At 67.6% G+C, this 56,484-nt stretch carries 49 protein-coding genes, 4 tRNA genes and 1 riboswitch (2 of these 54 running past the window's edge); of the genes, 11 read left to right on the plus strand and 42 right to left on the minus strand.

Going from position 1 to position 56,484, the window contains the following annotated elements:
• Window positions 1-26, plus strand: the final stretch of a protein-coding gene (locus AB4Y72_RS15230; protein ID WP_441426997.1) for a DUF2004 domain-containing protein. The gene continues 481 nt to the left of window position 1, outside the view; the window shows 26 of its 507 coding nt (coding positions 482-507); the start codon falls outside the window, past its left edge; it ends in the stop codon at window positions 24-26.
• Window positions 27-121: 95 nt separating this feature from the next.
• Here the strand turns inward: AB4Y72_RS15230 and metE are convergent, their stop codons facing one another.
• Window positions 122-2,473: a 5-methyltetrahydropteroyltriglutamate--homocysteine S-methyltransferase gene (gene metE, locus AB4Y72_RS15235; RefSeq protein ID WP_441426998.1), complete on the minus strand. Its 2,352-nt coding sequence runs from the start codon at window positions 2,471-2,473 to the stop codon at window positions 122-124.
• A gap of 48 nt (window positions 2,474-2,521) precedes the next feature.
• The gene (locus AB4Y72_RS15240) at window positions 2,522-3,547 is read right to left on the minus strand and encodes a methylenetetrahydrofolate reductase (RefSeq protein ID WP_441426999.1); all 1,026 of its coding nucleotides are present in this window, start codon (window positions 3,545-3,547) and stop codon (window positions 2,522-2,524) included.
• Between the two features lie 432 nt (window positions 3,548-3,979).
• Here AB4Y72_RS15240 and AB4Y72_RS15245 point away from each other — a divergent pair, with 432 nt between their 5' ends.
• Window positions 3,980-4,177, plus strand: coding sequence for a hypothetical protein (locus AB4Y72_RS15245; protein WP_441427000.1), 198 nt, complete (start codon window positions 3,980-3,982; stop codon window positions 4,175-4,177).
• A gap of 35 nt (window positions 4,178-4,212) precedes the next feature.
• Here the strand turns inward: AB4Y72_RS15245 and AB4Y72_RS15250 are convergent, their stop codons facing one another.
• The 21 genes from AB4Y72_RS15250 to AB4Y72_RS15350 form a co-directional block, all read right to left on the minus strand.
• Window positions 4,213-5,415, minus strand: coding sequence for an ROK family transcriptional regulator (locus tag AB4Y72_RS15250; RefSeq protein WP_441427001.1), 1,203 nt, complete (start codon window positions 5,413-5,415; stop codon window positions 4,213-4,215).
• 149 nt (window positions 5,416-5,564) lie between these two features.
• The gene (locus AB4Y72_RS15255; protein WP_441427002.1) at window positions 5,565-6,806 is read right to left on the minus strand and encodes a class I SAM-dependent methyltransferase; all 1,242 of its coding nucleotides are present in this window, start codon (window positions 6,804-6,806) and stop codon (window positions 5,565-5,567) included.
• A gap of 219 nt (window positions 6,807-7,025) precedes the next feature.
• Window positions 7,026-8,585, minus strand: a complete 1,560-nt coding sequence (locus AB4Y72_RS15260; RefSeq protein ID WP_441427003.1) for a hypothetical protein — start codon at window positions 8,583-8,585, stop codon at window positions 7,026-7,028.
• A 537-nt stretch (window positions 8,586-9,122) separates the two neighbouring features.
• The gene (locus AB4Y72_RS15265; RefSeq protein WP_441427004.1) at window positions 9,123-10,286 is read right to left on the minus strand and encodes an NAD(P)-binding domain-containing protein; all 1,164 of its coding nucleotides are present in this window, start codon (window positions 10,284-10,286) and stop codon (window positions 9,123-9,125) included.
• A 13-nt stretch (window positions 10,287-10,299) separates the two neighbouring features.
• Complete coding sequence (locus AB4Y72_RS15270) at window positions 10,300-10,662, minus strand: zinc ribbon domain-containing protein YjdM (protein WP_441427005.1); 363 nt, start codon at window positions 10,660-10,662, stop codon at window positions 10,300-10,302.
• Between the two features lie 46 nt (window positions 10,663-10,708).
• Complete coding sequence (locus AB4Y72_RS15275; protein WP_441427006.1) at window positions 10,709-11,506, minus strand: amino acid ABC transporter ATP-binding protein; 798 nt, start codon at window positions 11,504-11,506, stop codon at window positions 10,709-10,711.
• Complete coding sequence (locus tag AB4Y72_RS15280) at window positions 11,493-12,158, minus strand: amino acid ABC transporter permease (protein ID WP_441427007.1); 666 nt, start codon at window positions 12,156-12,158, stop codon at window positions 11,493-11,495. Before AB4Y72_RS15280 ends, AB4Y72_RS15275 begins: the two co-directional genes overlap by 14 nt.
• Window positions 12,159-12,194: 36 nt before the next feature.
• Window positions 12,195-13,016: an amino acid ABC transporter substrate-binding protein gene (locus AB4Y72_RS15285; protein WP_441427008.1), complete on the minus strand. Its 822-nt coding sequence runs from the start codon at window positions 13,014-13,016 to the stop codon at window positions 12,195-12,197.
• Window positions 13,017-13,249: 233 nt separating this feature from the next.
• A tRNA-Ala gene (locus AB4Y72_RS15290) sits at window positions 13,250-13,322 on the minus strand.
• Between the two features lie 275 nt (window positions 13,323-13,597).
• Window positions 13,598-13,670: transfer RNA gene (locus AB4Y72_RS15295), tRNA-Ala, on the minus strand.
• Window positions 13,671-13,824: 154 nt separating this feature from the next.
• The gene (gene rsfS / locus AB4Y72_RS15300) at window positions 13,825-14,226 is read right to left on the minus strand and encodes a ribosome silencing factor (RefSeq protein WP_441427009.1); all 402 of its coding nucleotides are present in this window, start codon (window positions 14,224-14,226) and stop codon (window positions 13,825-13,827) included.
• Window positions 14,227-14,290: 64 nt separating this feature from the next.
• A complete protein-coding gene (locus AB4Y72_RS15305) occupies window positions 14,291-15,559 on the minus strand; it encodes a hypothetical protein (RefSeq protein ID WP_441427010.1) in 1,269 nt (422 codons plus the stop codon).
• 7 nt (window positions 15,560-15,566) lie between these two features.
• Window positions 15,567-16,286, minus strand: a complete 720-nt coding sequence (gene nadD / locus AB4Y72_RS15310) for a nicotinate-nucleotide adenylyltransferase (RefSeq protein WP_441427011.1) — start codon at window positions 16,284-16,286, stop codon at window positions 15,567-15,569.
• Between the two features lie 13 nt (window positions 16,287-16,299).
• On the minus strand, window positions 16,300-16,539 hold the full coding sequence (locus tag AB4Y72_RS15315) for a hypothetical protein (RefSeq protein ID WP_441427012.1): 240 nt from the start codon (window positions 16,537-16,539) through the stop codon (window positions 16,300-16,302).
• Window positions 16,540-16,619: 80 nt separating this feature from the next.
• Window positions 16,620-17,996 (minus strand): glutamate-5-semialdehyde dehydrogenase, encoded by a 1,377-nt coding sequence (locus AB4Y72_RS15320; RefSeq protein ID WP_441427013.1) that lies wholly within the window; start codon window positions 17,994-17,996, stop codon window positions 16,620-16,622.
• A 26-nt stretch (window positions 17,997-18,022) separates the two neighbouring features.
• Window positions 18,023-19,237: a glutamate 5-kinase gene (gene proB / locus AB4Y72_RS15325; RefSeq protein ID WP_441427014.1), complete on the minus strand. Its 1,215-nt coding sequence runs from the start codon at window positions 19,235-19,237 to the stop codon at window positions 18,023-18,025.
• A complete protein-coding gene (gene obgE, locus AB4Y72_RS15330; RefSeq protein WP_441427015.1) occupies window positions 19,227-20,816 on the minus strand; it encodes a GTPase ObgE in 1,590 nt (529 codons plus the stop codon). Before obgE ends, proB begins: the two co-directional genes overlap by 11 nt.
• Window positions 20,817-20,934: 118 nt before the next feature.
• Entirely contained in the window at window positions 20,935-21,198 is a 264-nt protein-coding gene (gene rpmA / locus AB4Y72_RS15335; RefSeq protein ID WP_120949928.1) for a 50S ribosomal protein L27, read from the minus strand.
• A 62-nt stretch (window positions 21,199-21,260) separates the two neighbouring features.
• Window positions 21,261-21,569: a 50S ribosomal protein L21 gene (gene rplU / locus AB4Y72_RS15340; RefSeq protein ID WP_018773353.1), complete on the minus strand. Its 309-nt coding sequence runs from the start codon at window positions 21,567-21,569 to the stop codon at window positions 21,261-21,263.
• A 402-nt stretch (window positions 21,570-21,971) separates the two neighbouring features.
• A complete protein-coding gene (locus AB4Y72_RS15345) occupies window positions 21,972-23,525 on the minus strand; it encodes a bifunctional hydroxymethylpyrimidine kinase/phosphomethylpyrimidine kinase (protein ID WP_441427070.1) in 1,554 nt (517 codons plus the stop codon).
• Window positions 23,526-23,666: 141 nt separating this feature from the next.
• Window positions 23,667-23,764: riboswitch (TPP riboswitch) on the minus strand.
• The gene (locus AB4Y72_RS15350) at window positions 23,757-26,981 is read right to left on the minus strand and encodes an Rne/Rng family ribonuclease (RefSeq protein ID WP_441427016.1); all 3,225 of its coding nucleotides are present in this window, start codon (window positions 26,979-26,981) and stop codon (window positions 23,757-23,759) included. It overlaps the preceding riboswitch by 8 nt.
• Before the next feature lie 201 nt (window positions 26,982-27,182).
• On the opposite strand from AB4Y72_RS15350, the gene AB4Y72_RS15355 reads away from it, so the two are divergent.
• A complete protein-coding gene (locus AB4Y72_RS15355; protein ID WP_441427017.1) occupies window positions 27,183-27,332 on the plus strand; it encodes a hypothetical protein in 150 nt (49 codons plus the stop codon).
• Between the two features lie 158 nt (window positions 27,333-27,490).
• A complete protein-coding gene (locus AB4Y72_RS15360; protein WP_441427018.1) occupies window positions 27,491-28,162 on the plus strand; it encodes a vitamin K epoxide reductase family protein in 672 nt (223 codons plus the stop codon).
• A gap of 98 nt (window positions 28,163-28,260) precedes the next feature.
• Here AB4Y72_RS15360 and ndk read toward each other — a convergent pair whose 3' ends face one another.
• Genes ndk through ileS form a run of 4 tightly spaced genes read right to left on the minus strand, consistent with a single transcriptional unit; the run spans window position 28,261 to window position 33,910 of the window.
• Window positions 28,261-28,674, minus strand: a complete 414-nt coding sequence (gene ndk / locus AB4Y72_RS15365; protein ID WP_441427019.1) for a nucleoside-diphosphate kinase — start codon at window positions 28,672-28,674, stop codon at window positions 28,261-28,263.
• Window positions 28,675-28,726: 52 nt separating this feature from the next.
• Window positions 28,727-29,203, minus strand: coding sequence for a DUF4233 domain-containing protein (locus AB4Y72_RS15370; RefSeq protein WP_441427020.1), 477 nt, complete (start codon window positions 29,201-29,203; stop codon window positions 28,727-28,729).
• A gap of 3 nt (window positions 29,204-29,206) precedes the next feature.
• On the minus strand, window positions 29,207-30,565 hold the full coding sequence (locus AB4Y72_RS15375) for a bifunctional folylpolyglutamate synthase/dihydrofolate synthase (protein ID WP_441427021.1): 1,359 nt from the start codon (window positions 30,563-30,565) through the stop codon (window positions 29,207-29,209).
• Window positions 30,566-30,568: 3 nt separating this feature from the next.
• Window positions 30,569-33,910 carry an isoleucine--tRNA ligase gene (gene ileS / locus AB4Y72_RS15380; RefSeq protein ID WP_441427022.1) on the minus strand — a complete coding sequence of 1,114 codons (3,342 nt, stop codon included), beginning with the start codon at window positions 33,908-33,910 and terminating at the stop codon, window positions 30,569-30,571.
• A gap of 472 nt (window positions 33,911-34,382) precedes the next feature.
• Between ileS and AB4Y72_RS15385 the strand changes: the two genes are divergently transcribed.
• The gene (locus tag AB4Y72_RS15385; protein ID WP_441427023.1) at window positions 34,383-35,408 is read left to right on the plus strand and encodes an endonuclease/exonuclease/phosphatase family protein; all 1,026 of its coding nucleotides are present in this window, start codon (window positions 34,383-34,385) and stop codon (window positions 35,406-35,408) included.
• 38 nt (window positions 35,409-35,446) lie between these two features.
• Here the strand turns inward: AB4Y72_RS15385 and AB4Y72_RS15390 are convergent, their stop codons facing one another.
• Both AB4Y72_RS15390 and AB4Y72_RS15395 read right to left on the minus strand, forming a co-directional pair.
• Window positions 35,447-36,226 carry an SDR family oxidoreductase gene (locus tag AB4Y72_RS15390; protein WP_441427024.1) on the minus strand — a complete coding sequence of 260 codons (780 nt, stop codon included), beginning with the start codon at window positions 36,224-36,226 and terminating at the stop codon, window positions 35,447-35,449.
• A gap of 27 nt (window positions 36,227-36,253) precedes the next feature.
• Window positions 36,254-36,421: a DUF488 family protein, N3 subclade gene (locus AB4Y72_RS15395; RefSeq protein WP_441427025.1), complete on the minus strand. Its 168-nt coding sequence runs from the start codon at window positions 36,419-36,421 to the stop codon at window positions 36,254-36,256.
• Between the two features lie 50 nt (window positions 36,422-36,471).
• Between AB4Y72_RS15395 and valS the strand changes: the two genes are divergently transcribed.
• Complete coding sequence (gene valS, locus AB4Y72_RS15400; RefSeq protein ID WP_441427026.1) at window positions 36,472-39,090, plus strand: valine--tRNA ligase; 2,619 nt, start codon at window positions 36,472-36,474, stop codon at window positions 39,088-39,090.
• A 99-nt stretch (window positions 39,091-39,189) separates the two neighbouring features.
• Here valS and AB4Y72_RS15405 read toward each other — a convergent pair whose 3' ends face one another.
• The 8 genes from AB4Y72_RS15405 to AB4Y72_RS15440 all read right to left on the minus strand — a co-directional run bounded on the left by AB4Y72_RS15405 (window position 39,190) and on the right by AB4Y72_RS15440 (window position 47,128).
• Entirely contained in the window at window positions 39,190-39,483 is a 294-nt protein-coding gene (locus AB4Y72_RS15405) for a putative quinol monooxygenase (protein WP_441427027.1), read from the minus strand.
• Between the two features lie 147 nt (window positions 39,484-39,630).
• A complete protein-coding gene (locus AB4Y72_RS15410; protein WP_441427028.1) occupies window positions 39,631-41,457 on the minus strand; it encodes a glycoside hydrolase family 15 protein in 1,827 nt (608 codons plus the stop codon).
• 352 nt (window positions 41,458-41,809) lie between these two features.
• Entirely contained in the window at window positions 41,810-42,427 is a 618-nt protein-coding gene (locus tag AB4Y72_RS15415) for a mycothiol-dependent nitroreductase Rv2466c family protein (RefSeq protein WP_441427029.1), read from the minus strand.
• Between the two features lie 70 nt (window positions 42,428-42,497).
• Window positions 42,498-43,787, minus strand: coding sequence for an ATP-dependent Clp protease ATP-binding subunit ClpX (gene clpX / locus AB4Y72_RS15420; protein ID WP_441427030.1), 1,290 nt, complete (start codon window positions 43,785-43,787; stop codon window positions 42,498-42,500).
• Window positions 43,788-43,918: 131 nt separating this feature from the next.
• Window positions 43,919-44,578: an ATP-dependent Clp protease proteolytic subunit gene (locus AB4Y72_RS15425; protein WP_026266422.1), complete on the minus strand. Its 660-nt coding sequence runs from the start codon at window positions 44,576-44,578 to the stop codon at window positions 43,919-43,921.
• A gap of 38 nt (window positions 44,579-44,616) precedes the next feature.
• The gene (locus AB4Y72_RS15430; RefSeq protein WP_441427071.1) at window positions 44,617-45,255 is read right to left on the minus strand and encodes an ATP-dependent Clp protease proteolytic subunit; all 639 of its coding nucleotides are present in this window, start codon (window positions 45,253-45,255) and stop codon (window positions 44,617-44,619) included.
• Between the two features lie 342 nt (window positions 45,256-45,597).
• Complete coding sequence (gene tig / locus AB4Y72_RS15435) at window positions 45,598-46,986, minus strand: trigger factor (protein WP_441427031.1); 1,389 nt, start codon at window positions 46,984-46,986, stop codon at window positions 45,598-45,600.
• A 67-nt stretch (window positions 46,987-47,053) separates the two neighbouring features.
• Window positions 47,054-47,128: transfer RNA gene (locus tag AB4Y72_RS15440), tRNA-Pro, on the minus strand.
• Between the two features lie 143 nt (window positions 47,129-47,271).
• On the opposite strand from AB4Y72_RS15440, the gene AB4Y72_RS15445 reads away from it, so the two are divergent.
• Window positions 47,272-47,345 (plus strand) — tRNA-Gly (locus tag AB4Y72_RS15445).
• Window positions 47,346-47,435: 90 nt separating this feature from the next.
• On the opposite strand, the gene AB4Y72_RS15450 is transcribed toward AB4Y72_RS15445, so the two are convergent.
• The 3 genes from AB4Y72_RS15450 to AB4Y72_RS15460 form a co-directional block, all read right to left on the minus strand.
• Window positions 47,436-48,386 carry an Fpg/Nei family DNA glycosylase gene (locus tag AB4Y72_RS15450; protein ID WP_441427032.1) on the minus strand — a complete coding sequence of 317 codons (951 nt, stop codon included), beginning with the start codon at window positions 48,384-48,386 and terminating at the stop codon, window positions 47,436-47,438.
• Entirely contained in the window at window positions 48,386-48,877 is a 492-nt protein-coding gene (locus AB4Y72_RS15455) for a ribose-5-phosphate isomerase (protein ID WP_441427033.1), read from the minus strand. The genes AB4Y72_RS15450 and AB4Y72_RS15455 overlap by 1 nt, the downstream gene beginning before the upstream one ends.
• A 160-nt stretch (window positions 48,878-49,037) precedes the next feature.
• Complete coding sequence (locus AB4Y72_RS15460) at window positions 49,038-50,039, minus strand: hypothetical protein (protein WP_441427034.1); 1,002 nt, start codon at window positions 50,037-50,039, stop codon at window positions 49,038-49,040.
• 304 nt (window positions 50,040-50,343) lie between these two features.
• Here AB4Y72_RS15460 and pepN point away from each other — a divergent pair, with 304 nt between their 5' ends.
• Together pepN and AB4Y72_RS15470 are read left to right on the plus strand one after the other, a co-directional pair.
• The gene (pepN, locus tag AB4Y72_RS15465) at window positions 50,344-52,899 is read left to right on the plus strand and encodes an aminopeptidase N (protein ID WP_441427035.1); all 2,556 of its coding nucleotides are present in this window, start codon (window positions 50,344-50,346) and stop codon (window positions 52,897-52,899) included.
• A 75-nt stretch (window positions 52,900-52,974) separates the two neighbouring features.
• On the plus strand, window positions 52,975-53,460 hold the full coding sequence (locus AB4Y72_RS15470) for an OsmC family protein (protein WP_441427036.1): 486 nt from the start codon (window positions 52,975-52,977) through the stop codon (window positions 53,458-53,460).
• Window positions 53,461-53,465: 5 nt separating this feature from the next.
• Here the strand turns inward: AB4Y72_RS15470 and AB4Y72_RS15475 are convergent, their stop codons facing one another.
• The gene (locus AB4Y72_RS15475; RefSeq protein WP_441427072.1) at window positions 53,466-54,503 is read right to left on the minus strand and encodes an NAD-dependent epimerase/dehydratase family protein; all 1,038 of its coding nucleotides are present in this window, start codon (window positions 54,501-54,503) and stop codon (window positions 53,466-53,468) included.
• A 137-nt stretch (window positions 54,504-54,640) separates the two neighbouring features.
• On the opposite strand from AB4Y72_RS15475, the gene AB4Y72_RS15480 reads away from it, so the two are divergent.
• Window positions 54,641-55,297 (plus strand): mechanosensitive ion channel family protein, encoded by a 657-nt coding sequence (locus AB4Y72_RS15480; protein WP_441427037.1) that lies wholly within the window; start codon window positions 54,641-54,643, stop codon window positions 55,295-55,297.
• A 4-nt stretch (window positions 55,298-55,301) separates the two neighbouring features.
• Window positions 55,302-55,760 carry a globin gene (locus AB4Y72_RS15485; RefSeq protein WP_441427038.1) on the plus strand — a complete coding sequence of 153 codons (459 nt, stop codon included), beginning with the start codon at window positions 55,302-55,304 and terminating at the stop codon, window positions 55,758-55,760.
• A gap of 160 nt (window positions 55,761-55,920) precedes the next feature.
• On the opposite strand, the gene AB4Y72_RS15490 is transcribed toward AB4Y72_RS15485, so the two are convergent.
• Window positions 55,921-56,484, minus strand: the 3' portion of a protein-coding gene (locus AB4Y72_RS15490; RefSeq protein ID WP_441427039.1) for a hypothetical protein. Its footprint extends 96 nt past the window's final position; 564 of the gene's 660 nt are visible here — the last part of the coding sequence; the start codon falls outside the window, past its right edge — the gene reads right to left on this strand; its stop codon occupies window positions 55,921-55,923.

Genomic DNA, 56,484 nt, shown 5'->3' on the forward strand with positions numbered 1-56,484 from the left:
ACGACGAAATCCTCTGGGAATCCTGAATCGCCCGGACAACCTGACTAGAAACGTACGACGCCGGCCAGCCACCTTGCGAGGTGACCGGCCGGCGTCGTTGGTTCCGGCAGGTGGACCTGGATTACTTGGCTGCTTCGAGCAGTTCGGCGCGGACCGTGCGGGTGGCCGTGACCAGGTTGCGCAGGGACTCTTCGGTCTCGGCGTATCCGCGGGTCTTCAGGCCGCAGTCCGGGTTGACCCAGAGCTGGCGGGACGGGACGTGCTTGACGGCGGTGCTGAGCAGTTCGGTGACTTCCTGCTCGGCCGGGACGCGGGGTGAGTGAATGTCGTAGACGCCCGGGCCCACACCGCGGCCGAAGCCGTGGGATTCGAGGTCGTGCACAACCTCCATGCGTGAGCGGGCGGCCTCGATCGAGGTGACGTCGGCGTCGAGGCCGTCGATCGCGTCGATGATGGCGCCGAACTCGGAGTAGCACAGGTGCGTGTGGACCTGGGTGGCGTCCGCGGCGCCGGCGGTGGCGAGCCGGAAGGACTTCACGGACCAGTCCAGGTACGCGGCCTGGTCGGCCTTGCGCAGGGGCAGGAGTTCGCGCAGGGCGGGCTCGTCCACCTGGATGACCTTGATGCCAGCCGCTTCGAGGTCGGCGATTTCGTCGCGGAGGGCCAGGGCCACCTGGTTGGCGGTCTCGCCGAGCGGCTGGTCGTCGCGGACGAAGGACCAGGCCAGGATGGTGACCGGGCCGGTGAGCATGCCCTTCATCGGCTTGCTGGTCAGGGACTGTGCGTACTTGGCCCATTCCACCGTGATCGGGGCGCTGCGGGTGACGTCACCCCACAGGATGGACGGGCGGGTGCAGCGCGAGCCGTAGGACTGGACCCAGCCGTGCACGGTGACGTCGAAGCCTTCGAGGTTCTCGGCGAAGTACTGGACCATGTCGTTGCGCTCGGGCTCGCCGTGGACCAGGACGTCGAAGCCGAGCTCTTCCTGCAGGTCCACGACGCGCTTGATCTCATCCTTCATGAGCTGCTCGTACTGCTCGGTGGTGAGGTCGCCGCGGTTGGCGCGGGCCCGGGCGGTACGGATTTCGCCGGTCTGCGGGAAGGACCCGATGGTGGTGGTGGGCAGCGGCGGCAGGTGCAAAGCCTTCTCCTGGGCGGCTTCGCGCACCGCGTAGGCGGAGCGGTTGAAGTCGGCGTCGGTCAGGGCGGCGGTGCGGGCCCGGACGTCGCCGCGGCGGACGCCGTCGGCCTCGGCGCGGGAGGCGATGACGCGGGTGGCCTCGTCGATGGCCGGCTGGACATCCCTTGCCGGAAGACCGGTTGCCGGGTCGGTCAGCAGCCCGGCGAGGGTGACAACCTCGACGGTCTTCTGGTCGGCGAAGGCCAGCCAGCTGCGCAGCTGTTCGGACAGCTGGACTTCCTCGTCGACGTCGTGCGGGACGTGCTGGGTGGAGGTGGAGGTGCTGATGGCGAGCGTGGCCACGGCCTTCTGCAGTTCGGCGATCTTCTTCGCGGAGGCCGCGAGGTCGTTACGCCAGATGTTGTGGCCGTCCACGACGCCGGCGACGAGGGTTTTGTTGCCCAGCGCGGCCAGGGCGGCGGCGGACGGGACCTCGCCCTTGAAGACGTCCAGGTGCAGGGCGTCGATGCCGGTGGCGGCGAGGGTGCCGAGCTGGCCGTTGAGCGCGCCGTACGGGGTGGAGACGAACAGCTGCGGGCGCTGGGCCGCGGCGGCGAGGACCTCGTAGGAGCGGGCGACGGCGGCCTGGATTTCCTCGGCCGGGGTGTCCTGGTCCACCACGAGGGCAGGCTCGTCGAGCTGGACCCAGCTGGCGCCGGCGGCGGCCAGCTTCTGAAGCAGCGCGGCGTAGACCGGGAGGATGTCCTCGAGGCGGGACAGCGGGCTGAAGCCGGCCGGGGCGTCGTCGGAGGCCTTGCTCAGCAGCAGGAACGTGACCGGGCCGACGATGTACGGGCGTGTCTCAACCCCGTTGGCGAGGGCGTACTCGAATTCCTCGACGATCCGGTGGGAGGTCAGCGCGAAGCTGGTCTCCGGGCCGATTTCCGGCACGAGGTAGTGGTAGTTGGTGTCGAACCACTTGGTCATTTCCAGCGGCTGCTGGTCCTTGTTGCCGCGGGCCAGGGTGAAGTAGCCGTCGATGTCCAGGTGGCCCTCGGCGTTGAGCAGGTTGCCGAAGCGGGCGGGCACGGCGCCGAGGTGGGCGGCGGCGTCGAGGACCTGGTCGTAGTAGGAGAAGGTGCCGGGCACGGCGGCGGCTTCGGTAAGACCGAGGCCTTGGAGGCGCTTGGCGGTGCCGAGCTGGATCTCCTTGGCGGCGGAGTCCAGGGCTGCGGCGTCGATCTTGCCGGCCCAGTAGGCCTCGACGGCCTTTTTGAGTTCGCGGCGGCGGCCGATGCGGGGGTAGCCCAGGATCGAGGCGGACGGGAAGGGGGTGGTGAGCTGTTCAGTCATGGGAAGTCCTTGGTCTTGGCGGTTCTGTACGGAGGGAAGTTGTTGTGCCTAGCTGGCGAGCTGGCTGCTGGCGGTGCGCCGGGCCGCGAGTGCGGGGTTGTGCCGGTTGCCGCTCTGCCGGTTGCCGCTCTGCCGGTTGCCGCTCTGCCGGTTGCCGCTGCGCGGGCGGGGCAGCGCAAGTTTGTCCAGCACCTCCAGGGCGGCGGCGTGCTCGTTGAACGTGTAGAGGTGGATGCCGGGGGCGCCGGCGTCCAGGGCGGCGTTGGCGAGATCCACCGTGGCGCTGACGCCGATCCGGATCCGCTCGGCGTCGGTATCGGCGCCCGCGAGGCGGTCGATGAGTTCCGCCGCCGGTTCGACGCCGGTCAGTTCGCCGAGGCGGGCGAGCCGCCGGAGGCTGGTCAGCGGCATGACGCCGGGAATGATCGGGATGGTCACCCCCGCGCGTCGTGCCCGGGCCAGGAGGTCGGCGTACTGCTCCGTGTGGAAGAAGACCTGGGTGATGGCGAAGTCCGCACCGGAACGCTGCTTGGCCAGGAGGACCTCGACGTCGTGCGCTTCACTGGGAGACTCCGGGTGCCTGGTCGGGTAGGCGGCGACGCCCACGGCAACCTTGCCGGCGCACAGCAGTGCCGAGCGGCGCTGCTCCACCCGGCGGATGAGTTCGATCAGGTCCTGGGCGTACCGCAGCGACCCGGGCGGCGGGGTTGTGCCGTCCTTGGGCTGGTCGCCGCGCAGGGCGAGGATGCCGCGGACGCCGACGTCGAGCAGGTCGCCGATGATCTCCGCCAGTTCCTGCGGCGAGTTCCCGACGCACGTCAGGTGGGCCAGGGGCCGAAGCGTCGTTTCCTGCACGAGCCGGTTGATGAGTTCAACAGCGGTGCTGCGGTTGGAGCCGTTGGACCCGTAGGTCACGGAGACATAGTCCGGGTCCGTGGCTTCCAGTTCGCCGATGGTGGTCCAGAGGGATTCCGCGGCCGCGGGCGACCGCGGCGGGAACAGCTCGTAGGACAGCGCAACAGGGGCCGCGCCGGCCAGATTGGGATGGGTGTCGATAAGGCTTGGTGGTGACATTTGCGTCCTTGGCTGTGAACACTGCCGTCAGGAGACCGGAACCCGGATGACCGAATCGGAATCACTGCGGCCAGTGAATTGAGTTTGGGGAACACGGAGGGAACTCGTGCAGGACGCAGCCGCGACTGTTACGCCTGATACGAAGTTGTCCGTGAGCAAATGTCAGGCCCACATGGGGGCACCCACACCCTCCTGGGCCGCCCGGGGGCGTGCCGTCAACGGAGGATCGCTGACACGTTACTGAGGTAACTTGTATAGAACTCTAAGGCCCGGGCGCGGGGGCCTTCAAGTCGGCGGCCGAATTAAGACGCACCTTTACGGCCGCGCAGGGTTCCCGGCAGAATAATGTTCGCCGGATGGGCCGATTCCGTTCCAAGGCCGCACCCCGGGGATGGCCTCCCTTTCGCCCCCGCTCAGGACTATCCTGTTGCCATGATTCAGCTTCCAGCCAGCTACCAGGAGTATCTCGCCGGCAAGAGCGAGAGCTTCATCAACGCCGTCCGGCCGGTCCTTATGCAGTCGGCCGCGGACAAGTCGCATGGGGTGCGGATTCTCGTGCTTCCGCATGGCCATCAGGCGCATCTGGACGACTCCATCCCGTACGGGACGGTGGTGGAGGACATCGACTGAATCCAGCCCTGCCGGCCAGAGGCCACTCCCCCGGGTCAGTCCCCCAGGAGCAACCGCTGCGAGCGGGGCGCCAGGGTGTGTTCCAGCACGAGGCAGGCCGCCCCGACAGCGCCGACGTCGTCCCCGACGCCCGTGCCCACGACCTCTATGCCGTGGATTTTCCGGGTGGCACTGTTGGCTTCGATGAGGGCGGGGACCTGTTCGAGGTACGCCGCTGAGAGGCAGGTCCAGAACGGCCCGCCGAACACCACGCGGTCCACGTCCAGGGCGTTCGTGACGACCGAGACGGCACGGGCCACGAGCACGGCTGATCCGGCGATGATGTCCATCGCGGCTTCGTTGCCGGCGTACGCGAGCTCGCACAATTCCGCGAACCGCTCCTGAACCGCCGGCGCGCTCCGGTCCTGGCGCGATCCATCCAGTACCCCGGCAGCCTCGGCCTGCGCCACGAGGACCTGCGGAATGGCGGAGACCTTCACGCAGCCGCGCTGGCCACAGTCGCAGAGCGCCCCGTCCGGATCCACGATGATGTGCCCGATTTCCCCGGCGTTGCCCGAGATCCCGCGGACAACCTCGTCGTTCAGGACGATCCCGCAGCCGATCCCGGTCCCCATGTACATGAAGATGAAGCTGCCCTCGCCGCTGGGGCCGCCGGCCCAGGTTTCTGCCACTGCCGCGCTCGTCACGTCCTTGTCCATCAGGGTGGACAGGCCGGTGGCCTCAGTCAGGGCGGCCCGGAGCCCCACATGGTCCCAGCCGGGCAGCAGCGGGGGGTCCACGACGGCGCCCTCGTTGAGGTCGATGGGCCCCGGCGAGGCCACCCCCAGCCCGGCGATCCGGCCCGGGTCCACCCCGGAATCCGCGATGAGCCTCCTGATTTCCGCCGCGATGCTCTCGATGATCTCCCGCGGGTCGGTGCCGGGCGGGGTGGTGATCCGTGAGTGCCGGACGACGGCGCCGAGGAGGTCCAGCACCACGAACGTGACCACGGCAGGGTCCAGGTGAACGCCCACGGCGTACATCCCCGCAGGATTGAGCCGGAGCATGGTCCGCGGCTTGCCGGGGCCGCTGCCTTCCTTGCCGGCCTCAACGATGAGGTGCTGGTCCAGCAGGCGGCGGGAAATATTGGAAATGGTCTGCGGCGACAGTCCGACGATTTGCGCCAGCTCCACGCGGCTCAGGCCGCCGGGCGCGCGGCGGATGGCGTCGAGGATAACCGTGAGGTTGAAATCCCCCATCTTCGGTAGGTTGGTCCCTCGCCTCGGCGAGGGTTGCCGGATCTCGGTCACTGTTACCTCTAAACGTCTTTGGCCACGCACAGCACTTGTCAGAATCGTACGTTACGGGCAGGCGTGCGCCCACACATCCGCTGTTCAAACCGAATGTTTCAGCGTTGCGGTGCGCGGACGCTGGCCGTCACGGTGAACTTCGGATTCCTGCCGACCTCGCGGGTCGGCCCGACCAGGCGTTCGAGGGCCGGCCGGTAGTGCAGGTGGCTGTTGAAGACGGTCCAGAGTTCCCCACCGGGGCGGAGCACCCTGCCGGCCGCCTCGATCAGCTTGATCCCGGCGCCGGCGTGCACCGCCGCTTCCAGATGGAAGGGCGGATTGAGCAGGACCAGGTCCGCGCTGGCATCCGGCAAGGAGCTCATAGCGTCGTCCTGGAGCACGTCGATCCGGGCTTCCAGGCCGTTAGCGCGGGCCGTGGCGAAGGCTGAGTCGATGGCGGCCGCGGACCGGTCCGTGGCGGTGACGCGTGCGTCCGGGTTGGCGCGGGCGTACATCGCAGCGAGGATTCCGGTGCCGCAGCCCAGGTCGATGGCATGCGTGGCGTGGGGCATCCGCGGCAGGAAGTCCAGCAGGAACCTGGTCCCGATATCCAGCCCGGCGCCGGCGAAGACGGCTCCCCGGGCGCAGACCGCCAGCCCCAGCTCCTCGTTCGTCCCGATGACCGGGAAGGGCGGGGCAGCCGGGACCGGCTTGGGGCGCCGAGCCAGCAGGAGCCGCGATTTCTGCCGGGCCAGTTGCGGCTGGACGTCCTCGAAGTAGCGTGCCAGCACGGCGTTCATGCCCAGGCTCATGTGTTTGACGCGGCCGCCCGCGAGCAGGACGACGTCGGGCGCCGCATAGCGGGCGACGGCGTCGGCGATTTCCTCGAGCTCCGCCAGCGAGCGGGGCAACTGGAGCAGGACCAGGGAGGCGTCAGCCAGGAGCTCCGCGCCCAGCGGGAAGTGTTCGAAGCCTGCCCGGATCCCCAGCGCCGCGGCGTTGGACCGAAGTGCCTGTTCACCGGTGATGAGGTCCTGGTGGACCCGGATGATGGACGCTGCCCCCGCCTGCGGGGCCCCTGTCAGGGCTTCGGAGTTCAGTGCTTCGGGGTTCAGGGCTTCGGAGTTCAGTGCTTCGGGGTTCAGGGCTTCGAGGCGCAGGGCCCCCAGGGTCAGGGCCCCGTACCGGTCCGCCACTACTGTGAGCCGGTTCCCGGGCGGCAGCAGGCCCGCCGCGTGCAGCTCAAGGGCAGTGTCCAGCAGGAGTTTGTCCGTGGCGTCCCAAGCCTGCAGATTGGCGGCCTCGACGTCCGGGAATCGTCTCAGCCCGGAAAAGAGGGATTCGATGCTGTTGTCCGCCACGCGCGTTGGGCCGCCGTTTCTTCTCAGGCTTGGGTAATGAGCAAGGGGTGTGGGACCGGTTGTGAGGCCGGCGTGGCCAGCCCCCGGGTGCTGCACTGCAACGCCTTACGTTATCCCGATCCGGCCGCCGGCGTGGCGATTCCTGCGACGGCGGCCCGGCCGGTCACGGCTAGCGCCCGCGGCCTGAGGCAACGCATGGGCGCTCCCCGCGCCTATGAATTACGTGATCCTGGTGCCGCTGACCGGTGACCAGGAGATCCGTCCTCCCTGATAATTCTGGGCGACGCTGCCGCCGCCGATGGGGAATTCGTTGGTGGTGGGGTAGCCCAGGCGTCCGTGTTCGTAGCCTTGAGCGGCCCAGGCGGCCTGGATGCCTCCCCAAGTGGCGAACGCTCCGACGCCCGGGGCGTAGTGGATAGTGCCGCCCTGGAATCTCTGGTAGCAGCCGCCCTTTACCAGCCCGCAGATTTCCTTGCTGACCGGGTACCCGAGTTTGCCTTTTTCGTAGCCCACTTTGCCCCACGCGGCCCGGATAGCGCCCCACGTGGCGAAAGCTCCAACGCCCGGAGCCCAGTGGATGGTGCCACCCTGGAATCCCTGATAGCAGCCGCCGTTGCGCAGCCCGCAGATTTCCTTGCTGACCGGGTACCCGAGTTTGCCGCCTTCGTAGCCCGCCGAGCCCCACGCGGCCCGGATGCCGCCCCACGTGGCGAAGGCTCCAACGCCCGGAGCCCAGTGGATGGTGCCACCCTGGAATCCCTGGTAGCAGCCGCCGTTGCGCAGCCCGCAGATTTCGTTGCCGACCGGGTACCCGAGTTTGCCGCGTTCGTAGCCCACCGCGCCCCACGCGGTCCGGATGCCTCCCCACGTGGCGAAGGCTCCAACGCCCGGAGCGTAGTGGATGGTGCCGGCTTGGAACCTCTCGTAGCAGCCGCCCTTGACCAGACCGCAGATGATTGGCGACGTCGACGGTCCGAGGGCCGGCTTCGCGGCCGCCGCTGCTTTGATCGCGGTGGTGGCAGCCGACGGGACGGTGCCGCCTCCGCCGCCTCCCCCGGTCCCACCGCCGCCGCCTCCCCCGGTCCCACCGCCGCCGCCGCTGGGGAGCGTACCAGGCACCGGCCCAGGAGTTTCGGCGCCGCTGTTGATGATCACATCGTCGGCGTAAATGTCGCCCATCTGCTGATCGTGTTCGGCTCCGAGCTGTACTTTATCGAATGATGTCGCACTGATGTTGATCGTTTGGGCAAAAACAGACTTGTTGTCCCACCAGATCTGCAACCCTGTTGCCGCACCTTTGGGGACGATGTGCATCACCAGATGATGCCAGGTGCCCAGGGCAACGCTGGGCACCAAAGTGGTGTAGATGAACGCCTTCGCACCTGTGGTCCGGAGCACCAGGTCATTGGTGATGTTGTGCCGGAAAACGTCGACAAATCTGATGCCGCTGGAAAAGAAGCGGAAGTACGGGACGTCGTTTCCCGCTACACCCTGCTTGGTGATGTTGAACCAGCCGTCCGCGTAAGCCTCCTTCATTCCTGATGCCAGCCCCACGGACATGTTGGCGATTGAGCCGTTGTCCTGGGTTGCATGCAGATATGCCGAGCAGCCCTTGGAGTGCGAAAACGCCGAGGAGACCGACACTGTGCCCGTGACCGCAGTGAACGGGATGAACGGCGACAGGGCGCCCGACTCAAAATTCGTTGCAGCCGCCGTCGTCCCGGGATAGGGATCGGCGGGCGCCGGGCTGCCCGCTGTGCAGGCCGCGGGGGCTGCCACAGCCTGCACACCATCGAATGCGATCGAACCCGCCAAGGGTATGCCGAGCGAAATTGCCAGAAACAGTCGAAAAAGCCTTCTCATAGATCTGCCCTCCCACGTCTTGATCTGTTGTTCAGTTCCCGGGGTGCAGGCGGCGCCATCTTCAATGCTGAACAGCGCGGGGCGTGCGGCCCCCACCCCCGGGCCCGCAACAGGGCATTTCGCCGCACGAAGTCCTCACACTGATTCATCGGCCGGCTGCGCCGCCATGAGGGTGGGCGTCTGGAATCAAGGAATGGTTTGATGCCACATTTGAGAGACCCGCTTCCGACCGCCAAGTTGTACCAGGCAACTAGTTATGTCCACGACCCTAAAGTGCGGGCCGCTCCGGCACACGCGTAGCGAATACTCGAGTTTTTGCAACTGCCACGCGGCCGGCACCTGAATGGCCTACAAGGAGGTCCCGGTACTACGTGGGTTGCGCCACCGTTTCTACCCGGGCAACGGCCACTGGCCCGGGTCCGCCCTCCGGGTGCTGCGCTGGGGCGCTTTTCGTTATCCCGAACCGGCCAGCAGTGTGACGATTCCGGCCACGGCTGCCCGGCCGGCCCGGTTGGCACCGATGGTGGACGAGGACGGCCCGTAGCCGACGAGGTGCACTCTGGGCTCGGCGGCAACCTGGGTGCCGTTCATCGCGATGCCGCCGCCGGGCCCGCGCAGGTGCATCGGTGCAAGGTGTTCGAGTTCGGCCCGGAATCCGGTGGCCCACAGGATCGCCCCGGCGGCTAGGAACCTGCCGTCAGCCATCCGGACGCCGTCGGGCTCGATAGCGGTGAACATGGGATGCCGGTCCAGGGCGCCGCGCGCTGCGGCGGCGCGCAGGGCCGGCGTCCAGATCAGGCCCGTCACGGAGACGACGCTTTGAGGCGGGAGGCCCCGGCGCACCCGCTCCTCCACGAGGGCGACGGCGTCGTGGCCCGCGTGCCGGTCGAAAGCGGCCTCGCGCCAGACCGGTACCCGGCGGGTGAACCACGTGGTGCTGGTGACGTTGGAGATCTCATCGAGCAGACCGACGGCCGAGATCCCGCCGCCGACCACTATGACGTGCTGGCCGCGGAATTCTTCGGCGGAGACGTAGTCGGCAACGTGCAACTGCCGCCCGCGGAAGCTGGCCCTGCCCGGATAGATGGGCCAGAACGGCCTGGTCCAGGTGCCGGTCGCGTTGATGACGGCGCGGGCGGAGAACGTGCCACGGGAGGTGGTGATGGTCAACCGTCCGGCGGGATCGTCATCTTCCCGGGTCACCGAGTGCACTTTCACGGGTCGCTCGATCGCGAGGCCGAGATCCTGTTCGTACCCGTCGAAATAGCGGGTAAGGAAACTGGAGCTGGCCTCGGCAGGATCCACGTCGGGCTGCGGGATCCCCGGGAGATCGCTGATGCCGTTCACGTTTGCCATGAGCAGGCTCTTCCAGCGGTGCCGCCAGGCGCCGCCTGGGCCGTCCTCGGCGTCGAGCACGATGTACGTCAGCGCCAGCGGGCCCTGGGCTGCTGCCGGTCCTGGTGCCGCCGGTCCTGCTGCTGCCGGCTGCCCGGGCCCGGCCGCGGCAGGGACGGCAGGGACGAAGCCGCGGCGTTGAAGGTGGTAGGCCGCCGACAGCCCCGCCTGCCCCGCGCCAACCACCACGACGTCGGCCAGGCGCGCCGTCTCCGCGGTCAATCTGCCGCCCCGCTCAGATCTTTTTAACGACGCTGGACTTGAGCTGCATGGGGCCGACGCCGTCCACCTTGCAGTCGATGTCGTGGTCGCCGATGCCGCTGACCAGCCGGATGCCGCGGACCTTGGTGCCGACTTTGATGACGGTCGAGCTGCCCTTGATTTTCAGGTCCTTGACCACCGTGACGGTGTCGCCGTCGGCGAGGACGTTGCCCACCGCGTCCTTGACGACCGCGGCCGTAGGGGCATTGTCGGATTCTGCGTCCGTGTCCGCGGACGCGGACCATTCGTGCGCGCAGTCCGGGCAGACCAGGAGCGCCCCCATTTCGTAGGTGTATTCGCTGGAGCATACGGGGCACGGGGGCAGGGAGTCGTTCACGTCCCCAAGTTTAGTAGCCATTCAGTCCCGGCTTTAGGTGGCCGCGTTAGAACGGGTTCAGCAGCCGGTCCACGAACTGCCGTGTGCGTTCCTCCCGGGGGTCACGCAGCACGGTGTCCGGGTGGCCGCGTTCAACCACCACGCCGCCGTCCATGAAGATGACCTCGTCCGCCACCTCGCGGGCGAACGCGAGCTCGTGGGTGACCACCACCATGGTCCAGCCTTCGTCCGCGAGTTCCTTGATGACGGAGAGCACCTCGCCCACGAGTTCCGGGTCCAGCGCCGACGTCGGCTCGTCGAAGAGCAGCAGCTGCGGGCGCAGGGCGAGTGCCCGCACGATGCCCACCCGCTGCTGCTGGCCGCCGGAGAGCTCGAAGGGATAGCTGTTCTCCTTGTCGGCGAGACCCACCCGGGCCAGCAGCTCCCGTGCGTCCTGGATCGCCTCGGCCTTGGGCCGCTTCTGCACCTGGACCGGGCCCTCAATCACGTTTTCCAGGACGGTCTTGTGCGGGAAGAGGTTGTAGTGCTGAAACACCATGGCGCTGCGGTCCCGCAGGTCGGACACCTGCTTCTTCGCCGCCGGCGTGGAAAAGTCCACAGTGAGTTGCCCCGCGAACTCCGCGACGCCGGCGTCGGGCACTTCGAGGCCGTTCAGGCACCGCAGCACCGTTGTTTTGCCTGATCCGGACGGCCCGATCAACGTGACTACTTCGCCGCGGCGGACCTCAAGGTCAATGGATTTGAGCACTTCATGATCGCCAAACGACTTGCGCAGGCCGGTGACCGTCAACAGCGCCGCATCCGGAGTGGCGGCGTCCGTGGCCGGCGTTTCAGTGGGCGACATAGCGGTCCAATCTCTTCTCGAGGGCGGATTGTCCGCTGGCCAGGACGAGGCAGATGACCCAGTAGATCACGGCAGCCTCCAGGTACAGCAGCATGAACTCCTGGCTGAAGGCCGCGACTTGCTGCGCCACGCGGAACAGCTCGGTGACGAGGATCAGTGACGCCAGTGAGGTGTCTTTGACCAGGCTGATGAAGGTATTGGACAACGGCGGCACCGATACCCGGGCGGCCTGCGGCAGGATGATCCGTATCAGCGTCTGCCGGCGGGACATGCCGATGGTGTGCCCGGCCTCCCACTGCCCCTTGGGGACGGACAAGATCGCGGCCCGGATGACCTCCGCGGCATAACCGCCGACGTTCAGGGAGAACGCGATAATTGCGCTGGGCCAGGGGCTGATCGTGATTCCGACCGAGGGCAGCCCATAGAAAATGACAAACAGCTGGACCAGGAGCGGCGTTCCGCGGATGACGGAGATGTAGATCCTCGCAACCGCGGAGATCAGGCGATTGCGGCTCAGCCGCATGAGGGCGACCAGCAGCGCCAGCAGGAGACCCAGGCTGAACGACGCCAGCGCCAGCGGAATCGTGCCCGTGATCGCACCCGTCAGGAGGGGGCCCAGGGAAGACCAGACGAGGTCCCAGTGGATATTCATGCCCGCACGCGGCGTTCCTCAGCAGCCTGCATCGGGCTACTTCGAGACGTCGGCGTCGAAGTACTTCTTAGAAATCTTCGTCAAGGTCCCGTCCGCGGCGAGCTCGCCGAGGGCCTTGTTGATGGCGTCCGTCAGGCTGGTTGATCCCTTGCGCAGGGTGAAGGCGCTCAGCGACTTGTCCGTGGTCTCGGCGGCGACCTTGATGCTGTCGTCATGGTTCGTCTTCTGGGAGTCCAGGTACGTCAGTTTGTCGTTGATGGTGGCGTCGACCCGGCCCTGCTTGAGCAGCGTGATCGCCTGCGCCCATCCCTCCACGGCCTCGACGTTCGCGCCGCTCTGCTGGGCCAGCTTGTACCAGTTGCTCGTCAGGGACTGCGCGGTGGTCTTGCCCTGCAAGTCCTTGAAGGAGTTGATGCTGTTGTTGTCCGACTTGGTGACGATCACGCCCGTGCTGACCGTGTAGGGGGTGGAGAAGTCGTACTTCGCCTTGCGTTCGTCGGTGATGGACACCTGGTTGGCGACGACGTCGAACCGCTTGGCGTCGAGGCCGGCGAAGATCGCATCGAACTGGGTCTCCTGGTAGGCCGGCTTGACGCCCAGCTTCGCGGCGACGGCGTTCGTGATTTCCACGTCATACCCGGTCAGTTCGCCGCTGCCGTTGGCGTGGAACGTGAAGGGCTTGTAGGTGCCTTCCGTGCCGACTTTGAGCACCCCGGAGCTTTTGACGTCGCTCAGGGACGTGTCCGCGCCGGACGCGGGCGCCGAGCTGGCCGGCGAGGTGGAGGCAGAGCCGCAGCCAGCGAGTGCGAGTCCGGCTGCTGCAATGAGGCCGATAACGGAAAGTCCTGTGCGCTTCATGATGGTCCTTAGTCGTGGAGCCGGAAGTGGCCTTCCAGCAAAGCCGAATGGTGGCCGTCTCCTAGCGACGATAGCAAGGTCCAGCCCGCGGGGAAGACCCTAAATGACAGTTTGTTACGTCCGCTCCTGAGACAGTCTTGACGGATGCGCTTTGCGGAGACCTGCGACACGTGCCCGGGCACAAGAGGGCACAAAAAAGGGAACCACCGTCACCGGTGGTTCCCTCGCGTGGGTGGAGCTGAGGGGACTCGAACCCCTGACCCCCTGCATGCCATGCAGGTGCGCTACCAGCTGCGCCACAGCCCCTCATTTGCCTGAGAAGTTCTCGTCTTCCCTGAAGCAACCTGAATAGCCTAAACCAGAATTGCCGCGTGCGCCAATCGGCGCGCCGGCCCGTGTCATGCGTTGTCCGGGATGCGTCTGCGGACAACGCCGCCCGCCGGCCGGGGCGCCTTTGGACGCGATTCCGGCGCCTGTGTCCGTTGTTCTCGGCGTGTCCGTGGCAAAGTGGCCCCGGACCGCATGCCGGTTCGGGCAGAAAAAAATCCGCCGGAACCTTTCGATTCCGGCGGATTATCCGGTGGAGCTGAGGGGACTCGAACCCCTGACCCCCTGCATGCCATGCAGGTGCGCTACCAGCTGCGCCACAGCCCCGAATTTTCGCTGCTCCGCCCGCGTCTACTGACGCGGGAAGTTCCGTCTTTCGCCGGATCTCCCCGAAGCAACTCAAATATCTTAGACCAGCCATTCCGAAAATTCCAAATCGGGCATATTCACCGCTTTCGAAAGTGGCCGGCGAGGCGGCCTGCTACTCGGTGTCGGTGCTGGCGGTGGCCTTGGCAGAGGCATCGTCGCCGAGCTGAAGATCGACCACGGGGCAGTCCTTCCAGAGGCGTTCGAGGGCGTAGAAGACGCGGTCTTCCTCGTGCTGGACGTGGATGACCACGTTCGAGTAGTCCAGGAGCACCCAGCGTCCGCCGGAGCGGCCCTCGCGGCGGACGGGCTTCTGGTCGAACTTGGCGAGCTCGTCCTCGATGCCGTCCACGATCGCGTTGACCTGGCGTTCGCTCGGGGCCGACGCGATCAGGAAGACGTCAGCCAGGGCCAGCCGCTCGCTGACGTCCAGGGCCACGATGTCTTCGGCAAGCTTCTCCGAGGCAGCGCGGGCTGCATGGCGGGCGGTCGTGATGGATGAATCGGTTGCAGTCACGGGACTCCTTGTAGTGATGAAAATTCTTGTGGTGAAACTGTGGGCGCCGACGGCGGGCTCAGGCCTAGTGGGCCAGCCCGGTGACGATCAGCGTGATTCCGGCGATGAGGGCAATGACCCCCAAGGCCAGGACGCCAAGCTGCAGCAGGCGCAGACGCCGGGCCCGGCCCAGGCCGGCCGTAGCCGCGTCCAGGGGGTCGAGGCCGTAGGCCGAATGCGCGGCGACGGGTTCGCCGCCAACGAAGTTCTCCTCGGACTCCCCCGCGGCGGCCGCCGGCCGTGCCGTGCCTGCCTTGGCGGCGGCTTCCGCACGGGCTAGGACGCCGGCCCGGCCAGCGGCCGAACCCGCAGCAGCGGCCGCGGCCCGCTGGCGTGACAGTCCGGGGCGCCTGAGGCCCGGTTTGCGTGGCGCGTCCACCCGGGGACCCGGGTTGGTCACGACAGGCACATACGAGGTGGAGGGGCGCTTCATGACGGGCCGCTCCATGCCGGGAACTTTCTCAAATTCCAAGGGTGTCACCATCGCCAGGTTGTTGGCTGTGGTGGGGTCGTTGCGCGGCGGCGCTGCGGGCTGGCTGTTTTGTTCCGCGAGCTTCTGCTTGGCCGCCGCGCGGCGGTTAAGCACCGCGGCGCGCTCCGCAAGGGCGATCTGTTCGGCCAGGACGGCCGGGTCTACGGCGTCGGGATCCGTGGCCGCGACGTGCTCCATCTTGGCCACTTGGTTCTTGGCCTGCTCCGCGAGGAGTTCGCGCGCGGCCAGGGCCTGCTCCACGGTCATGCCCTGGGGGGTGGTGCCGCCGGGTCCGGGGCCGTCCGCCGCGGGGGTCTTGACCGGCTTGGGACCGGATTCAGCTGGGGCGGTGTCCCCCGGGGCCGCCTCTTGCCCGGCGGTCGGGGCTGCCTCCTTGACCGCCGGCGGGACAACCGGGGTAGCCCGGGTCCGTGGCGACGCCGGGACGATGGTGTTGGCCTGGGTGGCAGGGGCGGTCTCTGCCGCGAGTTGAAGGAGCCGCAGCTGGCGGCGTGTGGGCGGCCCTCCCTGGGCCAGGTGGCCTTCCTTCTCAGCCAGTTCCTTGATGGTCCGCAACGCGGCCCGGTCCCGGGCCCGGACCTGCGAGGACCGCTCGGTGCCAGCAGGCACGGAACCGTCAGGACCAGAACCGTCAGAACCAGAATCGGCGGGCACAGAATCAGCAGGCGCGTCGGACGCCCTGCGGCTCCGGCCGGTAGTTTCGGCCTCAGTAGGCTCGCCGGGTCCGGCAGTGTCCAGGCGTTCATCTCTGGCCTGTCGCATTTCGCGGCGGCTGCGGATGGGAGGCTGTTCCTGACTCATGGCAAACTCATTCAGTACTGGCTGGTTGGGTTATCTCGAGGGCTGGATCGTGCTGCGCGGCGTCAGCGTCTGCCGCGCCGTTCCCGTCGGCCCCGGCGTCTCCGGTGTTGAGGCGGGCCGCAGCGGCGGGAGCGTCATACAGGCCGTACTTTGCGATGTACTGGACCACCCCGTCCGGAACGAGGTACCAGACCGGGTTGCCTTCGGCCACCCTGGTCCGGCAGTCCGTCGAGGAAATGGCCATGGCCGGAACCTCCAGCAGGCTGACGTCCGTGCGTCCCATGCCGTCCAGGACGTGCCCCGGCCGGGTGACGCCCACAAAGTGCGCGAGCGACCAGAGTTCGTCGATGTCTTTCCACGACAGAATCTGGGCAAGTGCGTCCGCGCCGGTGATGAAGAACAGGTCGGCTTCCGGGCGCAGTGTGCGCAGGTCACGCAGGGTGTCGATCGTGTAGGTCGGTCCCGGACGGTCCACGTCCACCCTGCTCACGGTGAAGCGGGGGTTCGAGGCCGTGGCGATCACTGTCATGAGGTACCGGTGCTCGGCTTCGCTGACCTTTTTGGCCATCTTCTGCCAGGGCTGGCCGGTGGGCACGAAAACGACTTCGTCGAGGTCGAACTTGGCCGCGACCTCACTGGCCGCGACAAGGTGTCCGTGATGGATGGGATCAAACGTGCCACCCATCACACCCAGACGCAGGCGGCGCTGGGCGCCGCGCTGCTTCATGGTGGCGGAAATATTAGTGCCCTTGGGTGTGATCGTGCTTGTTCGGGTGCTGGCGGTGCGGGTCCGAGTGCTCCTCGACAGCCGCGTGGCGCCGGCCCAGGTTGGAGTAGGACAGCGTGATCAACAGCAGGACTACCAGAACCGCGAACATGGATCCGCCAATGACAAACGGCGGTGCGATGAGCGGTGCGAGTTCCTCGTGGCCCGACTCGCCGACGGCGGCGACGAAAGTGGCGATCTGCTGCGACAGCATGTTCTCCCCTAGTGAGTTCAAAATTTGACGACGGCGGAGGTGTCCGCCGTTCCGGTCTTCCGTTCCATGTTACAGCGTTGCTAGCCCCGGATCTGGCCCTCGCCCTGCACGATCCACTTCGTGGTGGTCAGTTCCGTCAGTCCCATGGGGCCGCGGGCATGCAGCTTCTGGGTGGAAATCCCCACCTCGGCGCCGAGGCCGAGCTCGCCGCCGTCGGTGAAGCGGGTGGAGGCGTTAACGATCACGGCTGCCGAATCGATCTCGGCGATGAAGCGCTCTGCGTTGGCGAGGTCGTTGGTCAGGATCGCCTCGGTGTGGCCGGTGGTCCACTTCCGGATGTGCCGAACGGCCTCGTCCAGGCTGTCCACCATGGCCACCGCCAGATCCAGGTCCATGTATTCGGTGGCCCAGTCCTGGTCCGTGGCCGGCACGGACTCGACCGACGCCGGCAGCGCCGCGCGGATGCGCTGGTCCACGTGCAGCCTGACCCCGGCTGCCCGCAGTGCTGCGGCCACGGCGGGCAGGACGGTGGACTTGGAGTGCACCAGGAGCGTCTCGACGGTGTTGCAGACGCTGGGCCGCTGGGTCTTGGCGTTGAGGAGGATGTCCACGGCCATTTCCTCGCTGGCCGAGGCGTCCAAGAAGATGTGGACGTTGCCCTCCCCGGTCTCGATGACCGGCACGGAGGAGTTCGTCACCACGGCCTGGATCAGTTCACGACCTCCGCGGGGAATGAGCACGTCTACCCGGCCGCGCGCCCGCATCAGGGCGTTGGCGCCGTCGCGGCCGTACTGGTCCACGGACTGGACAGCGTCGGCGGGCAAGCCCACCGATTCCAGCGCATCCCGGAGGATGGTGATCAGGGCGGCGTTGGTGGCAGCGGCTGCTGATCCGCCGCGCAGGATGACGGCGTTGCCGCTCTTGAGGGCCAGGCCGGCAATGTCCACCGTGACATTCGGACGGGCCTCGTAGATTGCGGCCACCACACCCATGGGTACGTTGATCTGGCGCAGGCGCAGCCCGTTCGGAAGGGTCTGGCCGCGCACGACGTTTCCCACGGGGTCGGGCAGGGTGGCGAGGTTTTCCAGGGCCGCGGCGAGGGCAGTGATGCGCGGCTCGGTCAGCGTCAGGCGGTCCAGCAGGGCGGTGCCCGTGCCGCTGGCCCGGCCGGCCGCAACGTCCTTGGCGTTGGCGGCCAGGATCTGGTGCTTATGTTCCACGAGCGCCTTGCCGATGGCACGCAGGCCGCGGTCCTTCCAGGACCGGTTGGCGTGCGCCATCTTGCGGGCGGCGTGACGCGAGCGGTCCGCAATCGCGTGGACGGCCGCTTCGACGTCAGCCGGCGGGGCCGGGGCTCCCGCGGGTGCAGGGTGCGGCGCGGCCACGGGGTTGCCGGCCGGGACGGTGTCGGCGGGCTCGGCGGCGGGCACGGAAGCGGAAGTCAGGGCCTCAGTCATGCTTCCAGTTTAGGCGTCGAGGGGACCTAGACCAGCACCAGATCGTCAACATGAACAACTTCGCGGTCATATCCGCGCCCGAGGGCCTTGCCCAGTTCCCGCGTGGAGCGGCCCAGCATTTGGGGCAGTTCGGCGGCGGAATAGTTCACCAGGCCCCGCGCGATCACGGTGTTGTCGGCGGACACCATCTCGACGGCGTCGCCGGCTTCGAACCGGCCCTTCACCGCGGCGACCCCGGCCGGCAGCAGCGAGGTGTGGCGGTCGCGGACGGCCTGGACCGCGCCGTCGTCGAGCACCAGGGTGCCCTGCACCGACGCCAGGTGGGCCAGCCACAGGAGCCGGATGGGCTTGCGTGCGCCGTTGACCGAGAACCACGTTCCCACGTCCTCCCCGGCCAACGCGGCGGCCGCATTGGGCGTGGAGGTCACCAGGGCGTGGATGCCGGAGCCCGCGGCGATGCCGGCGGCTTCGACCTTGGTGGCCATGCCGCCCGTGCCCACGCCGGCCTTGCCGGTGCTGCCGATCAAGATGCCGTCGAGGTCGTGGGGGCCGGCGACGTGCGAAATCCGTTTGGCGCCCTGCGAGGGCGGCCCGTCGTACAGGGAGTCGACGTCGGAGAGCAGCACCAGCGCGTCGGCCCGGACCAGGTGGGCCACCAGGGCGGCGAGCCGGTCGTTGTCGCCGAAGCGGATCTCGTGCGTGGCCACGGTGTCGTTTTCGTTGACTACCGGGACGACGCCGAGGTTCAGCAGCCGGTCCAGCGCGCGGAACGCGTTGGTGTGCTGGCTGCGCCGCATGAAGTCATCCGCGGTCAGCAGCACCTGGCTGACGGTGACGCCGTGGGCACCGAACGCCTGGGTGTACCGGGCCATCAGCAGGCCCTGGCCCACACTGGCGGCGGCCTGCTGGGTGGCGAGGTCGCGCGGGCGCTTGTCGAGCCCCAGCGGGGCGAGGCCCGCGGCGATCGCGCCGGAGGACACGAGGATGATTTCCGTGCCCGCGTTGCGCTTGTGTGCCAGGGCGTCGGCGAGGTTGGTCAGGGCCTCCTCGGAGATCCCGCCCTTGATGGACGTCAGCGACGACGAGCCCACCTTGACGACGATCCGTCGGGCCCCGGACAGCGCGGTGCGGTCGGGGGCCGACGGGGTCTGGGCCCCTGGGTTGGGAGCTCCGGAGTCGTGGGCACCGTGGTGGGCGCCGACGGGCTGTGACCGGGGCGCGACGACGGCCTTACTCGTCATCGGATGCGCCCAGTCCACTCTCCTTGAGCGGCTGCTGCGCCCGGCGGCCGCTGACGGATTCGGTCCAGATGCCGGCCTTGCGTTCGGCCTCGAGTTCGGCACGGGCGGCGGCCTTGGCGTCGCGGCGCTCCTGCTGTTCGTCACGCTTCTGGCCACGCGTCGGGCGGTCGCCGATGTCGGCGAAGCGCACGTCCGTGCCGCGCGGCGAGGCGAGCAGCTCCGCGCCGGCCATCATGGTCGGCTCCCAGTCGAAGACGACGCCGTCGTCCTCGCCGATGACCACCATGTCGCCCGGCTTGGCGCCCTGCTTGAACAGTTCATTTTCGACACCGAGCTTGGCCAGGCGGTCGGCGAGGTAGCCGATGGCTTCCTCGTTGGTGAAGTCGGTCTGCTTGACCCAGCGCACGGGCTTGTCGCCGAGAACGCGGAAGAGCGGTTCGAGGTTCTTTTCTTCGCGGCGGATCGTGAAGCCGCTTTCGTTGACGGCGCGGGGGCGCAGCACGGGGGCGTGCACCTTCGGCGGGGCCGCGGCGACGGCGTCGCGGGCGGCCTGGACGATTTCGGCCATGGCGAAGCCGAGCTGGCGGAGACCCTCGTGGCTCGTCGCGGAGATTTCGAAGACCTTGTAGCCGCGGGATTCCAGTTCCGGGCGGACGAACTCGGCCATGTCCTTGCCGTCCGGCAGGTCGACCTTGTTCAGGGCCACGAGGCGGGGGCGGTGGTTCAGCGGGATCACTTCACCGTCGGTCCCGCTGTAGCTCATGTCCACGGCGTACTTCTCGAGCTCGGCCTCGATGACGGCGAGGTCGGAGAGCGGGTCGCGGTCCGATTCGAGCGTGCCGCAGTCCAGCACATGCACCAGGGCGGCGCAACGCTCCACGTGGCGCAGGAAGTGGTGGCCCAGGCCCTTGCCTTCGCTGGCGCCCTCGATCAGGCCCGGCACGTCGGCGATGGTGAAGCGGACTTCGCCGGCCTGGACGACGCCGAGGTTGGGGATCAGGGTGGTGAAGGGGTAGTCGGCGATCTTGGGCCGGGCGGCCGACATCGCGGCGATGAGGCTGGACTTGCCTGCGGAGGGGAAGCCGACCAGGGCGATGTCCGCGATGGACTTCAGTTCCAGGACGATGTCGCTGGATTCGCCCTCGATGCCGAGCAGGGCAAAGCCGGGCGCGCGGCGCTTCTGCGAGGACAGGGACGCGTTGCCGAGGCCCCCGATGCCGCCGGCGGCAGCGATGTATTCGGCGCCTTCGCTGACGAGGTCTGCGAGGACTTCGCCGGACTTGGACTTCACCACGGTGCCCACGGGCACCGGAAGGATCAGGGTCTCGCCGTTCTTGCCGCCGCGCCAGTCGCCCATGCCGGGACCGCCGTTGGTGGCGTGCCGGTGGGGCGCGTGGTGGTAGTCGAGCAGAGTGGTGGTCTGGGGGTCGACCCGCAGGATGACGTCGCCGCCGTTGCCGCCGTTGCCGCCATCGGGACCGCCGAGCGGCTTGAACTTCTCACGGTGCACGGAGACACAGCCGTGGCCGCCGGTACCGCCGGATACGTGCAGTACTACCCGGTCTACAAAGCTAGCCACGTGGATCTCCTCAGTGCTGTTCCCCGGACTCCCCTAGGGCGCCCAAGATGATTGTAATGCGGTTAAAACACCGGTGGAGCGGACCTATTGGCCCGCCCCACCGATAAAGAACGTGTTGTTACTCTGCAGCTGCAGCAGTCACGATGTTCACAACGCGACGGCCACGACGGGTGCCGAACTCGACAGCACCGGGGGTCAGGGCGAACAGGGTATCGTCGCCGCCGCGGCCTACGCCTGCACCCGGGTGGAAGTGGGTGCCGCGCTGGCGGACGATGATCTCGCCTGCGGAAACTACCTGGCCACCGAAGCGCTTGACGCCGAGGTACTGGGCGTTGGAGTCACGACCGTTGCGAGTGGAACTCGCGCCTTTTTTATGTGCCATTTGGAATGCCTGCCTTCAAAAAATTCTGGGGAATCTGCTGGAACCTGAACAGTAACGAAGGGTTACTTGATACCGGTGATCTTGACCTTGGTCAATTCCTGACGGTGACCCTGGCGCTTCTTGTAACCGGTCTTGTTCTTGAACTTCTGGATGACGATCTTCGGACCACGAAGGTCTTCGAGGATCTCAGCCGTAACCGTTACCTTGGCCAGGTCCGCAGCAGCGGACGTGACTTTGTCACCGTCCACCAGGAGCAGTGCGGGCAACTCAAAAGTGCTGCCGGCTCCACCGGGGACGCGGTTCAGGGTAACGAAGTCTCCAACGGAAACCTTCTCTTGGCGGCCGCCTGCGCGGACAATCGCGTACACCACTGGGGAACTCACTTCTCTCGACGTTTATTACTAGATTTGCGTGCGGAACCTGGGCCCAAATTGTATGGACCGGCTCACGCTGTGCCTCAACGCCGGTGGGTTCCCCGGGGGAACCCATGAGCTATCCCCGGAGCGAATCCATTTGGAATTCCAAGCGGACTGTTCTCAGGGTCATAACCCAAGTGTTGGCGTAAGCACCGAAGATCTAGAATACGCTAATTTTGCCTTCGGCCGCAAATGAGGCTGGTTCCGGCGGGTAGTCCGTGATAGGCGCCACAACGTCCTGATGCAGAGATCGTGCCAATGTTCTTGGCCGCGATCTCGACGATCTTGAGCTGTGGTGCCGCAACGACTACCGGAACCGTGCCCCACCATCCTACCGGCTGCGAAGGACCTGTCGGATCAGGCGTGCAGCCTCGGCGCGTCGAAGAAGTCCACTTCGTACCGTGATGACTGCCGGAAGGCCAGGGCCATGGCCTCCCGCTCGCTGTCGGAGGCGCGCCTGGCTGCCGCATCCGTGTGGGCAATCGCCTGCCGGGTTGCGGCGGCAAAGTCCTCGTCGGCATAGGTCCGCAGCCAGTCGGCGTACGGGTGCGCCTCGGGGGCGCCGTCGGCCAGGAACGCCCGGTGCAGGGTGGAGCCCACCTCGGCGTAGAGCCAGAAACACGGCAGGGCCGCGGCCACGAGCACCCCGTAGCTGCCGGAGACCGAGGCTGCCAGCAGGTGGTCCACGTAGGACTTCGTCACCGGGCCCAGGATCGGTGCCGCGGGGCGGGTGCGCAGCCAGGACCGGTGCAGCTCGGACTCCACTTCCAGGCATGTTTGCGCCGAGCGGGCCCAGAACAGCTGCTCGGCCTCGGTGGGGGCCATGGCGGCCGCGCGGGCCAGGACCCGGGAGTAGCCGTTGAGGTAGATGGCGTCCTGACGAAGGTAGTAGGCGAACTCGTGCTCGGGCAGGGTCCCGTCGGCCAGTCCGCGGATGAATTCCAGGCCGTAGATGGCGTCGAGATCGCCCGCGGCCCCCGCGCGCAGGGCCGCGGCGAATTCGCCTTCCGCCGGGCCGTGGCCGCGCTGGCTGCCCCGGCCGGCGGGACCCTGCTGCCCGCGCCGGCTACTCGTGACATCCTGCACGTGATGGAAGTGGTGGACCGGGCCGTTGCCGGTGCCGACGTCCAGGGCCGAGGCTTCGCGAAGCGCGCCGAGCAGCCAGGGCTTGACCTCCCGCAGCGCCGCTTCCCAGTCCCCCACCCGGGCCTGCACGGTGGCCATGGCCGAGGACAGCGAGCAGCCGGTGCCGTGGCTGTTGCGCGTGGCGATCCGCTCCCCCGGCACCACCACGGTCTCCTGGCCCAGCAGCCCTGCGGTGTTGACCAGCGCGTCCGGGCAGCCGGCGTCGGGCTGTCCGGCGCCCGACGGCCCCGACTGAAGGTGGCCGCCCTTGACCAGGACGGTGGTGCCGGTCTGGGCGGCCAGCCGCTTGCCCTGGGCCAGGGCCTCCGCCCAGTCCTCGGCGGCAGGCTCTTTGAGCAGGATGGCGAGTTCGGCGAGGTTGGGTGTGATGAGGTCCGCCAGCGGCAGGAGGGCCTGCAGGGCGGCCTCGGCCGATTCCTGCAGCAGCCGGTCGCCGCTGGTGGCGACCATCACCGGGTCCAGGACCACGACGGCGGGCCGCACTTTTTCCAGCCAGCCGCGGACGGCGTCAATCACCGTTGCGTCGCCGAGCATCCCGATCTTGGCGGCATCGATGCCGATGTCATCGCTGATCGCGTCCAGCTGCGCGGTGAGGAACGCCGCCGGAGGCACGTGAACGGCGCGCACGCCCTGGGTGTTTTGCGCGGTGAGGGCCGTGATGGCGGCCATGCCGTAGCCGCCGTTGGCTGCGATGCTCTTCAGGTCGGCCTGGATCCCGGCCCCGCCGGACGGGTCCGAGCCGGCGATGGCCAGCACGCGGGGAATGTGGCGCGGCTCGGGGTGCTCGCCGAGCCGAACCTTGCCGGGCAGAAAATTGGCCGGAAGAAAATCCCTGGACAGAGAATCACTGGACAGAGAATCACTAGACAGAGAATCACCGGACAGAAACTCGGACGGATTCGATGGTGCGGGCACGTCAGACATCCCTTCGCCGGTGCTAACCGGACAGGTTCAACGGGTGTGGATCTCAGCCGGCCCGATGCGCGGCACCCCGTGTCAGGGCTCCAGCCTAGCGTTGCCTCCGGGATGTCCGGTTAACGGCGAAACGGGCCCGGCCCGGGCCGCGGCAGGTGCCTTGGCTTCGTGAACCGATCCGGCCGCAGCCTGGCGCGTTGCCTCGCGATGCTCCACGGACGTCTCGTTGGCCGCCCCCTGGGCGCGGCTGGCGCTCCGGTTGCGGCGGCCGCGGCGGCCGCGCGTCGACCCGGTGTCCGCTGCCGGTGAGGACGGCGCCTCGGCAGCGGACTGTTCCTGCTTGGCTTCCTGCTTGGGTTCCTGCTTGCCTGCCTCGGCGTCGCCCAGGTTCGCGAACGCCTCGGTCAGCAGATCCAGCGTCAGGGCTGGCTCCTGCGCGTCCTCCGCGTGCTCGACGAAGGGCAACGCGACTTGCTCGCCGCCGAACGTCAGCACGGTCGCGGGGCGGCCGGCTGCCTCGTCGGCGGCTGCGAGCTTCGTGACGGCGTCGACGGCGGCCTTGCGGGCCCCCGCGTCGCTGACGGCGGCGGCCTCGCCGTCGTGCAGGTGGGCGGCGTGCGCCGCGGCAGCAATGTTCGCCAGCGCGGCACGCGTTGCTTCAGCCTTGGCGTGGCGTTCGGCCTCGGTGGGCTCGGCGTGGACAGCGGCCGGCGCCGACGGCGCGGCCGGCGTGCCCTCAGTGCCCTGGCTTCCCCGGCCGCGGCGCCGGCTCTTACGTTCGGTGCGGGCGGCAGGCGCGGCCTCGGCGCGCGGCACGTAGTGCTCCGCGGCGACCGTGTTGGCGCGGCGGTGTTCGACGGGCTCGTCGTGGGTGACGATGCCGCGGCCGGCGCAGGCCTCACACTGCTCGCCGAAGACTTCCAGCAGCCCGGTGCCCATCCGCTTGCGGGTCATCTGCACAAGGCCCAGCGAGGTCACCTCGGCCACCTGGTGCTTGGTGCGGTCCCGGCCCAGGCACTCCACCATGCGGCGCAGCACAAGGTCACGGTTGGATTCGAGCACCATGTCGATGAAGTCGATCACGATGATGCCGCCGATGTCGCGCAAGCGCAGCTGCCGGACGACCTCCTCGGCCGCCTCCAGGTTGTTCTTAGTGACAGTTTCCTCGAGGTTGCCGCCGCTGCCGGTGAACTTGCCGGTGTTGACGTCCACCACGGTCATGGCCTCGGTGCGGTCAATCACGAGCGAGCCGCCCGAGGGCAGGAACACCTTTCGGTCCAGGGCCTTGTGGATCTGCTCGTCGATGCGCCAGGCGGCGAAGATGTCCGTGTCCTTGGTCCACTTCTCGAGCCGGCCCACGAGGTCCGGCGCCACGTACGTGACGTAGGCCTCGATGGTGTCCCAGGCCTCCTCGCCGGAGACGATCAGCTTGGAGAAGTCCTCGTTGAAGACGTCCCGGACCACCTTGATGGTCAGGTCCGGTTCGCCGTAGAGCAGCTCCGGGGCCAGGATTTTGGTCGACGTCGCCTGGCTCTCGATGCCCTCCCACTGCGCGCGGAGGCGGTTGATGTCGTGCGTCAGCTCTTCCTCGGATGCCCCCTCGGCCGCGGTGCGGACAATCACGCCCGCGTCCTCGGGCAGGCGGTCCTTGAGGATCCGCTTGAGACGGTTGCGTTCGACGTCGGGCAGCTTGCGGGAGATGCCGGTCATGGAACCGCCGGGCACGTACACGAGGTAGCGGCCGGGCAGCGAGATCTGGCTGGTGAGGCGGGCGCCCTTGTGGCCGACCGGGTCCTTGGTGACCTGGACCAGGACGGAATCGCCGGACTTCAGCGCGTTTTCGATCCGGCGCTGCTTGCCCTCGAGGTTGACGGACTCCCAGTTCACTTCACCGGCGTAGAGAACGGCGTTGCGGCCGCGCCCGATGTCCACGAAGGCGGCTTCCATCGACGGCAGCACGTTCTGGACCTTGCCCAGGTACACGTTGCCTATCAGGGAGTCCTGCTGGGTCTTGGACACGAAGTGTTCGGCCAGGACGCCGTCTTCGAGGACGCCGATCTGGATTCTGTCGTCGCGCTGGCGGACGATCATCTGCCGGTCCACGGATTCGCGGCGGGCCAGGAACTCGGCCTCGGTGATGACGGTGCGGCGTCGGCCGGTGTCGCGGGATTCGCGGCGGCGCTGCTTCTTCGCCTCGAGCCGGGTGGAGCCCTTGAGGGACGTGACGCGGTTGTTGACCGGCGCCTCGGTGGCCGCGCGGGGTGCACGGACACGGGTCACGGTGTTGGGCGGGTCGTTGTCTTCCCCGCCCGTCAGTTCCAGATCCTGGTCACCACGGCGGCGGCGACGGCGGCGGCGCGAGGTCACGCCGTCGTCGAGTGTGCCTTCCTGGCTCTCGTCGCCCTCTTCGTCCGCGCCTTCAATAGAGCCTTCGGTAGAGCCGTCAGCGTCGGTGTCGGATTCGGCGGCGGTGCGGGTGCGGCCCCGCCGGCCGCGGCTGCGACGGCGACGGCGGCTTCCGCCGTCCTCGTCCTCGTCGCCTTCCTCCTCCTCGGCCTCCGCTGCCGGTGCAGCAGGCGCCGGACGCACCACGGTGCTGAGGTCGGGGGCCTGGAAGATCACCGACGTGAGGGCGCCCGGCTCCATGAACAGGGACGCGGCCGGGCTGTCCGCCGGCTGGGCTTCCGGCTGTTCGGCCTGGGCCCCGGCGGGCTGGGCCTCCGCAGCGGGCGCGTGGTCCGGTTGAGCAGCGGTGGCGGTTTCCGCCAACCCGGCTTCTTCGGCCGGGACGGCAATTGCGGGCACTTCGGCTTTCGGAGCGGCCTTGGCACGGCTGGCGCGGCGCCGGACCGGCTTCTCTGCGGCCTTCTCTGCGACGGCGGCGGCGGAATCAGCGGCAGCCTCAGGAGCCTCTGCGGGGGCGGGTGCGTTGGCTTCGGGCTCTTCGTCGAAGGCTGGCAGCGGTTCCGGGGCGGCAACAGGCTTGCGGGCACGGGTACGCCGTGCGGGCGCCTTGGCGGCAGTTTCGGGGGCAGCACTTTCGGCTGCGGCGGCTTCCGGTGCGGCTTCGACGGCGGCCGCCTTGCGGCGGCGGCCGGTGACGGGCTCATCCGAGCCTGCGGCGTTGGCCAGGGCCGATGCCTCGGCCACAGCCTCCGCGGCCGCCGCGTCGTCGACCTTCGGGACGGGCGCCTTGCGGCGGGTCCGGACGGCCCGCTTCGGCGCTACCGGAGCCTCTGCTTCCGCAGTTCCTGCTTCCGCGGCGACTAGCTCTTCGTTACCGGCTACAACCTGGTCATTATCCATATGTGGCTACACTCCTGCCCCTGATGCGCCGCCACATTCGACGCCCGTTGGGGCAAATATGCGTCAACACCCGCAGGCATTGACAGAAGTCAATTGGATACCCTCAGGTTCGCACCGGCAGTGGGGTGCGGCAGCCCTGGAGGGCCGGCGAGATTGTTTTTGGAACCCGTTGACCTAAACGCCACAGCCAGGTGCCGTCCAATGGCATTGCGCGACAGCTGGGATCAGTGGATCCTCAGCGCCCTGCTCATCATTGGCGGTCTTGAAACAAAATCGCCGGACCGGAATCCGGATGTGGATCGGGTTCCAGCCACGTTCATTGTCTCACAAGCACCGTCAAAGCTGGCGTAAGCGGGGCTGGAAGTGAATCGCCGCCGCCGGACGGGGCGGCCTGCGGACTGCCCCGAGGCCTGTTCGGCGGCTCGTCCTGCGGCGCCGCCCAGCCTGCGGCGTTAGAATCGGGGCCAGAAGCACCCGGTCACGACGAGCAAAAAAGGACCCCATATTCCATGCCCAGCATCTCCAGCACCGCCGGCGACGCGACCGTGCATCACCCGGGTTCCGACCCGGCATCCACGGGCCAGTCCCTTCCCACGATGACCCGCGACCGCCCGTTCGCCTGGCTCCTGCTCCTCACCGGCGTCGTCGGCTGGCTGGCCTCCGGCGCCTTGGTGCTGGAGAAGCTGGAGGTCCTCAAGGACCCGCACCACGTGACGGTCTGTGACGTGAACCCATGGATCTCCTGCGGCCAGGTTATGCAGACACCTCAGAGTTCCGTGTTCGGCTTCCCGAACATGTTCATCGGGATTGTTGCCTTCGCGGTAATCATCACCACGGCGATGGGCATCCTGGCCGGCGCCAAGTTCGCGCGGTGGTACTGGCTGGGGCTTCAGACCGGCGTCACCTTGGGCTTCGCGTTCGTGGTCTGGCTCTGGTCCCAGGCCCTTTACTCGATCCACATTCTTTGCCCGTTATGCATGATTGTGTGGGCCGTCATGATCCCCTTGTTCGTCTGGGTGACCGTGCGCAACATTTCCCACGGTGTGATCGCGCTGCCCGCCGGCCCCACCAAGGTTCTGGGCGACGCCGGCTGGATCATCACGGCGTTGCTGTACGTCGCCGTCATCGCCACGATCTTCTTCGCGTTCATCCAGGTCTTCATCGGGACCTCCGGGTACTGAGCACGCTTCAACAACGCGAGGCGACAGAAAAGGCCAATGTTCCGAAGAACATTGGCCTTTTCTGTCACCCCTGTACGGGGTATGCCCGGAAACGAGGGCTAGAACCAGATCTTGATCTCACGCTCGGCGGACTCCACCGAATCCGAGCCGTGGACCAGGTTCTGCTGCACGGCCAGGCCCCAGTCGCGGCCAAAGTCACCGCGGATGGTGCCGGGCGCCGCCGTCGTCGGATCCGTGGTGCCGGCGAGGGACCGGAAGCCCTCGATCACGCGGTGTCCCTCGAAGATCGCGGCGACAACCGGGCCGCTGAGCATGAACTCAACCAGCGGCTCGTAGAACGGCTTGCCGACGTGCTCCTCGTAGTGCTGCTCCAGCAGCTCGCGGCTCGCGTTGACTTTCTTGAGCTCGGCCAGGGTGTAGCCCTTGGCTTCGATCCGGCCGAGGATGGCGCCGGACAGGTTGCGGGCGACGCCGTCGGGCTTGATCAGGACGAGGGTGCGCTCAATGCTCACAGCTGCTCCAATGTGTTGGGGTGGGGTTCGGGTCAAGTCTACGGGTTTCGGGCTACGGGTTCGGGGCGCCGGCGCCGGGCGTTGGGTCCGGCCCGGTACCCGCAGGATGGGCCGCGTCCCACGCAGCCTGTTCGCGATCCCGTTCGGCCGCTTCCCGGTCGATCCGGATGCCCGTCCGGATCCCGTACCACCAGGCAATGGCGAAGAGGGCGCCCACAAGGTACATGGCCGGCTCCAGGATGCCGCTCAGGATCAGGACGAGCTGCAGGATCCAGCCCAGGGCCACGCCCCACGGCTTCGACAGGACCGCGCAGGTGAACACGAACACGAGGCACAGGCCGATCCCCACGGAGAAGACCAGGCCCGCCGGGAACTCGTTCCGGTGCAGGCCGAAGACGGCGAGCGTGCCGAAGAGCACCACGAATGCTTCCAGCAGCAGGACCGTCGAAGCGAACATGACCTTGGTGGAGCGCCGCTTCTTGGGCATGCCCGGGCGCCATTCGCGCTGGGCTTTGGTGAGCTTTGGCATCGCTTACGCGTCCGCCTTTCCAAGCAGGATCCGGGCATCGGCAACTAGCGTGATGGAGCCGGTCACGAGCACGCCGCCGGCGAGTTCGTCGTCGGCTTCGGCGCGTTCCACGGCCCATTCGAGGGCGTCATCGAGCTTCGCGGCGACATGGATGTTGTCCTCGCCAAAGCCGAGGTCCACCGCGATCTCGGCCAGGTCCTCGGCCGGCACGGCCCGGGGCGAGTTGGACTCGGTGAAGCAGTACTCGGCGGCGAGTCCGCCGAGGGATTCCTTGAGCTGGCGGAGGATTTCCTCGGCGTCCTTCTCCCGCAGCACGCCGACCACCACCACCAGCTTGGTGAAGTTGAACGCCTCGTGGATGGCCTCGGCGGACACCCGGATGCCTTCCGGGTTGTGGGCCGCGTCCACGATGATGGTCGGCGCGGTGCGGACCACCTCGAGCCGGCCCGGGGAGGTGACGGAGGCAAAGGCCTCCTGCAGGATCTCGGCGTCGATCGCCTTTTCCCCGCCGAAGAACGCCTCCAAGGCGGCAATCGCGACGGCGGCGTTCTCGGCCTGGTGCGCGCCGTGCAGCGGCACCAGCAGGTCCTCGTAGCGGCCGGCGATGCCCTGGATCGTGACCATCTGGCCGCCCACGGCGACGGTGCGGGATTCAACGCCGAACTCCACTCCCTCGAAGCGGAACGGCACGTTGACCTCCTTGGCCTTCTCCAGCAGGACCTGGGCAGCGTCAACCGGCTGCGCGGCGCTGATCAGGAAGCCGCCGGGCTTGATGATGCCGGCCTTCTCGTAGGCGATGTCCCCGGTGGTGTCGCCGAGGAGTTCCGTGTGGTCCAGGGAGATCGGGGTGATCACTGACACCTGGCCGTCGCCGACATTGGTGGCGTCGGTGATGCCGCCCAGGCCTACCTCGATCACGGCGACATTGACCGGCTGGTCGGCGAAGATCGCGAAGCCCAGGATGGTCAGGGCCTCGAAGTAAGTCAGCCGGGGCTGGCCCTCGGCCTCGAGTTCGCTGTCCACGATCTGCAGGTACGGCCGGATCTCGTCCCAGATCCGCACAAAGGTCTCATCCGGCACCGGAGCGCCGTCGATGCTGATCCGCTCGGTGACCTTGGACAGGTGCGGGCTGGTGTATCGGCCGGTGCTCAGCCCGTGGGCGCGCAGTCCGGCCTCAATCATCCGGGCCGTGGAGGTTTTCCCGTTGGTGCCGGTGACGTGGATGATCGGGAACGCCTTGTTCGGCTCCCCCAGGATCTCCATCGCGCGGTGCAGCGGGGCGAGCCGCGGCTCCATCTTGTTTTCCGGCGCCCGGCCCAGGAGCTCGGCGTAGACGCTTTCCACGGAGAATTCGTCGGTCATGGCTCAGGCCCCAACTTTCTTAGCGACACTGACCTGCGGTTCCTTGATATCGGCCGCCAGGGTTTCCAGCTCGATGGTCAGCGTTTCGGTTTTGACGAGCTCCGCGTTGGCCAGCAGGGCCTCGACGACGTCCGGCTTGGCCGTGACGGAGGTGCTGATCCGGTCGCTGACATTCAGTCCGGCGTCCTTGCGGGCCTGCTGGATGGCGCGGACCATGTCGCGGGCCAGGCCCTCGGCCTCCAGCTCCGGAGTGACCTCGGTGTTGAGGACCACAAAGCCGCCGCCGGGCAGGACGGCTGCTGCGCGCGACCCCTCCCCTTCCGCGGCTTCCGCCACCACCGTTTCCAGGGTGTATTCCTGCGGTTCGAGTTCGAGGCCGCCGGCGGTGACCACCCCGGCGTCGCTGACGGACCAGTCGCCGGACTTGGAGCCCTTGATGGCCTGCTGGACGTTCTTGCCCAGGCGCGGGCCGGCGGCCCGGGCGTTGACCACGAGCTTCTGTTCGATGCCGAACTCCTCCGGGGAGGCGTTCTCGGCGTCGAGCAGTCGGACGGAGCGCAGGTTCAGTTCATCGGCGACGACGCCTGCGAAGCCTGTCAGCGCGTCCGCGCCGGGTGCCACGACGGTGAGCTCCTGCAGGGGCAGGCGCACGCGGAGGTTCGCGGCCTTGCGCAGCGAGGAACCGGTGGAGCAGATCTGCTGCACCCGGTCCATCGCCTCGACCAGGCCGGGGTTGGCCGGGAACAGCCCGGCGTCCGGCCAGTCGGCCAGGTGCACGGAACGGCCGCCGGTGAGGCCGCGCCAGATCTCCTCGGAGACCAGCGGCAGCAGGGACGCAGCCACGCGGCAGACGGTCTCCAGCGCCGTGTAGAGGGCATCAAAGGCGTCCACGTTTTCGTCGAAGAAGCGCTGCCGGCTGCGGCGGACGTACCAGTTGGTGAGCATGTCCAGGTAGCTGCGCAGCTCGTCGCAGGCGCCTGAGATGTCGTAGCCGTCCAGCTGGGCGGTCATGTTCCGGACGAGGTCGCCCGTGTTGGCCATGAGGTACTGGTCCAAGGTGTCGGCGTAGCCGTCGTAGCGGAGCTTGGCGTCGTAGCCGGAGCCGCCGAACGCGGCATTGGTGTAGAGCGTGAAGAAGCTGTACACGTTCCATAGCGGCAGGATGACCTGGCGGACGCCGTCGCGGATGCCCTGCTCGGTGACCACGAGGTTGCCGCCGCGCAGGATCGGGCTGGACATGAGGAACCAGCGCATGGCGTCGGAGCCGTCGCGGTCCAGGACTTCGGAGACGTCCGGGTAGTTGCGCAGGCTCTTGGACATCTTCTGGCCGTCCGAACCCAGGACGATGCCGTGGCTGATGACGTTGCGGAAGGCCGGCCGGTCGAACAGCGCGGTGGAGAGGATGTGCAGCATGTAGAACCAGCCGCGGGTCTGGCCGATGTACTCGACGATGAAGTCTGCCGGGTTGTGCGTGTCGAACCATTCCTCGTTCTGGAACGGGTAGTGGACCTGGCCGTAGGGCATGGATCCGGAGTCGAACCAGACGTCCAGGACGTCCTCGACGCGGCGCATGACGGACTGGCCCTCCTCCGGGGTGCGGGGGTCGTCCGGGTTCGGGCGCGTGAGTTCGTCGATGAACGGCCGGTGCAGGTCCACCTGGCCGTCGTTGTTCAGCGGCAGCCGGCCGAAGTCGGCCTCGATCTCGGCGAGCGAGCCGTAGACGTCCGTGCGCGGGTAGTCCGGGTCGGTGGACTGCCAGACCGGGATGGGGCTGCCCCAGTAGCGGTTGCGGCTGATGGACCAGTCGCGGGCGTTGGCGAGCCACTTGCCGAACTGGCCGTCCTTGACGTTGCCCGGGATCCAGTTGATCTCCTGGTTGAGCTCCGACATCCGGTCCTTGAACTTGGTGACCTCGACGTACCAGGAGGACACGGCCCGGTAGATCAGCGGGTTGCGGCAGCGCCAGCAGTGCGGGTAGCTGTGCTCGTAGCTGGCCTGGCGGACCAGGCGGCCCCGCGCCCGGAGCACCTGGGTGATGGGCTTGTTGGCCTCGAATACCTGCAGCCCGGCGATCTCGGCGAGGTCGCCGTGGCCGAAGAGCGGCAGGAACTTGGCGCCCTCGTCGACCGAGAGGACCACGGGGATGCCGGCCTCTTCACAGACTTTCTGATCGTCTTCACCGTAGGCGGGGGCCTGGTGGACGATGCCGGTGCCGTCGGTGGTGGTGACGTAGTCGGCCACGAGGAAGCGCCAGGCGTTCTCCGTGCCGTACTTCTCGGCGTCGTGGAAGTAGTCCCAGAGCGGCTCGTAGCTCAGGCCCTCAAGCTCGGTCCCGGTGTGCCGGGAGGTGACGGCGGCCTCGGCGGCGGCCGCGCCCTCGGCGCCGTCGCCGTAGCCGAGGTCCTTCGCGTAGGCACCCAGCAGGTCTGCGGCGAGCAGGAAGCTGCCCGCAACGGGGGCCTCGGCCGAGGCAGCCTTGATCCCGTGCGGGCCGGCCGGCAGGACCACGTAGGTGATGGCGGGCCCGACGGCGAGCGCCAGGTTGGTGGGCAGCGTCCAGGGCGTGGTGGTCCAGGCGAGCGCCTGCACCCCGGCGAGCTGGCGGGAGAGCTCAGACTCCCCTGCCGTGATGGGGAACGTGACCGTGACGGTCTGGTCCTGACGGTTCTTGTAGACGTCGTCGTCCATGCGCAGTTCATGGTTGGACAGCGGCGTCTCGTCTTTCCAGCAGTACGGCAGGACGCGGTAACCGTTGTAGGTCAGGCCCTTCTCGTGCAGCTGCTTGAAGGCCCAGAGCACCGACTCCATGTACTCGACGTTGAGTGTCTTGTAGTCGTTCTCGAAGTCCACCCAGCGCGCCTGGCGCGTGACGTAGCTCTTCCATTCGTCGGCATACTTCATCACGGACGCGCGGCAGGCGTCGTTGAACTTGTCGATGCCCATGGCCTCGATCTGGGTCTTGTCCGTCATGCCCAGCTGCTTCATGGCTTCCAGCTCGGCGGGCAGGCCGTGCGTGTCCCAGCCGAAGCGGCGCTCCACCCGGCGGCCGCGCTGGGTCTGGTAGCGGCCCACGAGGTCCTTGGCGTAGCCCGTCAGCAGGTGGCCGTAGTGCGGCAGGCCGTTGGCGAAGGGCGGGCCGTCGTAGAAGACGAATTCGTTGCTGCCGTCTTGACCAGCATCCCGCTGGTCAATGCTGGCCTGGAAGGTGCCGTCCTGGTCCCAGTACTTGAGGATGCGCTCTTCGATCTCCGGGAACTTCACGGAGGCGGATACACCAGAGGTGTTGGCAGCGTTGGTGGAACCGGCGCCTGCGGGTGCGGCGGAGGCCTTCGGGTAATAAGTCATCTCGACATCCTGGGTTGAGCGGCGAACACATGTATTCATTCAGGATGCGAGGACGGCCCCTGCACTGTCTTCTGAGCAACTGTCTTATTCACGACAGCTGTCTTCCGACAACACCGGCACCGCGGTACCACCTCACTTACCGGCTCCGGACCGCACCCTTCGGAAAAAGGCGCTGCACCGGCGTCGGCCGCTCATTACTGCTGTGACGGGCTTACCCGTCCGGTTCTACTGACCTTGGCACGCGTCGCGGCGACTGATGTCGCGCCCGCACGCGGGGGTGTTCTTCCGGAAGCTCACCGGTGATGGCCGGGTCAAAGCTGATAGGACGATGTTACCGGACTTTACGGATGGGGGTTCCAAAGCCCGGTAACGTGCGGAACGTCGCGTCCCGGCGAACGTCCGGCGACGGCACCCAAAAACTTCGCCGTCCGGATCCGGCACACCAGAAGGCTTCCCCGCTTAGACTCTGGGCATGGCAGGTCCTACCTTCGGCCGCACAGCGCGGGTGCCCCGGCCCCGCCGCCATGCCCGCGCGTGGCTGGTCGCGGCGGTACTCGCCGCGGCACCGGTCGCCGCGCTCTCCGTCTTCCGGGGGGTTCCTCTCGCGTGGCCACGGCCCGTGGTGCAGGCGTTGTCCTTTACGCCATGGCTGGTGCTCCCCGCTGCAGCCGGGGTGGCGTGTGCGTCGTTGAGCCGGCGCGCGTGGCTCTTCGCCACGACGACGGCGCTGCTCGCCCTGCAGCTGTTCTGGCTCTTCCCGCCCGGCTCCGCCCGCCCGGCCCAGGCCAACGGGACCCGACGCGTGGAGCTGAACGTGATGACCATCAACGCCAAGCATGGCGAGGCGGATGCGGCCGAAATCGTCCGGCTGGTCCGGGAGAACGGCGTCGGGCTCCTTGCCGTGGAGGAGTACACGCCGGGCCTGGAGGACCGGCTGGCGGCCGAGGGGCTGGCCGGCCTCCTGCCCCACCGGATCAGCCGTCCGGACGCCCGCGCCTCCGGCGCCGCGGTCTACTCGCTGCACCCGGTAACGCTCACGGGTGCCGTGCCGGACTCGCAGTTCCTGATGCCGATGGTCCGGGTGAGCCTGGACGCCGGCGGCCGGTCCGCCTCCCTCGACGTGACAATCGTGCATGCTAAGCCGCCGGTGGATCCCGGAGTTGCCCAGTGGCGGCGCGATCTCGCAGCGCTCGGCAAGGTGGCGGCACGCCCCGGGAACGTGGTCCTGATCGGCGATTTCAACGCCACCTACGATCACGCCGAATTCCGGCAGCTGCTCGCCGGAGCCGGCGGACGGCAGACGGTGGACGTCGGCGTGGCGTCCGGATCACGGCTCATCCCCACCTGGCCCATGGACGGGCTGCCTCTGCCCGGGATCGTGATCGACCACATCGTCACCAACCCGGAGATCACCGGCACCGCCTACGCGGTCCATCAGGTGCCGGGTACGGATCACGCCGCCGTCGTCGCGACCCTCGGTATCCCAGCGGAGCCCTAGCCGTACCGCCCGTACCGCCCCGGCCGCTTTCGCCGCGGTCAGCCCTTGCGGATCACCTTGAAGTTGGAGGCCTGGGCCACAGGGCGGATCACGATCTCGTCCAAGTTGACGTGGTGCGGGACGGCGACGGCGTAGCGGACCACGTCCGCGACGTCAGCGGCGGTGAGCGGCTTCTCCACCCCGGCGTACACCTTGGCGGCCGCGTCCTGGTCGCCGAGGCGGTTGAGCGCGAATTCCTCGGTGTAGACCATGCCGGGGGCCACCTCGATCACGCGGACGTTGTGCTCGGCCTCTTCGAGCCGCAGGGCGCCGGTGAGGGCATGCTGGGCGAACTTGGCCGCGTTGTAGCCGCCACCGCCCTCGTAGGCGGAGAGCCCGGCGGTGGAGGTCAGGTTCAACACGGTCCCCTCGCCGCAGGCCCGCAGCATGGGCAGGAACGCGCGGATCAGTTTCATGCTGCCCAGCACGTTGACCTGGAACATCCATTCCCAGTCCTCGGTCTTGGCACCGGCGACCTTGTCGGCGCCGCGGGCCCCGCCGGCGATGTTGATCAGGGTGTCGATGCCGCCGGCCCGGGTGACCTCCTCGAGCAGCCGGGCCACATCGGCGTCGTCGGTCACGTCGGCGGGAAGGGCGACGGCGCCGGTTTCGGCGGCGAGCGCGTCGAGCCGGTCGGCACGGCGGGCGACCGCGAACACGGTCCAGCCTTCCTTGCGGAGGGCACGCACCGTGGCCTCGCCGATTCCCGTGCTGGCGCCGGTGACGACTGCCGCCTTTGCGCCGGCTACTTTTGTGTTGTTGTCGATTCCCTCAGTCATGGCACCACAGTAACGGCAATGCCCGGCTCACTTCCTCATGTTGCTGAGCCAGAGCTCGAGTTGGGCCCGTTCCTTGCTGACGCCCCGCGGCCAGAGCCAGTCCACCAGAACCCGGCAGCCGTCGTCGTCGGACGGGCCGTCACAGACGTGCTTGATCGCGAAGATTCCGGCAGAACTGTCCGGCGAATTGTCCATCCGCGCATGCTACTGCAGGTCAGCCCTGCGTGCCGTGGAAGAATTGACCCATGGCTGAAGACAATCAGGGTACAGACACGCCCACCACCGCCCCCATCAACGTTCCGGACAAGCCCGCCCTGGAGGGGCTGGAAGAGGCGCTCACGCGGCGCTGGCTTGACGAAGGGACCTACAAGTTCAACCCGGAGACCACCCGGGAGCAGGTCTACTCGATCGACACTCCCCCGCCCACGGCGTCGGGATCCCTCCACGTCGGACACATGTTCTCCTACACGCAGACCGACGTCCTGGCCCGCTACCAGCGCATGACCGGCAAGAACGTCTTCTACCCCATGGGCTGGGACGACAACGGCCTGCCCACCGAGCGCCGCGTGCAGAACTACTACGGTGTGCGCTGCGATCCGGCAGTGGCCTACGACGCCGGCTACCGCCCCCCGGCCGAGCCCGCCAAGAACCAGCGCGACTTCGACGTCGTCTCCCGCCGGAACTTCATCGAGCTGTGCGAAGAGCTGGCGGTCGAGGACGAGAAGGTCTTCGAGCACCTCTTCCAGACGCTGGGCCTGTCCGTGGACTGGGACCTGACCTACCGCACCATCGATGACAAGTCCCGCGCGATCTCCCAGCGCGCCTTCCTGGCCAACCTGAGCGCCGGCGACGCGTACATGGCCGAGGCGCCCACCCTGTGGGATGTCACCTTCCGCACCGCGGTGGCCCAGGCCGAACTGGAGGACCGCGAGGTCGCGGGCGCCTACTACCGCTACCCGTTCTTCACCGCCGAGGGCGAAAAGATCTACATCGAGACCACTCGCCCCGAACTGCTGGCCGCCTGTGCCGCGCTCGTGGCGAACCCCGACGACGAGCGGTACCAGCCCTTGTTCGGCAAGAAGGTCACCTCTCCCCTGTTCGGCGTCGAGGTGGAGGTCAAGGCCCACCCGCTGGCCAAGGCGGACAAGGGCTCGGGCATCGCCATGGTCTGCACCTTCGGCGACCTCACCGACGTTACCTGGTGGCGCGAATTGCAGCTGCCTACCCGCGCGATCGTGGGCCGCGACGGCCGCATCATCGGCGACACCCCCGAGTGGATCACCACCGAGGAAGGCCGCGCCAGCTTCGCGGCCATCGCCGGCAAGACGGTGTTCAGCGCCAAGGAAGCAGTAGTGGAGCAGCTGACCGCCGCCGACCTCCTCGACGGCGAGCCGAAGAAGATCATGCACCCGGTGAACTTCTTCGAGAAGGGCGACAAGCCCCTCGAGGTGGTCACCTCGCGCCAGTGGTACATCCGCAACGGCGGCCGCGACGAGGACCGCCGCGAACGCCTGATCGGCCGCGGCCACGAGATCGAGTTCCACCCCGCGTTCATGCGCTCCCGCTACGAGAACTGGATTTCCGGGCTCAACGGCGACTGGCTCGTGTCCCGCCAGCGCTTCTTCGGCGTGCCGGTGCCGGTCTGGTACCCGCTGGATGCCGACGGCAACCCCGACTACGACGCACCGATCGTCCCGTCCGACGCGCAGTTGCCCGTGGACCCCGCGGCGGATGCGGCCCCCGGCTATGAGGAAGCCCAGCGCGACGTGCCGGGCGGCTTCACCGGCGACGCGGACGTCCTCGACACATGGGCCACGTCCTCCCTGACCCCGCAGATCGTGGGCGGCTGGAGCACCGACGAGGCACTCTTCGCCAAGGTCTACCCCTTCGACGTGCGCCCGCAGGGGCACGACATCATCCGCACCTGGCTCTTCTCTTCCGCCGTCCGCGCCGATGCGCTGCAGAACACCGCACCGTGGAAGCACGCGGCCATCTCCGGCTGGATCCTGGACCCGGACCGCAAGAAGATGTCCAAGTCAAAGGGCAACGTCATTGTGCCCACGGACGTGTTGGAGGAATACGGCTCGGACGCCGTGCGCTACTGGGCGGCCTCGGCCAAACTCGGCGCCGACACCGCCTACGAAATCGCGCAGATGAAGATCGGCCGCCGCCTGGCCATCAAGCTCCTCAACGCCTCCAAGTTCGTCCTGAACCTGGGCGCGACCGAGGACTCGGTGGTTTCCGGCGACTTGTCCGTGCTGAGCAACCCCTTGGACCGGGCCGTCCTGGCCCAGCTCGCCGACGTCGTCGCACAGGCCACCAAGGCGTTTGAAGGCTACGACTACGCCCGGGCCCTGCAGATCACCGAGAGCTTCTTCTGGAACTTCACCGACGACTACGTGGAGCTCATCAAGGACCGCGCCTACGGTGCCGCCGGCGAGGAGCAGCAGGCGTCCGTGCTGGCTGCCCTCGCGACCAGCCTGGACACCCTCCTGCGGCTCTTCGCGCCGTTCCTGCCATTCGCCACGGAGGAAGTCTGGGGCTGGTGGCGCACCGGTTCCGTGCACCGCGCCCAGTGGCCGTCCGCGATCGGGATCGACGGCGACACGACCCTCCTGGCCACGGTCGGCACCGCCCTCAGCGGCATCCGCAAGGCCAAGTCCGAGGCCAAGGTCAAGCAGCGCACCGAGGTGCTCTCCGCCGCCATCACGGCCCCGGAGGCGATCATCACCCAGCTGAAGGCCGGCCTGGCCGACCTCAAGGCTGCGGCGAACGCCCGTGACATCGCTCTTGTGGCCGGCGATGGCGAACTGGCCGTCGGCGACGTCGTGCTGGCAGCTCCCGAGGAGCCCGCCCAGCCGTAACGCGGCCCTATCGATGAAAAGAAGGAGGGCCCTCGGCCCGGCTCACGCCGGGCGGAGGGCCCTCCTTCTGTCTTATCGGGGCTTTGTCCTTCGGGCGCGTCAGATCCCGAAGGAGGCCTCGAAGTGCGTCAGCACCGGCGGGGCCGCCAGGAGCTCGCCCAGCCCGCTCGCGCCGTCGCCGGCCCGCCAGGCACGGTAGGCGGCGTCGTGCTCCAGCGACGCCCACTGTTCCACCACGAGAACGTGCGCCGGATTCTGGCTGTCGACCAGCACTTCGACGCCGAGGCAGCCGTCAAACGCCCGGGTATCGGCAAGGATGTCGCGCAGCACCGCCGGGGCCGTGGGCAGGGCTTCCGCTTTGAGGGTCAGGTCAAGGTGGGCGGTGATGGGCATGGGGCTCCAATGATCGTGGTGGATACAGGACACCGCCGGGCGGGGTGCCTGCCATTGGACCCAACAGCGGCACCGCCGGGCTTGTTCCTTCGGCTCCGGACCCCTGGCCGCGTATAGGCACCGCCCGGTGCTAGGCGCTGTCCGCTGCTAGGCGCCTTCCCGGCCTCGCCGTTCCGCTTCGCTGATCGCCCACGCGGCATTGACGAGGCCGATGTGGCTGAATGCCTGGGGAAAGTTCCCCAGCAGCTCGCCGCCGCCCGGCGCAACTTCCTCGGCCATCAGGCCCAGGTCCGTGGCGAACCCGGCGGCCCGCTCGAAGACGGCCCGGGCGCGTTCCGTGCGTCCGGCGAGGGCCAGCGCGTGGGCCAGCCAGAAGGTGCAGAGCAGGAAGGTCCCCTCCTCCCCCGGGATGCCGTCGTCGGCCAGGTAGCGGTAGACGAGGCCGCGGGGGTCGGTGAGCCGGTCCTCGATCGCCTCAAGCGTGGCGAGAACGCCCGGGTCGTCCGCGGGGAGGAACCCAGCGATGGAGAGCAGCAGGGCGGACGCATCGAGGTCCTCGGAACCGTACGCCTGGGTGTACGCATTCGCAGTTTCATTCCATCCCTCGGCCCGGATGGACGCCGCAATCTCAGCCCGCGCCGCCTCCCAGCGCGGCACCCGGTCGGCAGCCTGCAGGAGCCCGGCCAGGCCGACGGCACGGTCCACGGCCACCCAGCACATGAGCTTGGAGTGCAGGTAGTGCCGCGGCTCGCCGCGGACCTCCCAGATGCCGTGGTCGGCGGAGCGCCAGCGGGAAGCGGCCGCGTCCGCGGCGTCGGCGAGGAACCGGCGCGTTTCCGGTGCCAGATCGGCGAGATATTCCGGCAAACGGGCGGCGGCGTCGAGCAGTTCCCCGTAGACGTCGAGTTGGCGCTGGTTCCAGGCGCCGTTGCCCACCCGGACCGGGGCGCTGGCACGCCAGCCCGGCAGGTGGTCCAGCTCCCGTTCGGGCAGCTCCCGTTCCCCGCCGATGCCGAACATGATCTGGAGCTCTTCCCCGTCGGCCAGCTGGCGCGCTGCCACGGTCGCTAGGAACTGGAAGAACTTCCCCGCCTCGTCCGGACAGGCCGCCACCCAAAGCGCCTGCAGGGTCATGCTCGCGTCCCGGATCCAGGTGTACCGGTAATCCCAGTTGCGTGTGCCGCCAGCGACCTCCGGCAGGGACGTCGTGGCGGCGGCCACGATGGCGCCGGTGGGATAGTAACTCAGTGCCTGCAGGACCCGTCCGCTGGCGTCGACGAGTTCCTGCCACGGGCCGCGGTAGTTCTGGTGCAGCCCGGACCAGCTGGCCCAGCACTCCTTAGTGTCCTCGAGCCGGCGGGCGATCTCCGCCTGGCTCCAGAAGACCGGATCCCCGTCCCCGCGGGTCCGGGCGTGAAGGGCGAATCCAAGAAAGTCCCCGGCCCGAAGGGTCACCCGAGCCTGGGCCGTGTCCTGGCTGAGCCGGAACGCTACCGCCGTCGAGAGCGACAGCGTCACGGTCCCGGCACCAATCATGAGGCCGCCGTCCACGGCGTGCAGACGCGGCCGGGACAGGCCATAGTCCGGCCGGGCGCTGAGGACAATGTCAACCTCAACGGAGCCCCGGGTGCAGGAGAGCTGACGCAGCAAAGTGCCGGGCGAATCCGCACCGAGATCGTGTCCCCTCCGGCCATCTCCCGTGGCGAGGGCGTCCGTAACGCTCAGGGAGCCTTCCGGGGTTGTGTAGGTGGTCTCCAGCACCAGGGTGGGACCGACGTAGCGCCGGGTCGCCCGATAGTCCCCTGCCGGCCGGACCGACCAAAACCCCGCATCGTGGCCGAGAATCCGGCCGAAGACCGAGGGGCTGTCGAAGCGCGGAAAACACAGCCAGTCCACGGAGCCGGCCGCGCTGACCAGTGCCGCGGAGCGGCAGTCGGAGAGCAGGGCATAATCCGCAATGGGTTCATTGCTCATAGCCACACCCTGACCAGTTTTTGGGCAAAGGGGAAGCCCCATCAGCGTTAGCCGTTGGTGGGGCTTCGACTTTTCGATTGTCACGTGACGTCTTAGACAATCTGGCGGGATCCTCAGATGTCCAGGTCTTCCTACCTCGTCACTGGTAGCCATCATCTGACTTTGCCGAAGGCTGCGTCGGATGAGTGTCACTGAATCTTTGGTTCCTGCGTCCCGCCTCTTTCGAAGTGGGTAAGTTCAATTCTCGTCCTCCTGTTCGGCATGCACAAGAGCCCCGGAAGAACTACATGGGAGTAGTTCTTCCGGGGCTCTCGGTGGGCCGAACCGGGTGCCCGGCGCGGGGCCCGGAGGCCTAGTCGAAGACGGGCCCTTCGGTCCGGCTGCGCTTGATTTCAAAGAAGTACGGGAAGGATGCCAGCGTCACGGTGGCGTCCCAGATGCGTCCGGCTTCCTCGCCGCGCGGGATGCGCGTCAGGACCGGACCGAAGAAGGCCGTGCCGTTGAACGCGACCACGGGCGTACCGACGTCCTGGCCGACCAGGGAGATGCCGGCCTCGTGGCTGGTGCGCAGCTGCGCGTCGAATTCCTCCGACTGTCCTGCCGCGGCAAGCCCGGCCGGAAGCCCGGCCTCGGCCAGCGATTTGGCGATGACCTGGTCGATATCCTGGATGCCTTCGTTGTGGATCTTGGTGCCCATGGCGTCGTAGAGCGGCTTGATGTATTCGGCACCGTGCTGCTCGGCCGCGGCCGTGATGACGCGGACCGGGGCCCACGCCTTCTTCAGGAACTCCTTGTACTGCTCGGGGAGCTCCTCGCGGCCTTCATTCAGCACGGCGAGGCTCATCACGTGCCATTCGGTCTTGATGTCGCGGACTTCTTCCACTTCGCCGATCCAGCGGGAGGTGACCCAGGCAAAGGGGCACATCGGGTCGAACCAGAAATCGGCCTTGTTGGGGGCAGTTTCAGACACAGGTGGTCTCCTCAGGAAGTCTGTTGGGGCATGGCACACTCGTGGCGCGCCATCAGTGTCTAGCGATGAATTAGGCGGATTTATTCCGGCGCTTGGCCACGACGTCGTGGGCGATCATGGTGGGGGCCGCCTTCTTGGTGACCACGTCGGCCGTGATGACGACGCTGGCGATGTCATCGCGGCTGGGAAGGTCGAACATCACCGGGAGGAGCACTTCCTCCATGATGGCCCGGAGGCCGCGGGCGCCTGTGCCGCGTTCCAGCGCCTGGTCGGCGATGGTGTTCAGCGCCTCTTCGTCGAAGAGCAGCTCCACGCCGTCGAGCTGGAACATCTTCTGGTACTGCTTGACGAGGGCATTCTTCGGCGTGGACAGAATCTGGATGAGCGCCGCACGGTCCAGGTTCGAGACGGTCGTGATGACGGGCAGCCGGCCGATGAATTCCGGGATCAGGCCGAACTTGAGCAGGTCCTCCGGCATGACCTCGCCGTAGGAATCCGTGGTGTTCTTGATCTCGTTCAGCGGGGCGCCGAAGCCGATGCCCTTGCGTCCGGAACGGGAACCGATGATGTCCTCGAGCCCCGCGAAGGCGCCGGCCACGATGAACAGCACGTTGGTGGTGTCGATCTGGATGAATTCCTGGTGCGGGTGCTTGCGTCCGCCTTGCGGCGGGACCGAGGCGACAGTGCCCTCGAGGATTTTCAGGAGCGCCTGCTGGACGCCCTCGCCCGAGACGTCCCGGGTGATGGACGGGTTTTCGCTCTTGCGGGAGATCTTGTCGATTTCATCGATGTAGATGATGCCCTGCTCGGCCTTCTTGACGTCATAGTCGGCGGCCTGGATGAGCTTGAGGAGGATGTTCTCGACGTCCTCACCGACGTAGCCTGCCTCGGTCAAGGCGGTGGCGTCGGCCACCGCGAACGGGACGTTGAGGCGGCGGGCCAGGGTCTGGGCCAGGTACGTCTTGCCGCAGCCGGTGGGACCAATCAGCAGGATGTTCGATTTGGCGATCTCGACGTCGTCGTGGTGCACGCCGTCGGCGAGGCTGCCGCTCTTCGGCGCGTGGCCTGCCTGGATCCGCTTGTAGTGGTTGTACACCGCGACCGCGAGGGATCGCTTTGCGGGTTCCTGGCCGATCACATATTCCTGCAGGAAATCAAAGATTTCGCGGGGCTTGGGCAGTTCGAAACTGCCCAGGTCGGCTACTTCCGCGAGTTCCTCTTCGATGATCTCGTTGCAGAGTTCGATGCACTCATCGCAGATGTAGACGCCGGGCCCGGCAATGAGCTTGCGAACCTGCTTCTGGCTCTTTCCGCAGAAAGAACACTTCAGCAGATCCGTACTCTCGCCAATCCGAGCCATGTGTGAACCCCTTTAGTAGCTTGCTGCTGGCTGTGACATGTTCCACTCTAGGTCACTTTGACCCTGTTGGGTGGAAAGCGGACGCCGGTGCGGCCAAGTAAAAATGCCGCACCGGCGTCGCGAATTGCTGATTAGCGCGCGATTGCCTGGGGCTTGATCTTGCGGGAATCCAGGACCTGGTCGATGAGTCCGTACTGCATGGCCTCGGCGGCCGTGAGGATCTTGTCACGCTCGATGTCGTTGTTGACCTGCTCCGGCGTCCGGCCGGAATGCTTGGCCAGCGTGTCCTCGAGCCATGACCGCATGCGCATCACCTCGGCGGCCTGGATCTCCAGGTCCGAGGCCTGCCCGCCCTGTCCGCCCGACAGTGAAGGCTGGTGGATCAGCACACGGGCGTTCGGCAACGCAAGGCGCTTGCCCGGCGTGCCGGCCGCCAGCAGCACGGCCGCGGCGCTGGCCGCCTGACCGAGGCAGACGGTCTGGATCTCCGGCCGGATGTACGTCATGGTGTCGTAGATCGCGGTCATGGCGGTGAAGGAGCCGCCCGGGGAATTGATGTAGAGCGTGATGTCGCGGTCCGGGTCGGTGGACTCGAGCACCAGCAGCTGGGCCATCACGTCGTCCGCCGAGGCGTCGTCGACCTGGACGCCGAGGAAGATGATGCGGTCCTCGAACAGCTTGGTGTACGGGTCCTGGCGCTTGAAGCCGTAGGGGGTGCGCTCTTCGAACTGGGGCAGCACGTAGCGGCTGCTCGGCAGGTTACCGGCAGTCGAACCGAAGTTGTAGTTCATGTTCATTGCTCCTGAATTCATTGCTGTCTACGTGCCGGTCAGTTCTCGGTGGCGGTCGCAGCGCCGCCGCCGTTGCCCGAGCCGTTGGCGTTGGTTCCGCCGCCGCCGGCCACGGATCCGGCGTGCGCCGCGATCTTGTCGAAGAAGCCGTATTCCAAGGCTTCCGGGGCCGTGAACCACTTGTCGCGGTCGTTGTCCTTGAGGATGGTCTCCACGCTCTGGCCGGTCTGGTCGGCGGTCAGTTCGGCCATCACCTTCTTCATGTGCAGAATCAGCTCGGCCTGGATCTTGATGTCCGAGGCCGTGCCGCCGATGCCGCCGGAGGGCTGGTGCATGAGGATGCGGGCGTTGGGGGTCGCATAGCGCTTGCCCTTGGTGCCGGAGGAGAGCAGGAACTGGCCCATGGACGCGGCGAGGCCGGTGGCCACCGTGACAACATCGTTCGGGATGAACTGCATGGTGTCGTAGATGGCCATGCCCGCGGTAACGGAGCCGCCGGGCGAGTTGATGTAAAGGTAGATGTCCCTTTCAGGGTTCTCCGCCGAGAGCAGCAGCAGCTGGGAGCAGATCGCGTTGGCGTTATCGTCGCGGACCTCGGAGCCGAGCCAGATGATGCGCTCTTTCAGCAGGCGGTTGTAAATGTAGTTATCCTGGGCTGCCGGATCGACCGTGGCCATCCGGGGTGCCCCTGCTTGCTGTGACATATGTACTTACCTCTCGCTGGCGACGGTGACGCCATTGGACGACATCACTGAACTTTCCTACAGCGACACTAACCGTTTTCACGTCCGCTTTGTTCGCTGGCGCCGGGCTGTTCGCTGACGGCGCACGATTGCCGGGAGCCCGCCACGCCGGGTCCCGGAGGAGCGGCGTACCCGGCCCCGGAGAGACCGTGTGAGCAGGTAACGGGCGCACGCACAGGCTTAAAACGCTCGGCCCCCGGATCGGTGATCCGGGGGCCGACTGTTCTAGGCCTCAGGGACTGCTAGAACTTCACTGCTGTTAGAACTTCACTGCTGTTAGAACTTGACTGCTGCGGGGTCATCGCTCGGCGTGGCCTCGGCAGCTTCTGCGGCTGTTTCTTCCTCAGCGGACTCAGCGGCCGGGGCGGCCTCGTCGCCGGGGCGGACGAACTCGCTCAGGTCAACCTTGTTGCCCTCGGAGTCGGTGACCTCGGCCTGGCCCAAGACAACGGCCAGCGCCTTGCGGCGGCGGACCTCGGAAACCATCATGGGGACCTGGCCGCTCTGATCGATGATCTGGGCGAACTGGTTCGGGTCCATGCCGTACTGGCTGGCGGTGGTGACGATGTAGTCAATCAGCTCGTTCTGGCTGACGTTGACTTCTTCCTTCTCCGCGATGGCGTCGAGGATGATCTCGTTCTGGAAGGCGCGCTCGGTGTTGGCCTTGACCTCGGCTCGGTGCTCCTCGGTGTCGTGCTCGCCTTCACCGTGGGCGTTTTCGGCGCTGAAGTGCTGTTCCAGCTGCTCTTCGACGATCGATTCCGGGACGGGGACCGCGACGAGCTCAACGAGCTTGTCCAGGACCTTGTCACGGGCCTCGACGCCCTGCTCTACAACCTTGGACTCGGCGGCCTGCTTGGCCAGGTCCTCACGGAGTTCGGCCAGGGTGTCGAATTCGCTGGCAAGCTGGGCGAAGTCGTCGTCGGCGACGGGGAGCTCGCGCTCCTTGACGGCCTTGACGGTAACCTTGACCTGAGCGGACTCGCCGGCGTGGTCGCCGCCCACCAGGGTGGTGTCGAAGATGGCGTCCTCGTCGGCGCTCAGGCCGGTCACGGCCTCGTCGAGGCCTTCGAGCATGGTTCCGGCGCCTACCTGGTAGGACAGGCCGGCTGCGGAGTCAACCTCGGCGCCGTCGATCGAGGCAGCGATGTCGATCGTCAGGAAATCCTTGTCGGCAGCCGGGCGGTCGACGGACTTCAGGGTGCCGAAGCGGCCGCGGAGCTCGTCCAGGGCCTTGTCGACGTCGGCGTCCGAAGACTCGGCGGCGGCAACCTCGACCTTGATGCCGGCGTAGTCGGGCAGTTCGATCTCGGGGCGGATGTCAACCTCGGCGTGGAACTTGAGTTCACCATCGGTGGCGGACGGGTCCGGAACCTCGGTGATTTCAACCTCGGGACGGCTCAGCGGGCGGATGCCGGTTTCCTGTACGGCGGCCTGGTACCAGCCGTTGAGGCCTTCGTTGATGGCCGTCTCCAGGACGTATCCGCGGCCAACGCGCTGGTCAATGAGCTTGGAGGGGACCTTGCCCTTGCGGAAACCGGGGACCTGGATCTGCGAAGCAACAGTCTTGTATGCCTCTGCGATGCTGGGCTTCAATTCCTCAAAGGGGACCTCAACATTGAGCTTGACCCGCGTGGGGGTGAGGTTCTCGACAGCGCTCTTCACAGTCTAAGTACTCCTGGTGTGGGGGGATAGGGTTCTGCATTGCCACGTGCTGGCAGTGCTTGCAGAGTCGGGGTGACAGGATTTGAACCTGCGACTTCCTGCTCCCAAAGCAGGCGCTCTAGCCAAGCTGAGCTACACCCCGTAAGTGCACAGAACAGTCTACGGTCATACTGTGCTGATTTGCACATTTGACACCGGGGCCCTGCATTAGGTTTAGTTGTATCCGGCTTGAACAGCCGCCCGGAAGTTTTGCTGGAAATCCAAGCTGGAAATTCAGCATCATCCGGGGACGTAGCTTAATGGTAAAGCCTCAGTCTTCCAAACTGATTACGCGGGTTCGATTCCCGTCGTCCCCTCCAAATATGACGAAAACGGCCCCTCTCCGGAGGGGCTTTTTTGTGCCCTGTCACTTCTTCGTCACTTTGTCAGCTGGTCCCGGATGCGCCGGCTCAGGCCTGCTGGCATTGCGGGCACCAGTACAGCTTCCGCGCCCCCAGCTCCGTGAGTGCCACAGGGGTGCCGCACTCCCGGCAGTCCAGGCCGTGCCTGCGGTAGACGAAGTGCGCTTCCTCGGGATCCGGGAGCATGCCGGGGACCCCGTCCCAATACTGCGGCGGCGTCGTAATGATCCGGCCGTCCCGGACGCCGTCGGACATCATGGCCGCGGCGTCGTCCCAGAGCAGGCGGGCCGCCTCCGCCGAAAGACCGGACCCCGGGAGCCAGGGGTTCAGCCGCTGCCTGAACAACAGTTCAGCGCGGTAGACGTTCCCGACGCCGGCAATCACCTTCTGGTCCATGAGCAGGGACGCCACGGGCGTGCGTTTTCCCGCCAGCGTGGCGGCGAAGGCATCCCGGTCACCGGGCAGGTTCCGCAGCGGGTCCGGGCCCAGACGGGTCAGGACGGCCGCCGCCTCAGCCCCGGTGATCGCCGCGCAGGTGGTGGCGCCGCGCAGATCCGCCCAGCCGTGCGCACCCACCAGCCGGACGCGGACAGCGCCCACCGGTGCCGGGGGGCCCGTGTATGCAGCAGCGGCTGCAGCCGGCGGTGCGGGGAGGTCGGCGGCAGGCTCACCCGCGGGCATCCCCGCAGCGCCGTCGTCGTAGACCTCCCGCTCCCCCACCTTCCGGGGCGCGCCGATGCTGGACGCACCGCGGAAGGTGGCGTCCCCGCCGAAGTTCCAGGCGCCGTAGAGCCCCAGGTGCACGTGCAGGACCGGGCCGTGCTCGAATTCGAGGAACAGATGCTTCCCGTGCGCGGTCGCGGCCGTCATGACGTGGCCGTCCAACAGGGCGGCACCGGGCGCGAACCGCCCCTGCGGGCTCGAGACTTTCAGCCTCTCCCCCTCGAAGACGTCACCGAACTGGCGCGCCAGCCGGTGGACGGAGTGCCCCTCAGGCACTACTGCACAACTTCGCCGGTGCGCTCGTAGGTGGCGATCTTGCCGATCCGGCGGACGTGGCGTTCGTCGTTGCTGAAGGGCTCCGCCAGGAAGGCCTCGATGATGGCGGTGGCCTCGTCCACGCTGTGCTGGCGGCCGCCGACGGCCACGACGTTGGCGTCGTTGTGTTCGCGGGCGAGCCGGGCCGTGGACAGGTTCCAAGCCAGGGCGGCGCGGACGCCCTTGACCTTGTTCGCGGCAATCTGCTCGCCGTTGCCGGAGCCGCCGAGCACGATGCCCAGGGCGTGGGTGCCGGCTTCCTGGTCGGCGACGACAGCGAGGGCGGCGTTGATGCAGAACGACGGGTAGTCATCCAGGGCGTCGTAGACCTCGGGCCCGTGGTCCACCACCTCGTAGCCCTTCGCGCTGAGGTGGCTGACGAGGTGGGCGCTGAGCTCCATTCCGGCGTGGTCGGTGGCAATGTGCACGCGCGGGAAGTCAGAAAGGGTCACGGCGGGTCCGTTCAGTTGCGGCGCCAGGCGGCGGCCGGGAGCGGTTGGGGGCTGGTCCAAGCCTACTAGGCCGGCCCTGCCGGGAAGGAGCCGCACGGGCACGCCGGCGCCGCCCCGCGGATTGTGTGGCCGTGTTACGTGGTCGTGTCACGCGGCCGTGTCACGCGCCTGGGGCCTCGCCGTTCCGCCGGGCCCTGGCTGCCACCCTGGAAAGGGTCCGGGAGAGGTTGTCCGCCGAGACTGCGGTTCCGCCGCTCACGGCCAGCCGTCTGCCGTCCGCGCGGTCAATGACCACCGCGGGACCGCTGCTGACCAGCAGCGCGGTGGTGTCGCCGTGGATCCGGAACCCCCACCCGCCGTAGTCCGCCGCCCGGACGTCCCGTGGCGTGGCCGCCTCGATGGCCGCGGCCGGAACGTCCATGACCCGGATGATTCCGGCCGCGAAGACCCGCAGCCCGCTGCGGTCAACCCGGATCCGTGCGAACAGGAACGCCGCAGCCACCAATGCCACAGCCACCAGGAGCGCGGCCAGCCAGGGCACCGCAATGGTGAGGAGGGCGGCGGGCAGAAGCGTCGCAATGCCGAGCATGACGAAGATCGAACTGCGGGCATGGACCCAGAGGCTGACGCTGTCCCGGGCCAGTTCCGGGTCCCGTTCGCGCGCGAGGGCCTGCCGCGCGGCCAGGTCGTCATCGACGGACCAGCGTTCGTCGGCCTTGAAAACGAAGCCCATGACGAAGCCCAGGCCGACGGCCGCGCCGCTTCCGAGTGCCAGGACCGAGGCGTCCACGTGGGATCCGCGCGCATCGGTGAGTCCCATTTGACCCACGAGTACGGCGGCGAGGACCGTGGTGATGAACAGGCTCATGGCGAAACCGGCGCCCATCATGATGCGGCGCATCATCGCCGGACGGGACAGCGGCACGGCTTGGAGCAGCACGGCCCAGCCGACCACCACGATCAGCGCGGCGCCCGCACCCGTGACGGCGGCGAACGGCGCGAAGTCTGCGGCACCGGCGTCGGTCCAGCGGACCGCCAGCGGCTCGGGCAGCTCCGGCCGGACCAGAAAGGCGCACACCACGAATCCGGCAGCCAGCATCAAGGGGAATCCGATGGCGAAGCGCAGCGCCCTGGCATCGACTGAGTCCCTGAACTTTCCCATGATCCAACGCTACCCCGGCTGGACCTGGCGGGATCCGCGGACGTGTGCGCAGGTCAGGAGGCCGATGCCCGCCCCACAGCGCGCTCACTTGACACGACTGGCCGCTAAAGGGGTGCCATAGCGGCCATCTGCGGCAAATCGGTGGAGAGAGTGCTGGCGGACGTCCGGAAAGCACCCGGGAAAGACTTTGTGACCGGGCTATCTTGCCAGGGGGCGGTGGCGTGAAAGAATGGTTTCACAGTATCGCCGGCGGCTGCGGCCGGCCGGCAGTATCCAACTTCTTCTGGAGGTCCCTTTGCCCGGTATGAACCTGACCCGCTCCGAAGCCCGCGAGCGCGCCGGCCTGATCGACGTCGATTCCTACGAGGTCAGCCTGGACCTGACCCGCGGCGAGAAAGTCTTCGGCTCCACCACGGCCGTGAAATTCCGAGCCAAGCCGGGGTCGTCGACCTTCATCGACGCCGTGACCCACACCGTGCACAGCGTGAGCCTCAACGGCCGCGAGCTTGATCCGGCTGTGGTCTCCGACGGGATCCGGATCCAGCTTCCGGACCTGGAGGCCGAGAACCACCTCCTCGTCGTCGCCGACGCCCCGTACATGAACACCGGCGAAGGCCTGCACCGATTCGTGGATCCGGTGGACAACGAGGTCTACCTGTACACGCAGTTCGAGGTTCCGGACTCGCGGCGCATGTTCGCCGTCTTCGAGCAGCCCGACCTCAAGGCCAGCTTCACGTTTACCGTCACGGCGCCGTCGCACTGGGACGTCGTCTCCAATTCCCCCACGCCGGTGCCGGTGGAAACCATCCCCGGCCAGGACGGCGGCGCCCGCTCCGTCTGGGAGTTCACCCCCACGCCGCGGCTCTCTTCCTATGTCACGGCGCTGATCGCCGGCCCGTACCAGTCGGTCCGCAGCGAGGTCACGTCGGCGGAGGGCAAGGTCACCCCGCTGGGCATTTTCGCCCGCAAGTCGCTCATGCAGTACCTCGATGCGGACAACATCTTCGAACTCACCCGGCAGGGCTTCGAGTTCTTCGAGGCCCAGTTCGGCTGCCCGTACCCGTTCGAGAAGTACGATCAGCTCTTCGTGCCGGAGTTCAACGCCGGAGCCATGGAGAACGCCGGGGCGGTCACCATCCTGGAGGGCTACGTCTTCCGCGGCAAGGTCACCGACGCCCAGGTCGAACGGCGCGCCATCACGGTGCTGCACGAGCTCGCCCACATGTGGTTCGGCGACCTCGTGACCATGCGCTGGTGGAACGATCTCTGGCTCAACGAGTCCTTCGCCGAGTACATGTCCCACCTCGCCGCCGTGGAGAACACGGAGTTTGACCACGCCTGGACCACGTTCGCCTCCGTGGAGAAGTCCTGGGCCTACCGGCAGGACCAGCTGCCCACCACGCACCCGATCTTCGCCGAGATCAACGACCTCCAGGACGTCGAGGTGAACTTCGACGGCATCACCTATGCCAAGGGCGCCTCGGTGCTGCGCCAGCTGGTCGCCTGGGTGGGGCCGGAAGAATTCATGTCCGGCGTGCGCGAGTATTTCAGCAAGCACGCCTGGCAGAACACCGAACTCAGCGACCTCATGGCCGAACTCGAGAAGGCCAGCGGCCGCGACCTCGAAAGATGGGGGCAGCTCTGGCTGGAGACCGCCGGCGTCAACACCCTGACCCCGGAGATCTCCGCGAATGCTGACGGCACCATCGGATCGTTCGCCATCGTCCAGTCGGCGATCGAGAGCCAGCCGACGCTGCGTCCGCACCGCCTCGCCGTCGGGTTCTACAACCTCAACGGCGCCGGCCAGCTGGAGCGCGTGCACCGCGAGGAGCTCGACGTCGACGGCGAGCGCACTGTGGTTCCGGCCCTGGTGGGCCTCGCCCGGCCCGATCTGGTCCTGCTCAACGACGACGACCTCGCCTACGCCAAGGTCCGGCTGGACCCGAAGTCCCTCGCCACCGCCACGGCCCACCTGAAGGACTTCAGCCAGAGCCTCCCCCGGACCCTCGTGTGGGGCTCGGCGTGGGATGCGGCGCGCGACGGCGAAACCCCGGCGCGCGGCTACGTGGACCTGATCCTGGCCAACATCGCCGAGGAATCCGATTCCTCCGTGATCCTGGTCCAGCTCCGCCAGCTCGCCACCACGCTGACCTTCTACGTGGCCGAGGAGCACCAGGAAGCCACCGCCGTCGCCGCGGCGGACAAGCTCTGGGGCCTCGCCTCGGCCGTTGCCGCCGGTTCCGACGCCCAGCTGCAGTTCGTGAAGTCCTACGCCCTGCTGGCCCGCAGCACCGGGCAGCTGGACACGGTGTCCGGGCTGCTGGACGGCTCGCTCACCCTCGACGGGCTGAGCGTTGACCAGGACCTGCGCTGGGAGCTGCTGACATCCCTGGTGGCGGGCGGGCGCGCAGGACAAGAGCGGATCGACGAGGAGCTGGCGCACGACAACACCTCCAACGGCCAGAACGCGGCGGCCCTCGCGAAGGCGGCCATCCCCACGCCGGAGGCCAAGGCCGAGGCCTGGGAATCCATCGTGGTCAAGGGCGAGCTGTCCAACGCCCTGCAGGGCTCCGCGGTGGCCGGCTTCACCCGGGTGCTGGATACGTCCCTGCTCGAACCGTACGCCGAGAAGTACTTCGAGGCCGTCCCCGGCATCGTGGCCGACCGCACCCATGCGCTGGCCTCGCAGATCGTCGTCGGACTCTACCCGGCCCAGCTGACCACGCAGGCCACCGTGGACCGGACGGACGAGTTCCTGGCCGCGCTGCCGGAGGACAGTGCCGCGCTGCGCCGGATGATGCTGGAAAACCGCGACGGCGTTGCCCGCGCCTTGCGGGCCCGCCAGGCCGACGTCGGCTAGGACGAGCCCCGGCCATCCTGGAACCCCGGTCCCGCCCCGTGCGGCGCCGGGGTTCCGCCGTTCTAGACTGACCGCATGAGCCTTGATGAACACCGCTACGCGCTGACCGTCCGCTGGACCGGGAACCTTGGGGCCGGGACGTCCTCGTACCGCGGTTATTCACGCGACCACGACATCGAGATCCCCGGCCTGCCGGTGCTGCGCGGCTCCGCCGATCCGACCTTCCACGGGCACCGCCAGCGCTACAACCCCGAGCAGCTGCTCCTTGCCGCGCTCTCGCAGTGCCACATGCTCTCCTTCCTGCACGTGGCCGTGAAGCACGGCGTGGTGGTGACGGGCTATGAAGACCGCGCCGAGGGCCTGATGCGGACCAACCGGGACGGCAGCGGGCAATTCGAAGCCGTCACGCTCAAGCCCCGCGTGACGGTCGCGGAAGCGGCCGACCCGGCTCTCCTCGAGGAGCTCCACGCCGAGGCCAACAAGGTCTGTTTCATCGCCCGCAGCGTCAACTTCCCGGTGCTGCACGAGCCCACGGCCGTGGTGCAGGGCCAGACGGACTGAACAGGTCAGCCGGGCCGGTCAGCCGGGGCCGCCGAGGCCTCTGCCCTGTGCGCGGCCACGATCCGGCGTTCCGTCTCCGGGCTCATCCCGGCCTTGCGTTCGCGGCCGAGTCCGCGGCGGCGCTCATCCGCCAGAGTGTCCCGCAGCGTGTCCATCCAGGGCCGGATGCGCAACCCGGCGGCCCTGGCAGCGTCATTGCTGCGGGTCGCGAAGCCTTCATGGCCCGGCGGCAGCCATAACGGCAGCGAATCGGGACCGGCCCAGTAGTTCACGCCGTGGGACGCGAGCCAGTCCTCCGGGACGACAACTATCTCTGAGTCGGCGTCGGCGAGCTGTCGCGATTCCTCCAGGTAGGCGGCGAAGGGCACGGTCTCCCCGACGGCATTCAGCGAGCCCGTGACGTGCGTCTCCGCCGCGGCAACTATCCACGCCGCAAGGTCACGGACGTCGATGATCTGGGTGGCATCGGCGGGGATGTCCGGGACCAGGACGGGAGCATCGTCCCGGGCGAAGCGGGCCGGCCAGTACCCATAGCGGTCGGAACCGTCCCCCGGGCCGCCGATCAATCCGGCGCGGCAGACGTGGGCCTTGTCCCGCGCCAGCCCGAGCGCCCACTGTTCAATCGCGGACTTGGCTTCGCCGTAATTTTCCATTGTCAGCTCAGTGCCCGGAGCCAGCGGCGGGAGTACGTCCGCGTCTTCGGCGGCGCCGGGAACCGAATGGTCCGCGTAGACCGAGCAGCTCGAAACGACGGTCCAGTGCCTGGCCGTGTCCGCGAGTGCCTCCAGCGCCTCGCGGGCCTGCGCGGGATCCCGCGAGACGTCAATCACGGCGTCCCATCCGGCCGGGTCGGAACCGTCCCCCGCCACGGGCGCATAGGCGGCCTGCCCCGCCGAGCGGTCCGCCCGCACCCACGTGGCCCCGGCCGGCGGGGCGGAGAGGGTTCCCCGGGCCAGGCAGGTGACATCATGCCCGCAAAGGAGAGCCCGCCGGGCTATTTCTGCGGAGAGGAATGCTGTACCGCCGAGGACCAGGATGCGCATGGGTGCCACGCTACGGCGCTAATGTTGAAGGACAACAGAGTGTTATGCGGCCGGCGAACGCCGGCACGGAGTTGAACAACTGCACCGTGTGCACCACCAGTTACACGGCCACCCACTGCAAGGAGCAAACCCTACCGATGTACAGCACCCTAACCGTCGAGCCAATCACTCCGCAGGAAATTTCGGCGATCAACCTGCCGGGGGTCCTGATCAGCATCGGAATCGGCGTTGCGGTCTGGCTGGTGGCCTCATTCATCATCTCCGGGATCACCAAACGCGTCGCCGAGGGCAGCACCTTCTTCAAGAAGCGGCACTTCCGCTGGGTGACGCCCGCACTGCGGGCACTGGACCACGAGCGCCGGGTCCAGCGGGCCAACACCATCGGCGCCCTGCTGCGGAGCGTGGTGGGCGTCTTGGTGGCCGCCCTCACCATCATGTATGTGCTCAAAAACCTGAACGTGGACATTGCACCGCTGCTGACCAGCGTCGGCATCCTCGGTATCGCCATCGGTTTCGGCGCGCAGCAGCTGATCCGCGACTTCCTGGCTGGCATCTTCATCACCCTCGAGGACCAGTACGGGATCGGCGACGTCATCGAGACTTCCGAGGTAGTCGGCGTCGTCGAGTCGATGAACCTGCGGATCACCCGGGTCCGGGCGGACAACGGCACCATCTGGTACCTGCGCAACGGCGAAATCCTGCGCGTGGGCAACCGTTCCCAGGGCAACTACATCGCGCCCTCGGCTCCGCCGGCCAACGAGGCCGAATCCACGCAGCAGCAGGCCGGAGAATAGAGCCATGACGAATCCCAGCGCCGCCGAGCCGCGGCAGCCCAAACAGCTGCTGCAGAACGATCCGTTCAGTCAGCCCGGCTACACCGACAATTTCTACGACGCCGTCGGCGGCCACGAAACCTTCGTGAAGCTCATCGACATTTTCTACGACGGCGTCGCGACCGATCCGCTGTTGCGCGCCATGTACCCGGAAGAGGACCTGGGCCCGGCGAAGCGGCGCTTCCTGATGTTCCTGGAACAGTACTGGGGCGGCCCGACGACGTACGGCGAGGAGCGCGGGCACCCCCGGCTGCGGATGCGCCACATGCCGTTCCGGGTGACCCCGGAAGCCAAGGAACGCTGGCTCCTGCACATGCGAGAGGCGGTGGATGCCCTGGAGCTGCCGCCGCTGTACGAGGGAACGCTCTGGGACTACATGGAGCGGGCAGCCCTCTCCATGGTGAACAGCCCGTCGGAGGCGTGAGCCCGGACAAGGAAAGACCGTTGACAAGGAAAGACTGTTGACAAGGAAAGACCCCGGAGGCACTTGGGGGAATGTCTCCGGGGTCTTTCTGTGCACGAGAATACCCTTCCGGGTATCCGGGTTGCAAGATCAGGTTTCGGGCAGCGTCGGTGTCCTGTGCCTAGAGCCCCGAACCGGTCCGGACCAGCACGTGGCCGCGGGTACCGCTGAGACGGAACCAACGCCCGGCGCGGTAGAGCCGTTGCTCGCCGTCGGCCAGGAAGCCCAGGGTCAGCGCTGCGAACGCGGCGCCGGCGGGGAGGCCGCCGGCATCGGTCAGCTCCCGGCCCCAGACAGTCGCCCGGGCGTTGTTGACGATCAGCGCGCCCGGCTTATCCGGGATGATCGCGGCGATCTCCCGGATGCCGGCCTCGGCGGCGGCCTGGAGGACAGTGTCCTGCAGGGGCCCGAGCGGCTCCCACCCGGCCCGGGGCGCCCCGATCCCGGCCCATGACTCACTGACCGTCATCGGCGGGATGGGAAGTTCGACGTCGTGCTCCCCCGCCCGTGCCAACCGGTCCAGCACCGCGGCCAGCGGCACCGTCACGTCGGTGTCCGCCGGCCGTGCCAGCGCCATGGTCCGCAGGCCCAGGATCGTGGGCGTGGACTCGCCGAGGAGCCGCGGCCGCAGGACGCAGACGTAAGCGGCAAGGACCGGCCCGGCCGCCTGGAGCCGGATGGCGCC

It is taken from the genome of Arthrobacter sp. YAF34 (assembly GCF_052113245.1).
Lineage (GTDB): Bacteria > Actinomycetota > Actinomycetes > Actinomycetales > Micrococcaceae > Arthrobacter.

What these genes read in the sequence shown, in the direction of transcription:
- clpX (WP_441427030.1), bottom strand. Translation starts at nt 43,787, where the DNA reads ATGGCTCGGATTGGCGAGAGTACGGATCTGCTGAAGTGTTCTTTCTGC.
- AB4Y72_RS15405 (WP_441427027.1), bottom strand. Translation starts at nt 39,483, where the DNA reads ATGCCCATCACCGCCCACCTTGACCTGACCCTCAAAGCGGAAGCCCTG.
- AB4Y72_RS15395 (WP_441427025.1), bottom strand. Translation starts at nt 36,421, where the DNA reads ATGGACAATTCGCCGGACAGTTCTGCCGGAATCTTCGCGATCAAGCAC.
- AB4Y72_RS15275 (WP_441427006.1), bottom strand. Translation starts at nt 11,506, where the DNA reads ATGTCGCCCACTGAAACGCCGGCCACGGACGCCGCCACTCCGGATGCG.
- AB4Y72_RS15470 (WP_441427036.1), top strand. Translation starts at nt 52,975, where the DNA reads ATGAGCCTTGATGAACACCGCTACGCGCTGACCGTCCGCTGGACCGGG.
- rpmA (WP_120949928.1), bottom strand. Translation starts at nt 21,198, where the DNA reads ATGGCACATAAAAAAGGCGCGAGTTCCACTCGCAACGGTCGTGACTCC.
- AB4Y72_RS15240 (WP_441426999.1), bottom strand. Translation starts at nt 3,547, where the DNA reads ATGTCACCACCAAGCCTTATCGACACCCATCCCAATCTGGCCGGCGCG.
- AB4Y72_RS15250 (WP_441427001.1), bottom strand. Translation starts at nt 5,415, where the DNA reads ATGGGGGATTTCAACCTCACGGTTATCCTCGACGCCATCCGCCGCGCG.
- AB4Y72_RS15485 (WP_441427038.1), top strand. Translation starts at nt 55,302, where the DNA reads ATGACGAATCCCAGCGCCGCCGAGCCGCGGCAGCCCAAACAGCTGCTG.
- AB4Y72_RS15320 (WP_441427013.1), bottom strand. Translation starts at nt 17,996, where the DNA reads ATGACTGAGGCCCTGACTTCCGCTTCCGTGCCCGCCGCCGAGCCCGCC.
- AB4Y72_RS15370 (WP_441427020.1), bottom strand. Translation starts at nt 29,203, where the DNA reads ATGCCAAAGCTCACCAAAGCCCAGCGCGAATGGCGCCCGGGCATGCCC.
- AB4Y72_RS15350 (WP_441427016.1), bottom strand. Translation starts at nt 26,981, where the DNA reads ATGGATAATGACCAGGTTGTAGCCGGTAACGAAGAGCTAGTCGCCGCG.
- AB4Y72_RS15315 (WP_441427012.1), bottom strand. Translation starts at nt 16,539, where the DNA reads ATGCTGTCGCAGCAGATCGCCACTTTCGTCGCCGCCGTCGGCGAGTCG.
- AB4Y72_RS15425 (WP_026266422.1), bottom strand. Translation starts at nt 44,578, where the DNA reads ATGAACTACAACTTCGGTTCGACTGCCGGTAACCTGCCGAGCAGCCGC.
- AB4Y72_RS15410 (WP_441427028.1), bottom strand. Translation starts at nt 41,457, where the DNA reads ATGAGCAATGAACCCATTGCGGATTATGCCCTGCTCTCCGACTGCCGC.
- AB4Y72_RS15245 (WP_441427000.1), top strand. Translation starts at nt 3,980, where the DNA reads ATGATTCAGCTTCCAGCCAGCTACCAGGAGTATCTCGCCGGCAAGAGC.
- ileS (WP_441427022.1), bottom strand. Translation starts at nt 33,910, where the DNA reads ATGACTTATTACCCGAAGGCCTCCGCCGCACCCGCAGGCGCCGGTTCC.
- AB4Y72_RS15475 (WP_441427072.1), bottom strand. Translation starts at nt 54,503, where the DNA reads ATGCGCATCCTGGTCCTCGGCGGTACAGCATTCCTCTCCGCAGAAATA.
- AB4Y72_RS15285 (WP_441427008.1), bottom strand. Translation starts at nt 13,016, where the DNA reads ATGAAGCGCACAGGACTTTCCGTTATCGGCCTCATTGCAGCAGCCGGA.
- pepN (WP_441427035.1), top strand. Translation starts at nt 50,344, where the DNA reads ATGAACCTGACCCGCTCCGAAGCCCGCGAGCGCGCCGGCCTGATCGAC.
- valS (WP_441427026.1), top strand. Translation starts at nt 36,472, where the DNA reads ATGGCTGAAGACAATCAGGGTACAGACACGCCCACCACCGCCCCCATC.
- nadD (WP_441427011.1), bottom strand. Translation starts at nt 16,286, where the DNA reads ATGAAGCAGCGCGGCGCCCAGCGCCGCCTGCGTCTGGGTGTGATGGGT.
- AB4Y72_RS15430 (WP_441427071.1), bottom strand. Translation starts at nt 45,255, where the DNA reads ATGGCCACGGTCGATCCGGCAGCCCAGGATAACTACATTTACAACCGC.
- proB (WP_441427014.1), bottom strand. Translation starts at nt 19,237, where the DNA reads ATGACGAGTAAGGCCGTCGTCGCGCCCCGGTCACAGCCCGTCGGCGCC.
- AB4Y72_RS15280 (WP_441427007.1), bottom strand. Translation starts at nt 12,158, where the DNA reads ATGAATATCCACTGGGACCTCGTCTGGTCTTCCCTGGGCCCCCTCCTG.
- AB4Y72_RS15305 (WP_441427010.1), bottom strand. Translation starts at nt 15,559, where the DNA reads ATGAGTCAGGAACAGCCTCCCATCCGCAGCCGCCGCGAAATGCGACAG.
- AB4Y72_RS15390 (WP_441427024.1), bottom strand. Translation starts at nt 36,226, where the DNA reads ATGACTGAGGGAATCGACAACAACACAAAAGTAGCCGGCGCAAAGGCG.
- metE (WP_441426998.1), bottom strand. Translation starts at nt 2,473, where the DNA reads ATGACTGAACAGCTCACCACCCCCTTCCCGTCCGCCTCGATCCTGGGC.
- AB4Y72_RS15480 (WP_441427037.1), top strand. Translation starts at nt 54,641, where the DNA reads ATGTACAGCACCCTAACCGTCGAGCCAATCACTCCGCAGGAAATTTCG.
- AB4Y72_RS15360 (WP_441427018.1), top strand. Translation starts at nt 27,491, where the DNA reads ATGCCCAGCATCTCCAGCACCGCCGGCGACGCGACCGTGCATCACCCG.
- AB4Y72_RS15355 (WP_441427017.1), top strand. Translation starts at nt 27,183, where the DNA reads ATGGCATTGCGCGACAGCTGGGATCAGTGGATCCTCAGCGCCCTGCTC.
- AB4Y72_RS15375 (WP_441427021.1), bottom strand. Translation starts at nt 30,565, where the DNA reads ATGACCGACGAATTCTCCGTGGAAAGCGTCTACGCCGAGCTCCTGGGC.
- AB4Y72_RS15385 (WP_441427023.1), top strand. Translation starts at nt 34,383, where the DNA reads ATGGCAGGTCCTACCTTCGGCCGCACAGCGCGGGTGCCCCGGCCCCGC.
- AB4Y72_RS15460 (WP_441427034.1), bottom strand. Translation starts at nt 50,039, where the DNA reads ATGGGAAAGTTCAGGGACTCAGTCGATGCCAGGGCGCTGCGCTTCGCC.